This is a genomic window from Paenibacillus sp. BGI2013 (assembly GCF_002843485.1).
Lineage (GTDB): Bacteria > Bacillota > Bacilli > Paenibacillales > Paenibacillaceae > Paenibacillus > Paenibacillus amylolyticus.
The window spans coordinates 1-57,671 of the sequence record NZ_PJFA01000012.1 but is presented as its reverse complement, the minus strand read 5'-3'; the positions used below and the strand labels follow the sequence as shown (position 1 = coordinate 57,671).

At 46.9% G+C, this 57,671-nt stretch carries 50 protein-coding genes, 2 rRNA genes and 1 riboswitch (1 of these 53 running past the window's edge); of the genes, 11 read left to right on the top strand and 41 right to left on the bottom strand.

Annotated elements, in window-relative coordinates:
* Positions 1–145, top strand: partial view of an NPP1 family protein gene (locus CXK86_RS24400; protein ID WP_076253821.1) — the 3' portion only. Its footprint begins 572 nt before the window's first position; only the last 145 of its 717 coding nucleotides appear in the window; its start codon lies off the left edge, out of view; its stop codon occupies positions 143–145.
* A 186-nt stretch (positions 146–331) separates the two neighbouring features.
* Here the strand turns inward: CXK86_RS24400 and CXK86_RS24395 are convergent, their stop codons facing one another.
* Both CXK86_RS24395 and CXK86_RS24390 read right to left on the bottom strand, forming a co-directional pair.
* Positions 332–748, bottom strand: coding sequence for a DUF4395 domain-containing protein (locus CXK86_RS24395; protein WP_076253822.1), 417 nt, complete (start codon positions 746–748; stop codon positions 332–334).
* Positions 749–819: 71 nt separating this feature from the next.
* A complete protein-coding gene (locus CXK86_RS24390) occupies positions 820–1,746 on the bottom strand; it encodes a ketopantoate reductase family protein (protein ID WP_076253823.1) in 927 nt (308 codons plus the stop codon).
* Between the two features lie 168 nt (positions 1,747–1,914).
* On the opposite strand from CXK86_RS24390, the gene CXK86_RS24385 reads away from it, so the two are divergent.
* Entirely contained in the window at positions 1,915–2,484 is a 570-nt protein-coding gene (locus tag CXK86_RS24385) for a TetR/AcrR family transcriptional regulator (protein WP_076253824.1), read from the top strand.
* Between the two features lie 145 nt (positions 2,485–2,629).
* Here the strand turns inward: CXK86_RS24385 and CXK86_RS24380 are convergent, their stop codons facing one another.
* Together CXK86_RS24380 and CXK86_RS24375 are read right to left on the bottom strand one after the other, a co-directional pair.
* Positions 2,630–3,415, bottom strand: a complete 786-nt coding sequence (locus tag CXK86_RS24380) for a sirohydrochlorin chelatase (RefSeq protein ID WP_101314745.1) — start codon at positions 3,413–3,415, stop codon at positions 2,630–2,632.
* 1 nt (position 3,416) lies between these two features.
* The gene (locus CXK86_RS24375) at positions 3,417–3,707 is read right to left on the bottom strand and encodes a YerC/YecD family TrpR-related protein (RefSeq protein ID WP_017690665.1); all 291 of its coding nucleotides are present in this window, start codon (positions 3,705–3,707) and stop codon (positions 3,417–3,419) included.
* A 454-nt stretch (positions 3,708–4,161) separates the two neighbouring features.
* On the opposite strand from CXK86_RS24375, the gene CXK86_RS24370 reads away from it, so the two are divergent.
* A complete protein-coding gene (locus CXK86_RS24370; RefSeq protein WP_101314744.1) occupies positions 4,162–4,797 on the top strand; it encodes a hypothetical protein in 636 nt (211 codons plus the stop codon).
* 133 nt (positions 4,798–4,930) lie between these two features.
* On the top strand, positions 4,931–6,019 hold the full coding sequence (locus CXK86_RS24365) for a DNA alkylation repair protein (protein WP_101314743.1): 1,089 nt from the start codon (positions 4,931–4,933) through the stop codon (positions 6,017–6,019).
* Between the two features lie 394 nt (positions 6,020–6,413).
* Here the strand turns inward: CXK86_RS24365 and CXK86_RS24360 are convergent, their stop codons facing one another.
* From CXK86_RS24360 to CXK86_RS24340, 5 genes are all read right to left on the bottom strand, one after another.
* On the bottom strand, positions 6,414–6,875 hold the full coding sequence (locus CXK86_RS24360; protein WP_036606052.1) for a DIP1984 family protein: 462 nt from the start codon (positions 6,873–6,875) through the stop codon (positions 6,414–6,416).
* Between the two features lie 128 nt (positions 6,876–7,003).
* Complete coding sequence (gene corA, locus CXK86_RS24355; RefSeq protein ID WP_036668386.1) at positions 7,004–7,963, bottom strand: magnesium/cobalt transporter CorA; 960 nt, start codon at positions 7,961–7,963, stop codon at positions 7,004–7,006.
* 349 nt (positions 7,964–8,312) lie between these two features.
* Complete coding sequence (locus CXK86_RS24350) at positions 8,313–9,302, bottom strand: inorganic phosphate transporter (RefSeq protein ID WP_036606054.1); 990 nt, start codon at positions 9,300–9,302, stop codon at positions 8,313–8,315.
* Between the two features lie 14 nt (positions 9,303–9,316).
* Positions 9,317–9,937 (bottom strand): DUF47 domain-containing protein, encoded by a 621-nt coding sequence (locus CXK86_RS24345; RefSeq protein WP_017690670.1) that lies wholly within the window; start codon positions 9,935–9,937, stop codon positions 9,317–9,319.
* A gap of 317 nt (positions 9,938–10,254) precedes the next feature.
* Entirely contained in the window at positions 10,255–11,328 is a 1,074-nt protein-coding gene (locus CXK86_RS24340; RefSeq protein WP_101314742.1) for a DUF3048 domain-containing protein, read from the bottom strand.
* Between the two features lie 337 nt (positions 11,329–11,665).
* Between CXK86_RS24340 and CXK86_RS24335 the strand changes: the two genes are divergently transcribed.
* Together CXK86_RS24335 and CXK86_RS24330 are read left to right on the top strand one after the other, a co-directional pair.
* Positions 11,666–12,208 (top strand): DoxX family protein, encoded by a 543-nt coding sequence (locus tag CXK86_RS24335; protein WP_036606056.1) that lies wholly within the window; start codon positions 11,666–11,668, stop codon positions 12,206–12,208.
* Positions 12,209–12,363: 155 nt separating this feature from the next.
* Positions 12,364–12,576 (top strand): hypothetical protein, encoded by a 213-nt coding sequence (locus CXK86_RS24330; protein ID WP_017690673.1) that lies wholly within the window; start codon positions 12,364–12,366, stop codon positions 12,574–12,576.
* Positions 12,577–12,743: 167 nt separating this feature from the next.
* On the opposite strand, the gene CXK86_RS24325 is transcribed toward CXK86_RS24330, so the two are convergent.
* From CXK86_RS24325 to CXK86_RS24315, 3 genes are all read right to left on the bottom strand, one after another.
* The gene (locus CXK86_RS24325; RefSeq protein ID WP_100526323.1) at positions 12,744–13,529 is read right to left on the bottom strand and encodes a DODA-type extradiol aromatic ring-opening family dioxygenase; all 786 of its coding nucleotides are present in this window, start codon (positions 13,527–13,529) and stop codon (positions 12,744–12,746) included.
* A 103-nt stretch (positions 13,530–13,632) separates the two neighbouring features.
* Positions 13,633–14,463, bottom strand: a complete 831-nt coding sequence (locus CXK86_RS24320; RefSeq protein ID WP_101314741.1) for an alpha/beta hydrolase — start codon at positions 14,461–14,463, stop codon at positions 13,633–13,635.
* A 253-nt stretch (positions 14,464–14,716) separates the two neighbouring features.
* Complete coding sequence (locus tag CXK86_RS24315; protein ID WP_047840502.1) at positions 14,717–14,950, bottom strand: hypothetical protein; 234 nt, start codon at positions 14,948–14,950, stop codon at positions 14,717–14,719.
* A 412-nt stretch (positions 14,951–15,362) separates the two neighbouring features.
* Between CXK86_RS24315 and CXK86_RS24310 the strand changes: the two genes are divergently transcribed.
* Positions 15,363–16,175 (top strand): DUF1129 family protein, encoded by an 813-nt coding sequence (locus CXK86_RS24310; RefSeq protein WP_083685008.1) that lies wholly within the window; start codon positions 15,363–15,365, stop codon positions 16,173–16,175.
* A 103-nt stretch (positions 16,176–16,278) separates the two neighbouring features.
* On the opposite strand, the gene CXK86_RS24305 is transcribed toward CXK86_RS24310, so the two are convergent.
* Complete coding sequence (locus tag CXK86_RS24305; protein ID WP_076253826.1) at positions 16,279–17,184, bottom strand: AraC family transcriptional regulator; 906 nt, start codon at positions 17,182–17,184, stop codon at positions 16,279–16,281.
* Positions 17,185–17,484: 300 nt separating this feature from the next.
* The gene (locus CXK86_RS24300; protein WP_179087947.1) at positions 17,485–20,628 is read right to left on the bottom strand and encodes a copper amine oxidase N-terminal domain-containing protein; all 3,144 of its coding nucleotides are present in this window, start codon (positions 20,626–20,628) and stop codon (positions 17,485–17,487) included.
* 316 nt (positions 20,629–20,944) lie between these two features.
* On the opposite strand from CXK86_RS24300, the gene CXK86_RS24295 reads away from it, so the two are divergent.
* Positions 20,945–21,913, top strand: coding sequence for a hypothetical protein (locus CXK86_RS24295; protein WP_083685014.1), 969 nt, complete (start codon positions 20,945–20,947; stop codon positions 21,911–21,913).
* 150 nt (positions 21,914–22,063) lie between these two features.
* Here CXK86_RS24295 and CXK86_RS24290 read toward each other — a convergent pair whose 3' ends face one another.
* From CXK86_RS24290 to CXK86_RS24275, 4 genes are all read right to left on the bottom strand, one after another.
* Positions 22,064–22,666 (bottom strand): GNAT family N-acetyltransferase, encoded by a 603-nt coding sequence (locus CXK86_RS24290; RefSeq protein WP_243391227.1) that lies wholly within the window; start codon positions 22,664–22,666, stop codon positions 22,064–22,066.
* Positions 22,666–23,958, bottom strand: a complete 1,293-nt coding sequence (ilvA, locus tag CXK86_RS24285; protein ID WP_076253828.1) for a threonine ammonia-lyase IlvA — start codon at positions 23,956–23,958, stop codon at positions 22,666–22,668. Before ilvA ends, CXK86_RS24290 begins: the two co-directional genes overlap by 1 nt.
* Positions 23,959–24,250: 292 nt before the next feature.
* Positions 24,251–25,141, bottom strand: a complete 891-nt coding sequence (locus CXK86_RS24280; RefSeq protein ID WP_076253855.1) for an alpha/beta fold hydrolase — start codon at positions 25,139–25,141, stop codon at positions 24,251–24,253.
* 365 nt (positions 25,142–25,506) lie between these two features.
* Entirely contained in the window at positions 25,507–27,798 is a 2,292-nt protein-coding gene (locus tag CXK86_RS24275; protein ID WP_101314740.1) for a beta-glucosidase family protein, read from the bottom strand.
* Positions 27,799–28,044: 246 nt separating this feature from the next.
* Between CXK86_RS24275 and CXK86_RS24270 the strand changes: the two genes are divergently transcribed.
* Positions 28,045–28,728 carry a stalk domain-containing protein gene (locus tag CXK86_RS24270; RefSeq protein ID WP_101314739.1) on the top strand — a complete coding sequence of 228 codons (684 nt, stop codon included), beginning with the start codon at positions 28,045–28,047 and terminating at the stop codon, positions 28,726–28,728.
* Between the two features lie 112 nt (positions 28,729–28,840).
* Here the strand turns inward: CXK86_RS24270 and CXK86_RS24265 are convergent, their stop codons facing one another.
* From CXK86_RS24265 to CXK86_RS24175, 20 genes are all read right to left on the bottom strand, one after another.
* Positions 28,841–29,446 (bottom strand): alpha/beta hydrolase, encoded by a 606-nt coding sequence (locus tag CXK86_RS24265; protein WP_076253856.1) that lies wholly within the window; start codon positions 29,444–29,446, stop codon positions 28,841–28,843.
* A 14-nt stretch (positions 29,447–29,460) separates the two neighbouring features.
* Complete coding sequence (locus tag CXK86_RS24260) at positions 29,461–30,411, bottom strand: ring-cleaving dioxygenase (protein ID WP_373888077.1); 951 nt, start codon at positions 30,409–30,411, stop codon at positions 29,461–29,463.
* A 261-nt stretch (positions 30,412–30,672) separates the two neighbouring features.
* On the bottom strand, positions 30,673–31,755 hold the full coding sequence (locus CXK86_RS24255) for a hemolysin family protein (protein WP_101314738.1): 1,083 nt from the start codon (positions 31,753–31,755) through the stop codon (positions 30,673–30,675).
* A 231-nt stretch (positions 31,756–31,986) separates the two neighbouring features.
* Complete coding sequence (locus CXK86_RS24250; protein ID WP_036606064.1) at positions 31,987–33,324, bottom strand: hemolysin family protein; 1,338 nt, start codon at positions 33,322–33,324, stop codon at positions 31,987–31,989.
* Positions 33,325–34,043: 719 nt separating this feature from the next.
* On the bottom strand, positions 34,044–35,309 hold the full coding sequence (gene purD / locus CXK86_RS24245) for a phosphoribosylamine--glycine ligase (RefSeq protein ID WP_101314737.1): 1,266 nt from the start codon (positions 35,307–35,309) through the stop codon (positions 34,044–34,046).
* Between the two features lie 129 nt (positions 35,310–35,438).
* A complete protein-coding gene (purH, locus tag CXK86_RS24240; RefSeq protein ID WP_091019800.1) occupies positions 35,439–36,986 on the bottom strand; it encodes a bifunctional phosphoribosylaminoimidazolecarboxamide formyltransferase/IMP cyclohydrolase in 1,548 nt (515 codons plus the stop codon).
* Between the two features lie 295 nt (positions 36,987–37,281).
* Positions 37,282–37,899 (bottom strand): phosphoribosylglycinamide formyltransferase, encoded by a 618-nt coding sequence (gene purN / locus CXK86_RS24235; protein ID WP_036606067.1) that lies wholly within the window; start codon positions 37,897–37,899, stop codon positions 37,282–37,284.
* The gene (purM, locus tag CXK86_RS24230) at positions 37,899–38,939 is read right to left on the bottom strand and encodes a phosphoribosylformylglycinamidine cyclo-ligase (RefSeq protein ID WP_101314736.1); all 1,041 of its coding nucleotides are present in this window, start codon (positions 38,937–38,939) and stop codon (positions 37,899–37,901) included. Before purM ends, purN begins: the two co-directional genes overlap by 1 nt.
* 590 nt (positions 38,940–39,529) lie before the next feature.
* Positions 39,530–41,008 (bottom strand): amidophosphoribosyltransferase, encoded by a 1,479-nt coding sequence (gene purF, locus CXK86_RS24225; protein WP_036606069.1) that lies wholly within the window; start codon positions 41,006–41,008, stop codon positions 39,530–39,532.
* Entirely contained in the window at positions 40,993–43,236 is a 2,244-nt protein-coding gene (gene purL, locus CXK86_RS24220) for a phosphoribosylformylglycinamidine synthase subunit PurL (RefSeq protein WP_100526311.1), read from the bottom strand. The genes purF and purL overlap by 16 nt, the downstream gene beginning before the upstream one ends.
* On the bottom strand, positions 43,214–43,903 hold the full coding sequence (gene purQ / locus CXK86_RS24215) for a phosphoribosylformylglycinamidine synthase subunit PurQ (protein WP_036606071.1): 690 nt from the start codon (positions 43,901–43,903) through the stop codon (positions 43,214–43,216). The genes purL and purQ overlap by 23 nt, the downstream gene beginning before the upstream one ends.
* Before the next feature lie 4 nt (positions 43,904–43,907).
* Positions 43,908–44,153, bottom strand: a complete 246-nt coding sequence (gene purS, locus CXK86_RS24210) for a phosphoribosylformylglycinamidine synthase subunit PurS (protein WP_017690695.1) — start codon at positions 44,151–44,153, stop codon at positions 43,908–43,910.
* 587 nt (positions 44,154–44,740) lie between these two features.
* Positions 44,741–45,613: a phosphoribosylaminoimidazolesuccinocarboxamide synthase gene (locus CXK86_RS24205; protein WP_076253839.1), complete on the bottom strand. Its 873-nt coding sequence runs from the start codon at positions 45,611–45,613 to the stop codon at positions 44,741–44,743.
* Between the two features lie 252 nt (positions 45,614–45,865).
* The gene (gene purB / locus CXK86_RS24200) at positions 45,866–47,164 is read right to left on the bottom strand and encodes an adenylosuccinate lyase (protein ID WP_036668399.1); all 1,299 of its coding nucleotides are present in this window, start codon (positions 47,162–47,164) and stop codon (positions 45,866–45,868) included.
* Positions 47,161–48,363, bottom strand: coding sequence for a 5-(carboxyamino)imidazole ribonucleotide synthase (gene purK / locus CXK86_RS24195; RefSeq protein ID WP_076253840.1), 1,203 nt, complete (start codon positions 48,361–48,363; stop codon positions 47,161–47,163). Before purK ends, purB begins: the two co-directional genes overlap by 4 nt.
* On the bottom strand, positions 48,360–48,845 hold the full coding sequence (gene purE / locus CXK86_RS24190; RefSeq protein WP_017690699.1) for a 5-(carboxyamino)imidazole ribonucleotide mutase: 486 nt from the start codon (positions 48,843–48,845) through the stop codon (positions 48,360–48,362). Before purE ends, purK begins: the two co-directional genes overlap by 4 nt.
* 194 nt (positions 48,846–49,039) lie before the next feature.
* A riboswitch (purine riboswitch) is annotated at positions 49,040–49,141 on the bottom strand.
* Positions 49,142–49,411: 270 nt separating this feature from the next.
* Positions 49,412–49,846, bottom strand: a complete 435-nt coding sequence (locus tag CXK86_RS24185) for a universal stress protein (protein WP_101314735.1) — start codon at positions 49,844–49,846, stop codon at positions 49,412–49,414.
* Between the two features lie 169 nt (positions 49,847–50,015).
* Entirely contained in the window at positions 50,016–50,279 is a 264-nt protein-coding gene (locus tag CXK86_RS24180; protein WP_017690702.1) for a DUF1294 domain-containing protein, read from the bottom strand.
* 126 nt (positions 50,280–50,405) lie between these two features.
* Positions 50,406–50,543, bottom strand: a complete 138-nt coding sequence (locus CXK86_RS32290) for a hypothetical protein (RefSeq protein ID WP_017690703.1) — start codon at positions 50,541–50,543, stop codon at positions 50,406–50,408.
* Positions 50,544–50,707: 164 nt separating this feature from the next.
* Positions 50,708–52,837: a DNA topoisomerase III gene (locus CXK86_RS24175; RefSeq protein ID WP_101314734.1), complete on the bottom strand. Its 2,130-nt coding sequence runs from the start codon at positions 52,835–52,837 to the stop codon at positions 50,708–50,710.
* A gap of 368 nt (positions 52,838–53,205) precedes the next feature.
* Between CXK86_RS24175 and CXK86_RS24170 the strand changes: the two genes are divergently transcribed.
* A complete protein-coding gene (locus tag CXK86_RS24170; RefSeq protein WP_101314733.1) occupies positions 53,206–55,140 on the top strand; it encodes an amidase family protein in 1,935 nt (644 codons plus the stop codon).
* Between the two features lie 174 nt (positions 55,141–55,314).
* Here the strand turns inward: CXK86_RS24170 and CXK86_RS24165 are convergent, their stop codons facing one another.
* On the bottom strand, positions 55,315–56,322 hold the full coding sequence (locus CXK86_RS24165; RefSeq protein ID WP_101314732.1) for a ketoacyl-ACP synthase III: 1,008 nt from the start codon (positions 56,320–56,322) through the stop codon (positions 55,315–55,317).
* Positions 56,323–56,625: 303 nt separating this feature from the next.
* Between CXK86_RS24165 and CXK86_RS24160 the strand changes: the two genes are divergently transcribed.
* The gene (locus CXK86_RS24160) at positions 56,626–57,180 is read left to right on the top strand and encodes an NADPH-dependent FMN reductase (RefSeq protein WP_257468113.1); all 555 of its coding nucleotides are present in this window, start codon (positions 56,626–56,628) and stop codon (positions 57,178–57,180) included.
* Between the two features lie 182 nt (positions 57,181–57,362).
* Here CXK86_RS24160 and rrf read toward each other — a convergent pair.
* Together rrf and CXK86_RS24150 are read right to left on the bottom strand one after the other, a co-directional pair.
* Positions 57,363–57,479, bottom strand: a 5S ribosomal RNA gene (rrf, locus tag CXK86_RS24155).
* Positions 57,480–57,552: 73 nt separating this feature from the next.
* Positions 57,553–57,671, bottom strand: a 23S ribosomal RNA gene (locus tag CXK86_RS24150); the annotation flags it as partial.

The window sequence follows — 57,671 nt, the reverse complement described above, 5'->3', positions numbered from 1 at the left end:
TGGCGGAACTCAGCCTTTAATCGGATGGGACGATCTGACTTCTGCGGCACGAAATGCACTCAACACGACAAACTTCGGTAGCGCCAACGTGCCTTTCAACGATAACAATTTCACCAACAATCTGAACAAAGCCTGGTTTAGATAAAAAAAGAAAATCCCCTTCGTGTGAACAATTCACTTGAGGGGGATTTCATTATAATGCGATCGTATCCCGATCGCCATATAGGTCCAGCTAAAAGCTTGCCGCAAGAAAGCTCCTCGGAACATGACTCGTCTTTATCCTTACTCGAAGAATAAGTTATTCTGTCATCGTATCGCTCATCAGCCAACCTCAAAATCCGATTTTTCTGCCTGCACGCAGCTGTTTGTACCAGAAATAAACGGTACAGCCTACACAATAACCCAGCAGTGCCGCGCTTGCAGCTGCGAGAAGCATGACGGAGAATGCATAACCTGCAGCTACCCAGCCAAGCGAGAACGAGATGAGTGCCAGAGACAGGAAGAGCACAGCCAGAATATTGTTGAATCGCTGCAGCTCCACCGCCTGCGTCTCTGTACCTTTACCAGTCAACACAGCTTTCCCAATCTGCACAAACAGATTAAGCTTGCCACTGGAAGCCAGACCAACCACCTGAATGCTCCAGAGCGCTCCCAGAACTACAATTGGATTGAACACAAACGAGAGTAAAACAAACAATACAATACCGACCTGATTTGCTTTCACATAACGCATGGGCACTTCCCGCATCTGTATATCTCCTTATCCCCATTTTATTAGTTGGTTTTATTGTAGTCGGTATTGGGTTAATGAGCAACACTTCATTTAAGGATAGTAAAATCTCTTTTCAGCACGTCCCAATGGGGAGTCGGGATGCCTGTTGTCTTTTTCCAATCGGTAAATGCATTATTTAACGCCTCAATCTCTCCAAAAGAACCCGCAACCAGCTTATGAACCGGAAGCATGCTATAGATCTTCAACAGAAGGTACAACATCCGTTGATGCTTGCGGATCATTTTAGCCTGAATCTCCGGTATAATCGTTATGCCCATAGCCTCAAGTACGCTAAAGCCTTCATCCATCGCCCCAATCATATGTTGGATTTGCTTTCTATTCCCGTCCAACTTGATCAACTCACGCTCCTCATTAAAACTCACCGCATTAAGCATCAGAATGGGGATGATATGGCTTTTCAGCCAGGCATCAATATCGCTCAGAACATTTAACTTGTATTTCACATGTTGGAAAGCTTGGTCCAGCAAAGGTTTAAAGCCTATCTCTCCGTCCAGACTGCCGATTACCATTTGTCCGCTGCCTCCACCGACCGATAACATGCGGTCCTTTTCCCGCTTCCCTGCACTCACATGAAATCCAAACGCGACCTGTTTTGCTACCCTGCTGTTTTCCTCCAAAAAGTTTTGCATGCTTCGTGCATCTGCGTTGTTTCCCACAATCACAATATTGCTGCTCTGATTGTCTGCCAGAATAGGTAACACTGAAGGAAAATCGTTATACTTCATGACAACAAAAATCAGATCATATTGGTCATCCACTTCCAACGTTCTGGCTACCCGAACCTGATCAACTGTCGTTTTGAATTGAAAAAAATGCCGGATGACGAGTCCATCCTTCTCCAGCTCCTCTGCCCGCTTCCCTCTGGCCAGAATGGTGACTTCATTGCCGCCGCGCACCAGAACATGCGCCAGTTGACTGCCCAAAACCCCCGCACCATACACTAATATCTTCATTGGTTATCCCTCAATTTCATAGTTTATAAATAATCGTTGTTTTATCAACATTTGTTGATAAAATAAGAGTAACAAAGCACCTACTGTGCTTCAATCGTTAAAATATCCGTTTTTGTTGAATAATCAACGAATGATTCCTTATTGTTGAAAACCATCATAGGAGGGGCCATGGACAGACGAGTACTCAAGACACGAAAGGCAATAATTGAAGCTTTTGTGGGGTTACTGGAGGAACAGGATTTTGAGCAAATTACGATAAACGATATTGCTGATCGGGCTAATGTAAACCGAGGAACCATCTATTTGCATTACGCTGACAAGTTCGACCTGTTGGATCAATGCATTGAGACCTATTTGCAGCGGTTGTTGGATGCCTGTATGATCGAAAGCTCTACTACAACACCCGTTACGGCCAAGGATGCGCTGCTCAGAACTTTCCGTTATCTGGAACAGCATGCCTCTACCTATACTACACTTCTAACCAAAAAAGGTATTCCGGCATTCCGTAGTAAGTTGATGACATTGTTGGTCCAGGGAGTACAGGATCAAATGGATGCTTGTGGAATCCAGGAAGGTATGAAAAAAGAGATTACCATACAGTTTCTTGCTTCCGCTGCAGTCGGTATCCTGGAGTGGTGGATTATGAATTCCATGCCTTATCCGGCCGAGGAGATCGTTGACCAATTAATAAGTTTACTGGAGCTACATCTGCAATTGCACGCACCCATTAATGGATAGCCCAATCTCTTTCAAGTGATCTACAACAAACAAAAACCACGTCCTTCGACGTGGTTTGATTGTTTATGAAGCTATGGAGTTCAAATCAATTGATGCGACATCACTGCGAGCGATGTGATCACACACCTAGGCCAAAGCGATCACTTCAAGAAGAAGCTTTAACTTCATTACATCTCTCCAGCAAAATCTGGATCTGGCGCTCCAGCCACTGCCCAAGCAATGGATGTGGCAACAGTGTCTCACCGCTGTACACATAGTTCAGTTCTTGCAACCGACCCGGGATAACGTTCCTCGTGAAATAACCGGCACTCAAAAACAGCGGCGCCACAATGACTCGGTTCCCCCGCTCTTCGCTCCAATACTTCACTTTGTCGTACACACTCTCCGGATTCAGCAATGCATAATCCGTATGGGCTACATCACTAACTTCCTGCACACGCTCTGCAAGGGAAGAAATTCCGGCTTCCCAACGCTCGCGAAAACCATCATGAATACTCCCATGGCCAACCAGCAGAATCGTTTCTTCCTCCGGTTGCTGCGACAGTACTCGGACTTTGTCCCACACCATCACGGCAATATTCGGATCGTTATCCACCGGATAACCGAAGTGAACCCGAGCCTTCACATCGAACGGTTCCAGATCCGTTTCGCGATCAGGTGTTTCCTTTGCACCAATGGCATATTCAATTTCATCCACATGTGTACTGCCGGACGAAACAAATAGAGGTACGACCAGAATATCGGTTACGCCTTGTGCTTCCAGTCGGTCGATACCGTCCTGGATCAGGCGTCCTTCCACAAGTTCAAGAAAACCGGCTTCAACCGGTAATGGAACAGGCAGATTCAACCGGGAGATCGCGTCATCGACGGATTCCACCCAGGTCTGCTCCTGTGAACCGTGACTGATGATGAGTACACCCGGCTTCTTCATGTTAGCGTCCCAGGCGTTCCAGCGTCATTTTATAACCATCATTACCGTAATTCAGGCAGCGTTTCACACGTGAAATTGTAGCTGTACTCGCACCTGTCTCTGCTTCAATCTGGTTATACGTATTGCCTTTACCCAACATACGAGCCACTTCCAGCCGCTGGGACATGGATTGGATCTCGTTAACTGTGCAGAGGTCATCAAAGAAAACATAACACTCTTCAATATCTTTTAGCGTCAAAATAGCCTCGAATAGTTGTTCAATGCTTTTATCATTTAGCTTTTTCAGCTGCATTTCATCATCATCCCCTAGCGGTTACTGTGTACCTACATTGTACTCACCCTGAGTTGGTATTTCAAGCGTTACCGATTTCACGCACTACAGAATAAAAATACATGTTACCGCTTACAAAAGGTACTATTGTCCTCCCCTCGCGTACATCGGGCGAAATTTCCGCGCTTTTTCCCAGTTTTCACCTGTATATATCCGATTACTTATGTAGGATTTCAATCCTTCTAAATGTGACAATTTTGTGTCTAAACTGCATTTTACTCTTCGTGAACCTGCCATCTTACATGCGCCCAAATCCGCAAATATCCCGTTTTCCGGGATACCCGCCTACGCCGTCTCTCCGCGAATGACATACAGTATAACAAAAGGGAGTTCCACAAGGGTCTATGATGTACATCTGTCATGCAACTCATGGAACGCAATTCCGAAATCCAACATAGAAGGAACGTGATCGTTCATGCCACAGCATTATTATCACCGCCAGCCAGCACCAGGGCAGCGTCCGTCTTCTCATGCTCATCGGCAGGCACATACTTCTGCCTATATGCCGCCCGGTGTGGTTCCGCGGTCTTTGAATGAAACCCAGATCCAACCGATGTATCCTGGAGTAGAGCCCCATTACCCGAGCTTCGGTGAAGTCGAAGCTTCTGCAGTCGTACCCTATGGGCAAGGTGTGGCTGGCGGGAACTTTTATGGAGGTGCAGCTCAGGTTCTTCCCCCAGCTCCGGTACCGGCGCCTGCTACTGGCAGTTCCGGCTTTTCATTAGCCAACATCGGTGAGTTAAAAGGAATGATCGACCGCTTCGGCGGCATTGATGGAATCATGACTGGAATAGGCAAAATGCAAAAGGTCGTTGGTGGTATCCAGCAGATGGCTCCGATGATGAAGCTTGTTATGGGCATTCTGCCTTTTGGAAAAGGAAAAACGGATAGCAGCGCGGCCGATGCAGACTATGAAGAATATAAGCCGTCCCGCAAACGCAAAAACAAACGTCGGAACAAAGCAACGAATGTTCCACGTCGCCGTAATACGACTCCAACCCGTCGCAAATCCAATTCCACGAAGCGCCGTCCCAAAAGTCGCAAAGGTTAAGAAAATTCAGGCACCCCCATACAGAAGGTGGGTGCCTTAACACCGTTCATCCGTATAGAAATAAATTTCAGGAACTCACGTTCTTATTTCTGTAATTTGAGGTATACTGGATAGTAACTAAAGGAGGCGGACCATGGAACTTATCAAAGACAAATACACTCCCGCATTAATCGATCGGACCGGCGAACATTTGCGTCAATTCTACCCGAAGCTGGATACACAGCAATTTCATGAATTGGTTTTCGCTGAAGGCTGGGAACAGTTGGAATTCAAAGCGCGCATTCGCAGAATCACATTGGCTTTGACCCAGGTACTGCCGGATAATTATGAGGAAGCATTACATATTTTCAAACAAGCCGCCCCGACGATGAGAGGCGTTGAATATCTATTTGTACCGGATTTTATCGAAGTGAACGGACTTGACCCAGAAGATTACGAGTTATCCATGAAGTATCTGACCCTCTTCACACCTTATTCTAGTTCGGAGTTCGCGGTACGCCCGTTTATTGAACATTATCCAATCCAAACGATGAAACATATGATGGCGTGGGCAGAGAGCAACAACGAGCATATCCGCAGACTTGCCAGTGAGGGCAGCCGGCCACGTTTGCCATGGGGTGCGAAACTCCAGAACTTTATCACTGATCCAACACCTGTACTTCCGATTCTGCATGCATTGAAACAGGACGAGTCCCTCTATGTTCGCAAAAGTGTCGCCAATCATCTGAATGACATCTCCAAGGACCACCCTGAACTGGTTATGGATCTGGCCACGACCTGGTACGGACAACATGTACACACAGACTGGATTGTCCGGCATGCCAGCAGGTCATTACTGAAGAAAGGACATAGCACAGCACTAAGTCTTTTTGGTTATAACGAGCAGGATTCGATTCACATTGAGCAGCTTCAGCTTGTCCAGGATACGATTAGCATTGGCGAGGATCTTCATTTTTCGTTTGATGTCGTTAATGAGAGCGGCGAGTCCCAGATGCTGCGAATTGAATATGAGATGGGTTATATGAAGGCAAACGGCAAGCAGGCCCCCAAACGGTTCAAATGCTCCGATAAAATGTACCCGACAGGCAGAACCAAGGTAGCCACCAAACAATCCTTCAAAGTCATCACAACGAGAAAATATTATGCCGGTCTGCATACGCTTACCATTCTTGTGAATGGCAAAGAAGCAGCTACAACTTCTTTTGTTCTTGAAATGGAGTAAAAGGAAGTCATCATAAGTTATACACAGTTTGTTGAAGCAGAATAGTTATTCACATGTGGATACATTTTTTCAAAACTTCTAATAGAAGAATCAGAAAGGCCACCTGGCAAACATCATCTCCCGACATTTATTACTGCCCGAGATCATGGCCCAGTGGCCTTCTTCATATGTAGTTCAAACTGCAATTCCCCTTACCCACCCTCACCGCTATCCAAAGACCTGCATATGGTCGTAACAATTAGAAAGATACACGATACATCCATGCTGCGCATTCTTGTAACAATATTGGGCTAAATGATGATATGGGTTAGACATGGCCCAGCGTCTACCAGGTTTCCAACTTCCCGTTGGTGGGTTATGCTCGCTTCATTTGGATAGGGTTACCGACGCAGTTTTATTCCTCGATTAAGTCTATGGTCCAGTTCTTCTCCTGAATTTTAAAATCCAGTTCCCGGTAGGATTTCGAAAGGCTATCCACTTTATGTTGAATATCTGCTATGTTCACGGTTCGCTCATACTTCACTTCAGAACGACTGTACCGATCCTGGCGAATGGACGCATTCTGCAAAACTTCGTTAAACGATGCTCTTTCTTGCATGATTCCATCCCGCTCTGCAAGGGCATCAGCAAGCGTAACTCCAGCTGTGAAGTCAGTCTGTGCATTGGTCTTATTAATTTTCTTAACCAATACCGTCAGGCTCCGGATCGTATTCTCCAGGTCAATCATAAGCAACTGTGGGTCCTCTGCTGGCTGTTCACCTTCCTGAACTTTAACTACGCGTTCCAGACGTTGCTTGAGCTGAGCTATCTTCTTCTGCTCATCTGCACGCAGTACAAGAGCCTCTGCCAATCTCATCGTATCCCATCCTTCCACAATGATATGTATGGATAATTCATCCAGAATCTATTCACATATCGTTATATTTTACCTGTGGATACACGTTATTACAAGTTTATGTTACTAACATCTGATTACACTGGTTCTCACTTAAACCAGCCCCGTTTTACAAACCAGGCCACCATGCTTCCGCCAAGCACAAACATCAACAGCAGCACCGCACCATACCCAAACTTCCATTGAAGCTCAGGCATATAGGCAAAGTTCATGCCATAAATACCCGCGATCAGTGTGAGCGGCATAAATACAGTCGTAATCACCGTGAGTGTCTTCATGATCTGATTCATCCGGTTGGAGTTCAGGGAAATATAACTATCGCGCAGGTCAGCGGTCATCTCCCGATCGGCTTCAATCATATCCGTCAGCTTCAATAAATGGTCATAGATATCGGTAAAATAAGCCGTATGTTCGCCTGTTCGCTGTACGTGCTGGGAATTGACCACCCGATAGAGCAGATCCCGCATCGGTACTACCGTTCGTCTGAGCTTCAGCAATCGAGTCCGCAGATCAAACACCTGGTTCATCAAGTCTTCAACTGACTCCTGTCCACCCCGGTTCTCCAGTTCAGCCAGTTCATCCTCAATCGCAAATAGAGACGGAAAATAATGATCGACCAGCTTGTCCATCACCGTATAGGCTGCTGCCACCGGACCTCGCGCCCAGATGGTTCGTTCATGTGCATGGTGCAACAAGCGCTCCCACGCTTCATCCACTTCCTCCAATACACCATGATGAAAAGACACTAGGAAGTTTGATCCGAGAAACAAGTCAACCTCCTCGGCTTCCAGTGTGGACGGGTTCAGTGCATGCAGCACAAGAAACTGCAGATTATCATAATAATCGAGCTTTGGCCGCTGCAACACATGCAGACAGTCCTCAATAGCTAAAGGGTGAAAATGAAAATATGTATCCAGCAAACGGCTTTCCTCTTCCGTTGGCTGGTTAAAATCGGCCCATACCCAGGCGTAATCGTTCAGATCCAGCTGTGTAAGTGGTACGTTAACGGAGACTTGATGTTCTCGTGTAATGGCGAGTGTACGAATCATAAATTAGACCACGTCCTTGTCCTGTATCTTTACGTCATTGTACAACTTTAACCATAGGTACGTCTCCCACGTGTCCAAAATATCCACAGACGCATTCAAACTCGACAACAAAAAAAGCCAACCCTGTTGGCTTCTCTCATTTCCCTATCCACAGTTCCCTGTATCCACAGGAATATCTTCTTTTGGTTTATCATTCCACGGATGGCTATCCACATATCCAGCCTGTCCACACGTTCATGCACAGGCGTCTCTTGATTTTGGTTGTATAATTGTCCACATATCCCGATATTCACACAGTTATGAACAGATGGTCTGGTAACCCCGAATTCGTTCGGGATAACTTCTCTTTTTAGAAAATAATCCAGTAGAGCAATCCTGCCAGTCCCGCAGTAATCGGAATCGTAATGAACCACGTAATAATGATACGTCCAGCAAGTCCCCATTTCACCGCAGAGAAACGTTTCGCGGAACCCACACCCAGAATAGCTGAGGTGATCGCGTGCGTTGTACTAACTGGAAGGTGAAGCAACGTTGCTGTGAAAATAACGGAAGCAGCTGAAATATCCGCAGCAAAACCATTAATCGGTTCAATTTTAAAGATTTTGGTACCCATCGTTTTGATGATTTTCCAACCACCGATGGACGTACCCAGAGCCATCGCTGTTGCCGCTGAAATTTTAACCCACAGCGGAACATCCAGATTATCCTGCACACCTGCTGCAACCAGAGCAAAGGTAATAATACCCATCGCTTTCTGTGCATCATTCGTACCATGCGTGAATGCTTGCAGTGCTGCCGTGAAAATCTGTACCGTACGGAAACCTTTGTTCACGTTATGCGGACTGCGTTTGGCGAAAATATATTTGAGAATCGTCATGACCACATAACCGATGGCAAACGCGATCAGAGGTGATAATAGCAAACCTCCAACGATATCAATGAATCCGCTCCATTTCACTTTATCAGATCCTGCGCCAACGAGCACGGCACCTGCAAGGGCTCCAATAAGTGCATGTGATGAGGAAGACGGAATACCAAACCACCATGTAACCAGGTTCCAGATAATCGCTGATATCAAGGTGACTATGACGACCTCTATCCCGTTATCCAGCGTGGTGGGGTCGGTCACACTCCCCCCAATCGTCTTCGCAACACCTGTGAACATCATCGCACCGACAAAGTTCATCACCGCTGCCATAAGAATAGCTCGACGCGGCGTCAGTGCTCGAGTTGAGACCGAAGTCGCAATGGCATTGGCCGTGTCGTGAAAACCGTTGATGAAGTCAAACGCCAGTGCAAGGAAGACGACTATACCCAATACCCAAATCGTTGTTTCCATTATTCTCTGGCTCCTTAAGAATTACGCATAATGATGGATTCAAGCACGTTCGCCACGTCTTCACAAGCATCCGTTGTTGTCTCAAGACGTTCGTAAATTTCCTTACGCTTGATCAGTTCAATCGGATCAGACACGGTAGCGAAGAGATGTTTGATACACATGCGCAGCACTTCGTCGCCTTGGTTTTCCAGATCATTCAAACGAATGGTATACTCACGGATCGCGAGCAATTTTTTCTGGGACAGCAGATGGATCGCCTTCTGAATTTCGTAAGCCGATTGGCGCAAAATTTCAGCAAACTGTATGACGAACTCATCATCTGGATCTGTCAGTTGGTACATATAGAAACGGGAAGCCGTTGCTTCGAGTCCGTCCAATACGTCATCAAGTGTTGTTGTCAGCTCCATAATATCATCGCGTTCGATCGGCGTGATAAATGTTTTGTTGAGTTCTGTAATGATCGTATGCACGTAATCATCACATTTCGACTCGTACTTCTTCATTTCATTAGCAAAAAGAGTCACATCCTGAAGGTTGGAAACATGCTGGGAGAAATAATCTGCCGCTTGAACAACCGTATCTGCCATATTCTCCAGTGTCTCAAAAAATATATCCTTCTTCTTCTTAAGCTTCATAGCTCTATCCCCTTTACGAGAAAAATTGCCGACAACCGATGAAACATGAAATGACAACCTTTGATATCTTATCATATTTGTTTCATGGTTTGTACAAAAGGTGTGATCCTTTTTTATATTCTTATCACATTAATCTGAAATGAATCTTAATTATTTGGAATAATGGTAAATTCAAGTCAAGATTTTACACTGCGTTTACAATTCGACATCAAAATTCAAAATCGACACGATTCTACTTTTCACGCTAAGGACAAATATAATGCCTTTTCGACAACAAAATGAATACATGTTTCATTGTTTTCTTTCATTACATCCTTTTATTGCTGCGCAGCCAGCTTCACATGACTGGAAAATTCCGGTTGATTGGGAACAATGCTGATAAAGGTTTTACCCGGTACAAGAGCAACTTCACTGCCACCTTGAACAAACCGTATAATATCCCCCTGCTTCTTCACCCACTGCCCACGAATCATCTTGCCCTTTTGAAACAGCATGGCTTCCCCGCCCTGTTCCAAATTAACGGACAACCGACCTACATTATCGAGCACCTTGTGATCTGCACCTGCCACAATGATGTTTGCTGCACCAAGTTGAGTCCCATTATCCAGATCCTGATCTGCCTTGCCATTCACCATTCTCATATATCGTCCGCTAACTTCATCATAATCATACGTCACCCGGTAACTATCCAATAAATAATGGATATCGAATTGCTTCACTGCCTCTCCTGCGGATGTCGCGCCTTCTTCGTTATAATTGTATACCGGCGACTTGAAATCATGGCTGTAACCCTTGATGTCTGACCCTTCTCTCAGCTTGTCCGCTGAAGTATACAGATTATGTGGGGCTTTACGATCCGAGGAACGCCAGAAGTAAGGTCCACCATTCGAGATTTCATCCATATGCTGTTTCTGCTGCCTTTGCAAAATGGAATACGCCTCCGGGCTGCCTCCGGCGTGAACAAGTACCCCATCATAACTCTCGCCGAGCTCAATTAGATATGGACGTATACTGCGAACGGGTCCAACCGTCTCAGCACCGCCTCCACTCTGGAAGATGGCTATGAAACGGGTAATGCCTCCCTCAGCGAGAACTTCAAGAATGATATCGGCTGAACTTAGACCCGATTGGGGCCGAGCTGCGGGTGCATTATTAATCATTACGGCGAGTGGTCGACGCGTAATCGCTTCATCTACAGGCAGACCCGTCAGAGGTGCTGTATAGAGAGACGTGTTGGTTTCCTCCACGTGTTCTTCTTGTACAGGTGCAGGTGTCGGTTCTGGCTGAACTGGCATCTGCGCCACCTCCTGGTTTTGGCAGGCAACAAGACTTAATGAGAGAATAAACAGAGATGCAGCCGATGCTGCTTTGTTCCATTTAAAAAGCTTCAATATAGGACCTCCTGAACGATATGGCCTGGTTCTAAGTTGTGATATATGTCTCATGTGGGCAACCATTTCACGTATTTCTTTCCATTTAATCACACCCCATCCGATTTGTCTGCGCCTAGAAGGCCTTGATACAGCTTGAAATTCACATTTGAAACAGCGATTTGCAAGAAAAATATGTCCTAAATGTGAACTTCTCAAACCTTACTTAAAATTTGAACTAGATTGTGATTTTAATCACAAACAAAACAACTTTTGAACTATACAATAAAGACATCAAAGGTGATCACTTAGAAAAACAAAAACAACACACACTAGATTCCATGAAGGAGTGGTTCATATGTTCAGCACAAACCAATGGCTTAGAGAAAACAAAGTAGCAATGTGGATTTTGACAGTACTTCGGGTGTATATCGGTTATGATTGGATGACTCACGGATGGAGCAAATTGACTGGCGGATTCCAAGCTGGCGGGTTCTTGGCCGGTGCGGTAGAAAAAGCAACAGGTGATCATCCAGCAGTTCAAGCATGGTGGGCAACGTTCCTTGAGAAATTCGCAGTACCAAACGCAGGACTGTTCGACTTCGTTATCCCATTGGGTGAATTCCTTGTAGGTTTGGGTCTCATCCTCGGTTGCTTCACTACACTAGCAGCACTGATGGCTATGGTCATGAACTTCGCGTTCCTCTTCTCGGGAACAGTAAGCACGAATGCTCAACTGGTTGTAATGGAAATCTTCCTTGTCGTTGCTGGTGCAAATGCAGGTAAAATCGGTCTGGATCACTGGGTACTGCCTTACCTTCGCGGATTGTTCACTCGTAACAACAAAGGAAATCTTCCTAAAGACACACCAACGATTAGCCCTACTCAAAAAACAGCTTAAGCAATCATTCATAGAATTCTCGGCCCTGCTCCCAATCCCCCTGGAGAGCAGGGCTTTTTACTTTTCAAAATCAGCCTGAATGCCTGACTGACTTGCCCATCCACAGAAAATCGTATTATGATGAAATAAAGTTGAACTTCAAAGGAGTACACGATATGCCGACCCAGCGACGTCTCGAGACCGATGCGGACTTCCAGGAAGCCATGAATATGAAGTATAAGGTTCGAGTTTTTAAAGATAATCACCAGATTGACTCCGGTGGCATCATTATCCGTTTTGACAGCAACACCGTAGTAGTACAATCCAGTGTCAGTGAGCTCGCTTATCATTCGCGTACAGACTGTGAATTGTTCGAAATCCGCAAATAAAGATCTATTGCATGAATAAGTCCTCGTATTGAAAAAAGGTTACTGTAGCCCTTCAAGGGTGTACAGTAACCTTCTTTTGTTTATATATTGTAATTGTATGCATTAATACACGTTATCCGTACGAAACTGGCATCAAGCACCATAATCAGGCTGTTGTCTGTTCCAAGTTACACGCCGTCTCCAAACTGCCAGCAGTTTAAACTGAGCGTTCCATAAGGGTAAGACTGGAATAGACGCTTCGCTGATCGGGACATATCCGCTGTACCCATGGCGTAGAACAAAGGTGCAATGTGTTCTGTACCATACGACGGAACCGCCGTACGTGCATGAGGGGCTTTTTTCTCATATTGAAACAGTTCTCTTGTGTTCCACTGCTGCAAGCGCTCCCCAATCCAGTTATCAAATTCAACCGCCCACTCTTGCGGTTCATCCGTATTGCCCAGCAATCGCAAATTGTGAACCGTTCCACCGCTGCCAATGATTAACACATCATCATGACGTAGCTGTTCCAGCATTCGGCCAATATCATACTGTTCCTGCGGCGTACGCAGCGAGTCTACAGATACAGCAATCACAGGTATGTTAGCCTCGGGATACATATGGAGCAACGGTACCCATACGCCATGATCCAGCCCTCGGCCTCGAATCGGCTGATGTGCCAGATTGCTGCGGGTGAACAAAGCACATATCTCGTTCGCTAAATCTGGCTGCCCAGATGCAGGGTATTCCATCGTATACATCGTAGAAGGAAATCCGTAAAAATCATGCAAGGTCTGATGTGTATCATCCATCGTCACGGACGGCTTAGGACAATCCCAATGCGCCGTAAATACGACAATGGCTTTCGGAGCCGGCAGCCTGTCTCCAAGCTGGTTCAAGAAGTGAGTGTAGTCATTGCTCTCCACCGCCAGAGCGGGAGAACCATGCGCAATGAAAAGTGCGGGTAATGTCATTGCTGCCAACCTCCAGACACGGATAGAATGCTTACTCCTCTATTTTACCCTTAAGAAGGCGCTTTTCCAAGCTGACATCCCCAAACAGTTGTAATCCTGCCACTTATATCATCCAGTGCTGCCAATCCTGCTCGATCTTCTGACGTTCCCCAAGCCACTCTCTGGTACACGTAATTAGCTGTTCCCGCTCTTTACCTGAAGAGAAGGTGTGATCGCCCTGGAAGATGATCTCCTTGTCACAGCGGCCCTCTTGGCGCATCCAGAATACCTTTTGATACAGGAATGCGTAGTCTACAGGAATAATCTCATCTGACGTGCCATGTACGACGAGTACATCTCCGCTAAACTTAACTGCTTCCTGGAATGGCTGTTGTTCAGCAAGAGACTCGAAGAACGCCGGTGTGAATTTGTATCCGAGATAATCAGCCGCACCCAGTTTCACGCCTTCATCATATACTTCCCGTCCCGTAATCTTCACGATATCATTGAATGGATAACCCACGGAGGACCACATAACCAGGTTTTTGACACGTTTGTCACGTACAGCAGTTAGTAATGCAACGGCACCACCCAGACTATGACCAATCAGCGTAACACGCGTAGGATCTACATCACTGCAATTCACCGCGTAGTCCAGCACCGAACGGGTCTGCAGCACCATGGACTCCAGTCCCTCCGCTCCGTACTCCCCACTGCTCTCTCCGCAACCGATATAATCGAAACGCAGGACCAGATAACCGTCTTCAGCCAGCTCCCGTGCAGTCTTTACAAACAAACGATCCACGCCGATCCGGCTACCAACGAAGCCGTGGCAGATGACCGCCAGAGGGACTCGCTGCTGACTCTTCTCCTCCTTGATATCTTTCACAACCGGATAATGAATCGTGGCTGTTAATTCTTCCTGTCCATGACGGATACTGATCTGACGTTCCATACCGATTTCCCCTTTCCACGCTTAGCCTGTTGAGCTTTATTTATTAAATATATATAATCCGATAAGTTTAGTGTGTATTAAGATGTTATTCATATATTATCATCCCGTAACCTTCAAGTCAACGTAAGTAAAAACCTTTCTACGTCGACTACCAATCTACATTTTATCGGATAATAAGCACAAAAAAATGAGCCACGCTGATGACAGCTGGCCCGGATATCATTTGGAATTCAAATCAAGTGTTACAGGATCGTTATTCGTAGCTTCTACGGAACATCTCGTGGGTCTCCACCCGTCCATTCCACTCATGCTCATGACCCGAATCACTATTGTCCCAGAAACTTCTTCCCTTCAAATTGCCATCTGTCAGTTCTTCTGCATACTCCGTATCCTCCAGGTTCTCTTCAAAGGATACAACCTCGTCCACGACTCCACGGGAGTTGCTGTTCAGTAGCAGCTTCCGCGTCAATTCTGTTTGTTTATCCATAACAAGCACACTCCAATCTTGGATTTCTGTTGGAAATGCTACTATTGTGATGGAATCGGCTGCTCTTTATGCATACTTCACACAATCGTTAGATCTGTGAGGCGTGAGGGTATTTTTTCACATGAACGGGGGAAAATAAACGAACAAACATAGGCAGCATATGCCTCGGAATCCTTCTGCCGAAAGGAATGAATTCATGGAACATCTACTGGAATGGATTCAACATCACGGTAAACTGGTACTGTTATGCACCTGTGTTATACTGGCCTGTGTATGGATATGGGTCCACCATGAGCAGCTTTTTTATAAGGAATGACTTTGCGAAACGAGAGCCCTTCCCGTATACTAAAATACCGTCAGGGTCTTCAGTCCATTGGAAGATCAGAACGTGTGTAGACAGGGGGAGCAATCATTGGGGATTTCCTATAAGAAGCTTAAAGAAATACAGAATCGGCAAATAACTGAGATGAGTCGAATGACACCTGAACATGTGAAATTGTATGACGAGATCAGCACAATTGCGCGTCATGCGCCAGCGGACGAGAGAACACAGGAAGAGTGGATACTCTCCGCAGGAAAAGCAATCGTACAGGCTCAGCGGGATAACAAACCCGCTCGCGAGTTATACGGACCTGATCTGGAACAAGACATCCATACACAGCTCGGGATTACAAATACAGCACCGGAGAAGACGGCTGTCGTTGAGATGGGTAAATCCAGCCCAACCCGTGATACTAGTTCAACAGCTTCATCGAAAAAGAATGCCAACGCTGTAGAACCACAGCCAACTGAGAATCCAGAGCCTGTGAAACGGACACCAAAGTGGTATGTCATGATCGCTTGGGCGGCTTTGTCTTTTGTCATGTTGATTCAAGGATGTGTGGGATTGTTCGTGGGTTGGACTGGCGGAGATACGGAGCCGTTCCAACACATCAGTCTGTTCTCTCTGATCGTTGCGGCAGTTGGCGGTATTGCATTGGTGGAGATGCTTCGCCGTCTTGCTGAGCGACCAGACGATGAAGGAGCGGACAAGAACACCGTACCTAAGGTTAACCTTAAGGGAATCATCATTTACATCGTCATCGTGGTCCTTGTGCTCTTTGTAGGGTATCCACTGCGTGATAAACTTCCGGTATTTGCACTGGCTCCATGGGTGAGTGCAGTGATCGGAGTTGTGGGACTTGCAACGGTAAGGCCTTTATTTGGACAAAAGAAAACTGCATAACACGTATATAAGCGATTAAGGGGCCTTGAGGGTCCCTTTTTCATGTTCTGACGAATTTAAACCCTTCTGATATTAGGTACACGTGACATGGGCACGGGAACGCTCACGAATTCGTGAGGTCTTTTTCCATTTGGAGCTGGTTCCGATGTTTGATTTCTTTGCCCGGTGTCTCTCCAAACTCCCGCTTGAACATCCGGATAAAATAGTTCACTTCCATCCCTACGGTCTCTGCCGCCTCTCGTACACTTGCTCGTGGATGCTTGTCCATCCAGTCCGAAGCCTTCTGCAAACGTAATCGTTGCATATATTGATGTCCTGTCACGCCATAATGCTGGTGAAATAGTCGGTTGAGATGCTGCACCGAATAACCCACTGCGTCAGCGATGTGCTTCAATAACAGGTCATCCTGATAGTGCGTATGCATCAATGCTACTGCTCGGATGAGTGCATCCTTGCTCGGATCGGGCTCCCGATTAGAGTGTTTTACAGTGCCATCCTGTGCCCTGGATGTTCCAATACCTCCTATGCCGACATCAGATGGTATTTTCGATTGTGCTAAATCCAAAATGAGCTGGTAGATCAGGGTTGATGTGTCCCACATCTCCGTTGCTCCTTGATCCAACGCGTGCCAGAGATTGGTCATGCGTGACCAGATGATTTCAAAACCGGGGATATGGCAAGGCTCGTTCTGAAGCAAACCCGTGGATTGTAATACCGATCCAGCCGATGCACCGCCAATACCGATATAACCCAGTTCCCCTTTGGATTTGGAATGAGGCACATACTCATGCGCAACCTCGGGTTCCACGATGAATAACTGCCCTGCTCCTATCATCCATGTCCCTTTTCCCGTTATCTTGAACTGCCCTTCACCACCGCGTGACAAAAACAACTGATACACCGGAAATCCATCCGGTCTATGCAGAACTTTTTCTTCCTGCGTGCCCACACAATACAGGTACAGTGGCAACCGGGAATCCGGCAGGCCCATCAAACGAAACGCAAGCATTCCATCATTCCTTTCGGCTCATAGGCTCCTACATAAGGTGAACTAAAGATATTTACACTGTCCGTTTCATGTAAATATTTAGTTCAATCTATATGGCCAACTTCCCTTTATTATCCATTATTTGTTCCCGATGTAACAATGGTCTTAGGAACCTTTTTGACAACAAGATTTTCAAAAAGCGAGTCTGAAATTCACGCCAGACGATTGTCGTTCATACATAATGAAAACACCCTTTCCGGATGGAAAGGGTGTTCGAGTTTGTTTCAGTGTAAATTTTTACATTCAGCCCTGTGGAGGTGTTTACCCCTCACTTGAGGCTGGTGGATTGGTAATAGACGTCTGCTCCTGTGTAGGCGTAGGCTGAGCTTTTTCAAGCTTGAATGTATCCGATGGGCCTGAAAGTGTATGTTTATTCGTTGTTGTATTTGCAGCAACTGAAAGAATATACACCTTATACTCGCCTCCTTCCACCAGATTGGCTCCAGTTGAATCTATAGCTGATTTCGTTAAAGTAACTTCAACCGCTGCAGGATTTCCAATTGGGTAGCTAGTGTTAGAGCTTGCTGTAGTAATATCCAAATTATCTGTTCCTTTAACAATAAAGATTCGGTATGCAGAAATCCCCGTTTCAGCAGTTGGTTTAGTAAAGGTAAGCTTATAACTCGCTTCGGTTACAGTACTTGTATTTTGAAGGCCTGTAATAGTAGCAGTTTGAACCACATTTGCTTGTGTAAAGATATTAAACTCATTGGAAGCAAGGGACAGATTGGAAGCACGTGATGTACTGTCCGAAACGGACAAGACAAACACTCTGTATTTCTGTCCAGCTACAAGGACACTACCATTAATATCTCGATGTCCACCGTTTAGCACTACCGGACTGCCTGCATTGTTTTTGTTAATTTCAATAAAAGAATTAATTCCAAGAGCAGAACTTGTATTGAATCCACTCACTTGGTTAGCAGGCACAATCAGGATACGATAATTGGAGATATTGGTCTCGTTAGTTGCCTTATTGAAGGTTATTGTTACATCCGAAGGCGTTCCAGACTGTCCTTGATCTTTAACGGTTGCATTCACATTACTCGCCACTGCTACAGCGGAATTTGAAGTCAGTGTCACTATACCAGAGGCTGACGATATTGCATTCACTAAAGACGTGTTATTATTAACAGCCATCACGTACACTCGATAGCCTACATCATTACGGATCAAGTCACCATCCACTGATCTCGAACCATTAGACAAAGTAATCGTCTGGTTGCTTCCAGTTCTACTTACATACGTATAATTCGAGCTATTCACTGTATTGGCTACGTTCAGATTGAAGCTGCCTGCATTTGCATTTTTCACTACAAACACCCGATAATGATTCACATTTGTCTCATCTGCGGATTTAGTGAACGTCACACGCAGATCACGTCCATCTCCAGTATCCCCAATATCAGTTGCAACCACATTGCTCGGAGCTGTTACAGCCGCGTTTGCCGACAATGTAATCTGGGAAGAGTAACCAGACAAAGCATTTTGACTGGAGTTTCCGTTGTTGTTCACCGACAGAACGAATACCCGATAAGCAACATTATTGCTAATGGTATAACCATTGGTATCTACCGCATAGTTTGGAAGCGTAACGGACAGGTTACCACCCGTTTTGTTCACCTGCGTATAGTTGTTTGACGCATTAGCTGCGCTTAGTGTGAAGCTGCCCACATTAGCGGAACGAACTACATATACTCGGTAGGCAGAGATTCTGGATTCATCCGCAGCTTTGTTGAAAGAAACCCGCAGATCACGCCCATCACCGTAGTCACTAATATCCGCAACAGACAGGTTGCTAATAACTCCCGCGTTACCGGTCGTTGTCAGTCTCAGAGCTGTGGAGGAAGCTGACAGCGCATTGGTGTATCCATTTTGCTGGTTGCCCACCGCCATCACAAAGATGCGATAATCTTGCAGATTCGTTACGTTATAACCACTTGTGTCCTTCATGGATGAAGGCAAAGTCGTTGTAATGTTGTTGCCTGTTTTATTCACCGTATAGTACAGACTGGAGGACAGATTACTTGCCGTCGTCAGATTGAAGTTGCTGGCAACCGAGTTGCGTACCACAAAGACGCGATAATTCGCCACCTTGGACTCATCCGATGAACGATTAAAGCTCACCTGAATATCACGACCATCTCCATAATCCGAGTTATCTCTCACCTGCGTAATTACCGGAGATGTTGCTGTGTTCACGGACAGCGTAAGTGAAGATGATGCTGCGGACAGCTTGCTGTCTGTTGTTGTATTAGTGCTTACCGACAAGATGTAGACCACATACGCTGTGCCGCTTTTGATTAATTCGCCGGACGTATCCCGTGTCGAAGAAGTCAGCTGGCTTTTCACTGCGGTACTGTTTCCTTTGTATATGATCGTCGAGTTTGCACTGGACACTTTGTTCGCTGCAGCCAGATTGAACGCAGAAGAGTCCTTCGCTTTAACAACAAAAGCGCGATAATACGTAATGTTCGATGTCGTGCTCGGCTGCGTGAAGTTAATCTCCAGATCGCGGCCATCGCCATAGTCACTAATATCTGCGGCACGCAGACTTGTAACTGCCTGTACCGTGGATTTCACATTATTGAGCTTCAAGGCTTGGGAAGACCAGTTCAATGCATTTTTATAATTATTGCTGCTGTTACCAACAGTCAGTACATACAGGCGATACGTTTCATTGCTGTTAAGCAGATCCCCGTTTACGTCACGCGTCTGTGCATTAAGTGTCAGTTTCGGGTTGCTGCCATTTGGTGTAACAGATGTATAGTTCGCAGAAGGTACGGCAGTTGCTGAGGACTCCGTAAAGCTATTCACATCGCGAGTTTTCACCAGCATAATCCGGTAAGCAGATACCGCCTTCTCTGAAGTTGGACGTGTGAAGCTCACGGTCAAGTCACGACCATCTCCGTTACTTCCGGATACCGAACCATAGATGTTCCATGCAGCATATTGAGTCTCATCTACTGGAGGTGTTGCTGTTGTCTTGATATCTACACGCTGATTGCGTGAGTTCCAGAATACTTTTTCTCCAAAAGCTTCACTGACAAAACGAATTGGAACCATCGTGTTGCCCTTAATCGTGTTCGCAGGTACATCCAGCGATATCGCTTCCCCGTTGATGTATGCCGTTTTGGAACCAAGTGTCAAAGTAACTTCCTGATCGTCGCGCGTTGCAACAATCGTTTTGGTTCTGTTCGTGTACTGTACCTTCGCATCCAATCCTTCAAAAATCGACCGCAGCGGAACCAGTACGCGTCCACCTTTCATGACAGGTGCCTGAGCAGATGATAACTCTGCATCATTAATATATATACTGATCCTCGCGGCTGCATCCATAACCGACGTTGGAAGTGCGGACATCAGCATGGCTGATACAGCCAGCGCTGACATTACCTTCTTCACTTGTTTTCCTCCCGCTTTCCTCATATCCCATATCCCCATTCTCGCATTTAGTTAACATCGAAATAGATTCGCTGTTCTTTTCATGAATTCCTGTATTTACCTATGCACAACTAAGACGTTCCGATCGGCTCAAAAGTTTCCAGTTGTACAAAAATTATTTTCTCAGAAATCTTCCTCTATCTTCCACCCTCCAAAAGTTAAAAATAACAGAAGAATTTGTCACCATTCCGCAACCACATCCTGCACCAATTGGGTTAATGTATAGTGACTAGTGAACAACACCTATCATTTTCTCAACTACGGGAGGTTCATATCTATGACATCATCGTTCCAATCTGCCAAACGTAAAGGCATGCGCACCTTCATTACAGCCACCGCCATCCTCATGCTGCTCCAAATGGCTGTCGCTCCATTATCCGGAGTCCCTGCTGCCGCTTCTTCCAGTACAGATACCAAAGTCACAACTGCCGGTTCAACAACGATATATAAAACATTTCAGTCCATGCTCTACAAAAAGAACGGCTTGCCTGCCGCGGATACTTATCTCGAATCTCATATCAATCAAGTCACCACTTATCATGCAACTCTGATGGTCTTACAACTGGAGAATGCCCGCAACAAGGCGTTAACAGCCATGACGGACCGTCTACTGGTGCCTAATGTTCAAGACAAGATGATCAAAGCCTACAAGTGGAATGATAGCTTCACCCAACTGATGAGCCGCACCAACGACACCAGTCTGCGTGCGCTGCTCCAGCAGGCACGGGATAGCGGTTATCGCCTGGTTATGCTGGAAGGTTCCCTCTATCCGATCATGAATTATATGGCTTTTCAGAAATATATCTCGTACGTGAAACCAGACATCAAACAATACATTAATATTATGGCAGTTGAAACCAGCAACCTTGCCGCCGATGATGGTGCACTGGTCATTGGCTATCAGGAGATTCTCAATCGCGCTTTGAATCAGGAACGATTCCTGAACGAATATCCGAAGTCCAATCGGGTACAACAGGTGAAGAACCTGATGAATAACTATACCTTGTATACCTTTTATGGCCTGAATAATACGCCTTTATTTGACTATGAAACGAACAAAATGACAGCCAATGCCCAGAAAGGTTACAAAGCTGTCTTACAACGTAACTCATCCGAAGACAGTGCCTTCCTGGCCAAACTCGAAAAGTTCATGGACATCGTAACCGAAGCCAAATTCGAGAAAACCGCTGCTGTCGAGAAATGGCTAGAGCAGAATGTGCCGGTCAGCGACTACGCGAATTATTGAATTAATCTGCTCCCACGGTTAACACCCGGTTCAAATTCAGGCTAAATCCCAACAGATAACCACAACAAAAACCGCCACAGGATTCGCTCCTGTGGCGGTTTTCTTCATGCTTCTATCATCAGAACTGACTCAACCCGTCAGCTCACTGCACTATTGAATCGGTTTGACCATATGATTATACTCATGTCCTGCGATGACAATTACATCGTCTTTGACATATCCCTGCCGTTCGTACAGCATTAGCGCACGGCCGTTGTCCCGTTCTACAATCAGGGATACCTGCGAGTGACCCAGATCTCTGCCCTGCTGCTCAAAAGCAGCCATCAGTGCCCGGCCGATACCCTGCCCCTGATATGCTTCACTTACCGAGAGAGTATCCAGATAATACTCCCCCGGACGGGTCTCTTTGACCAATGCATACTTCTCATCCCGGCTTCGTCCAGGTCGATCCAGAATCAGCTGGTCCAGACGATCTGCTTCTCCGCCATCATAGGCCACCAGAATCCCCGCGATCAGCCCATCCTGCTCCATCACTGTCACATGACGATAGCTAATCCGGTTGTTTTCCTGTACATAGAACTCCTGCAAAATCTGCATCGCCTTCTCATGATCCGCCTCACCCGCAAGCGCGTATGCAATGTCTCCTATCGCCTGATACAGCAAAGGAACAACCTGATCAGCATCTTCTATGCGTGCAGGTCTGATCAGAGGAGATGTTTCGTGGTGATCTGACGGCATACTGAAATGTTTCATCAGATTAACATGTTGAACAGATTTAGATTTTTGTTCAGTTCGGTATAGGCGATACCTTTGCGGTTCATGCGTTCAATTAGCGGGTGGTAATCTTCCTTGTACATCAGCTCGATGCCCACCAAGGCAGGGCCATTTTCCTTATCATGCTTTTTCGTATATTCAAACCGGGTGATATCATCATTTTTCCCTAGAACTTCCTCCAGGAATTCACGTAAAGCTCCTGCACGCTGCGGGAAATTCACCATGAAATAATACTTCAGACCTTCATAGATCAGGGAACGTTCCTTGATCTCCTGCATCCGGTCGATATCGTTGTTCCCGCCACTAATAACACAGACCACCGTCTTGCCCACGATTTGCTCACGATATTGCTCAAGCGCCGCAACAGCCAAGGAACCGGCAGGCTCGACAACGATCGCATTTTCATTATATAGTTCCAGAATAGTTGTGCAGGCTTTGCCTTCCGACACTTTCACAATGTCATCAAGTATACTATTGCAGATATCAAAGGTGAGATCGCCAACACGTTTCACCGCTGCGCCATCCACGAATTTATCAATATCATCCAACGTCACAACCTGTTTGCGGAACATCGCCTCACTCATGGAAGCTGCCCCAAGTGGCTCAACTCCAATGATGCGTGTCTCTGGACTCACGGTCTTCATGTAGGTTCCCACGCCGGCTGCCAGCCCTCCGCCACCAATCGTCACGAATACATAGTCGGCATTCTCATCGAGACTTTCCATGATTTCCATCGCTACCGTACCATTACCTGCAATAATCTTCGGTTGATCAAAAGGATGGATGAACGTCATGCCCTGTTCGTCACATGCACGCATTGCTTCTGCGTATGCATCGTCATACGTATCCCCGATCAGCACCACTTCAACGTTGTTTCCACCAAAGCGACGCACCTGCTTCACCTTCTGGTTCGGCGTTGTACTCGGCATGAAGATTTTGCCGTTAATTCCAAGGGCATTACAGCTAAAAGCAACACCCTGAGCATGGTTGCCCGCACTTGCACAGACAATACCCTTCTCCATCTCGGCTGGTGTCAGACTGCGAATCATATTATAGGCGCCCCGAATTTTGAACGAACGCACCACTTGAAGGTCTTCCCTTTTCAGATACACATTACAGTTATATTTGGCCGACAATACAGCATCCCGCTGTAACGGCGTTCTTACAATGACCTCACGCAACACATGATGTGCGCGTACGATATCTTCCATGCCAACACTGGCACGACCGGGACTTGTGGTTCCCGTTGGTTCTTGTTCAACTGGTTTCATGTTGTCTCCACACTCCGCTTTTATGGTCTATATAAGTTGAACTAAAGTTTATTTACACTGACACTACAATGACAGAATAACCCTCCAATCGCTGTTATCCCCAGATTTTTTCGATTCCCTTTTCTCAAGGGAAAAATCCGGTGATAGCGTATGCTTCCGATGCAGCTTTCTTTCAGAAAGCTTTTAGGCGAACGCTTCGCTTTTTCAGGTTCTTTCTGTCCTCTCCGTTATCGTGTAAATCATTAATTCAACTTATCTAGCAATGTCGCGCACTGCTTTTCTTTGTATTGTATCACTTTTGTTCTGTTCTTGCGCCTGAGCTCTCATCATTTATCATTCGTAAAATCTCATCAATAATGACCTGAGGGTCTGTATACATAACCATATGTCCCGATTGATCGGCCCCAATCCATCTCGCATTGGATAGCTGGCTCACCGTCTGGCGATGCGCCGTGATGAGGGCAGGTCTGATTTTCCCCTCTCCCTTGCCCGGGTTCGTACCCGAGATCACGCTAACTTCCATATTACCCAGAGCCGGAGGATGTTCCAGGAGCCCTGCCATGTCATCCAGAAATGTTTTGCCTTCTGCAAGCATCGTGCTGGCTGCCCGTACAGTGAAATCCTCCTTGAGGTGATCCGCTGCCACATCGTCAGGCTGAACACTTCCAGCTTTGCTGCCAAGTATCTTATATAAGCCAGTCCGCGCCATGATTGGAATAATGAGTCCATTGATGGCAAAGCTCTTTCTAGTAAGCTTGGAAAAATACATTTCGCAATGCTCGTCTGATGGATCTACCAGAATAATGCCACGTAATCGAGATAGATGTGCAGCTGCCGCAGCCCGTACAATCGGACCGCCCCAGCTATGTCCAACCAGAATGAATGGGCCCGGGCCCAGAGCTGTCAGCAGTTCTCCAAGATCCCCTGCAATGCGTTCAAGGCTGCGGGGAGCCGAGTCGACATCACTTCGTCCCGCCCCTGCCCTGTCATACACAACTGCACGTGCATGCTCAGCAATGGCTGGTGCAACCAGTCCCCAGTTTGATCTGGAGGCGCCCATACCGGACTCAAATACAACCGTCAGTTCTCCTGTTCCCCTGGACATATAATGTAGTTTGCGACCATCGCGGGTCTGAACAAACGCACTTGAACCGAATGTATGTAAGCTAGGGTTAGGATTCATATTCCCCTCCTGATTACGTGCATAATCATCTATCACCGAATCTAATTGAAAATGATTATCAATTACTTCATTATAGATTAATCCATCCTTTACGACAACCATGTTGCTTCAGCAAGTTAGAGCAGTCCTGTCACCTCTGTCACGTTGCTAGAGTCATCCTCCCTCCCACCGTCCCGTTAACCCTCCTTTTTCCTTATGCAAAAAGAAAACCCGATCCATGATCGGATCGGGTAACTGTCCTAGCCACTATGCGGCTGGCCCTCATGCACATTCTTATGGCTTCGTGCGCAGTTCCTGCACGTATCGCATAATCGTAATCGCTTAATCCAAGGATGGACGAATACTCGGTTTAAGAGCACAGCCCCTTATCCCCTAATACCATGATCCTTGTTGTTCAGCTGCTCCAGAAGTTCATTCATCGCTTCTTCCGTCATGGCCCCACCGCTAAACGCAACTAGTGCTCGCAGCGGCATATATTTCATCATCGCATCCATCATATCTGCATGATCCCCGGCATCATCACCGCCGAACCCACTGGCTTCCTGGAATTGTTGCAAAGCCTGGTCCAGTAGCTGTTTATGGGCCGGATCACGCTGGATATCACCCAATGTACTATTACGCGTATAGGTTGGAAGGAATGTCGCTGTAGACTCTACGTTCACACGTGTGTGCACATGAATGTCCCGTGAGGAACTGCCTACCTGAATCTCGAACTCTCCGGTCTCCACATGCCAGTCCTTCATATCCACGTTGTAATAGGCGAATGAACGTTTGTTTAGTGCAAAGCTCACCACTTCGGATTCTCCAGGTTCCAGAGTCACTTTGGCAAAAGCTTTCAGTTCTTTGACCGGACGAATAACCGTGCTCTCTACGTCGCTGACATACAGCTGCACAATTTCCTTGCCTGCTCGGTCTCCGGTATTGGTAACCCGAACATGCACATTCACTTCATCCTGATCCGTCAGTTCTGTGCGATCTACCTTCAGATCAGCATATTCAAATGTCGTGTAACTCAGTCCATAGCCAAACGGGAACAGTGGCTCCAGCTCTTTTTTATCATAATAGCGATAACCAACAAAGATACCCTCCCGGTAATCGACACGATCCCCTTCACCAGGGAAATTCAAATAAGATGGATTGTGGCTGAGCTTGGCAGGGAACGTCTCCGCCAGTTTACCGGATGGATTTACCTCTCCATACAACAGATCAGCTATCGCTCCACCAACGGCCTGTCCACCAAGATAAGCTTCGAGCACGGCTTGTACTTGAGGTAGCCAAGGCATCTCCACTGGAGATCCGTTGCTCAGTACAACGACGACACGTGATTGAACCTTAGCAATCTCTTCGATTAACCGAATATGATTGTCAGGTAGACGCAGATGGGCACGATCATACCCTTCGGATTCATAACGATCCGGCAATCCAACGAACACCACGGCGGTATCCGCTGACTGTGCGGCCCGAACAGCCTCATGCATTAACGTTTCATCCACATCATCCGCTTCAATCCGATAACCCGGAGCATACGAGAAGGTTACACCTTCGCCAGCTACCTGCGTCATCTCTTCCACAATATCATCCACTTTGGTCGGATTAATGTGGGAACTGCCGCCGCCCTGGAAGCGAGGTTTACCCGCAAATGCCCCGATTAATGCCACTTCGCCTTCACGCCCAAGCGGCAGGATACTCACTTCATTTTTCAGCAAAACCATACTCTCGGCTGCCACCTTACGCGCAAGTTGGTGATGCTCTTCCTTGTTATATGTAGCCCCATCTTGCTTTTGATCAACAGCATTAAAGATCAGCTTGAGTAGACGTTCCACCGCCCGATCCAGCTTGTCCAGCGGCAATTGTCCGCTCTCTACGGCATCGATCACTTTACGCTCACCGATTCCACCGCTTGTTGGCATCTCCAGTTCCAGTCCTGCTGCAAGGGCGTCTGCACGTTCATTGACCGCACCCCAGTCTGATACTACAAGACCTTCGTGTCCCCATTCGTCTTTCAGGATATCCGTAAGCAACCATTCATTCTCACCTGCATACGTACCGTTCACCTTATTGTAAGAACACATCACCGTCCACGGCTGTCCATCCTTCACCGCACCTTCGAAGCTCGCCAGATAGATTTCATGCAGTGTCCGTTCATCCACCACCGCATCAATCGACATGCGCCGTTCTTCCTGATTATTAACTGCAAAGTGTTTGAGAGACGTACCCACACCCTGGCTCTGCACACCCTGAATATGACCGGTAGCCATCTGCGTAGATAACAACGGATCTTCGGAAAAGTATTCAAAATTACGTCCACCCAATGGGGAACGTTTAATATTTACACCCGGTCCAAGTAATACCGCTACATCCTCGGCCTGACATTCCTCTCCCAAAGCCACCCCGACCTGACGCGCCAGCTCCTTGTCCCATGAACTAGCCAATCCTGCCGCAGACGGGAAACAGGTTGCAGGCACACTCGACGTTAGTCCAAGATGATCCGCACTCCCATCCTGCTTGCGTAGTCCGTGAGGTCCGTCCGTCACCATGATGGATGGAATGCCAAGACGCTCCACCCCTTTCAGATGCCAAAAGTCCAGTCCCGAGCACATGCCCGCTTTTTCTTCCAGTGTCATCCGCTGTACCAGTTCCTTGATGTTACGTTCCACATTAACCCCTCCAGTTCATGATGTTGATACATAGCTATATCACTAAGCATACAAGGTTATCTACCACACATTCAAATGTTTACCCGATTAGTAACGGTTACATAACACCAGTCATTCCGATTATAGGTCTATATTACTGATAACTCAGACGACTAATACTTTAAGACTATTAAAATCATTGTCATACCATGTCTAAAGTAATATAATTACAATGAAATCATATATTTACTTTAGGAGGAAGAAATTGTGAAGAAAAAGTTTATTATTGCGTTATCTAGCTTTACACTTCTTGGAGGTATGGCTATCGGCGCCGGAGCTGCACCAATCTTGGAGAAAATCACGGCCAATCTGAATTGGGGAATCAATTACAACATTTCAGGTAAAGCATGGAGCCCAGTAGATCAAAATGGTAAGAAATTAGCTGCAATTACATATAACAGCACGACATACCTACCTGTTCGTTCAGTAGGCGAAGCACTTGGAGTAGCGGTAGATTATAACGGCAGTAGCCAAACTCTTATGCTTGGTGAGAAACTAGATAGGACACCTATAACATCTGAGAAAATTGTAACTGAATATAGTTCCTATGTTACGAAGGATAAACAATTCACTGTTCAACAAGGGAAAGATTATCTCTCTGGAGTTGTTATAAAGGAAATTAATAGTGCTGATAAAGGCTTCAATATTTCTACCGAAGGAAAATATCAAAAACTTGAAGTTTCTGTATTCCCAGTTGATGTAAAGACAGATATTAGTGTTAGAATTTTAGATGGAGATGTGTTGCTTAAAGAGATTATTATTGGTACATCTGATAAAATTCAAACTGCTTCATTCGACATTGGAGCAGCTAAAAAGCTGACTGTCGAAGCTGAAACTCTCAACATAACCGGTTCTGAAAGTTCTATTTTTGTTACTGGTAATCTAAATTAGAAATAAAATTTCAAATCTAGAAAAAAAACGTTACTCAAATGAGTAACGTTTTTTTCTTATAGAGACATTAAAATAATTTATCATTTGAATAGAGGATGTCTATCCACCCAATTTACGCCTGAGTCTTAAACCAAGCTGCCGCAGCTTCTGCCTCAGTACGAGTCAACTGATGACCCTGACGCTCCCAATGCGTGTTTACATCGGCACCTGCACCGCTCAGCAACGAAGCAAGTTCCTCCGTTTCACGTTTGGGTACAATCGGATCGTTCTCGCCCGCACCAATGAACACAGGCAGACCTTTCAGATCCGGCAGTTCGAGTCCGCGCAGCGGTACCATCGGGTGATGCAGAATTGCACCTTTGAATACATCTGCTTGATGGAAGATCAAGCTTGCCGCAATGTTGGCACCGTTAGAGTACCCCAGTGCATACACGCTGGACCGATCAAAACCGTATTCCACCGCAGCTGCATCGACAAAAGATCCCAGCTCTGCCGTACGAGCAATCAGATCTTCTTCATCAAAAATGCCTTCGGCCAGGCGGCGGAAGAAACGGGGCATCCCGTTCTCCGATACATTACCCCGCACCCCAAGTATGCCAGCTCCTGGTGCGATCATCTCCGCCAGACCGATCAGATCATTCTCGGTTCCGCCTGTGCCATGAAGCAACAGGATTGTTGGCGCATCCGGCTGAGCACCTGCTTTATAGATATGTTTCATTGTATTGGTTGTGGTCATGATTTGGACTCTCCTTTCCATTCACGTACTTCAATTCGTGGCAACAATTGTTCAATCTGCTCACGCTGTGGTTCATACCATTCAGGCAACATCAGTTTCTCACCCATGCTCTCTGCTGGTTCATCCCGTGCAAATCCCGGAGGATCCGTAGCCAGTTCGAACAGTATACCACCCGGCTCCCGGAAATACACAGCGTTGAAGTATTGACGGTCAATGACTGGCGTTGGATGATATCCGGATTGTTCAAGATCCTGCTGAATTTGTTCATGTTCCACGTAATCTTTGGCACGCCATGCAATATGGTGAACCGTTCCGGCTCCACCAATCCCGCGTTGGATACCTGTGGACTGAATATCGATGATCTGACCAATATCGCCGCTTGCCTGAAGACGAAGAAGTCCGTTCTCTTCACCGACTTGCTCCAGACCCAGTTTGCTCACCAAGACGTCCATGGTTTTCTCAGGAACGTGGCTGAACAATACGGCTCCGCCAAATCCTTTGATGGCATGCTCCGGTGTCACACCGTTGAAACTCCAGTTGCTTGGCTGACCGCCTTCACGCTCAACCAGTTCAAGCAACAGACCGCCTTTGTCGAAGAAACGAATGTACTGCTCACCAAATCTGGTTTTATTTTCATATGGAATATCGAAGGAAGCAAGACGTTCTTTCCAGAAAGGCAGGCTTCCTTCAGGAACCGCATATACGGTAACTCCAGTCTGACCTGACCCAATGACACCTCTTCTTGAATTCTGCTGTGGGAAAAAGGTAATGATTGTGCCCGGTGCACCCTGCTCATTCCCGTAATACAAGTGATACACGTCCGGTGCATCAAAGTTTATTGTTTTTTTCACCAGTCTGAGCGCCAACACAGCTGCATAAAAATCAACGTTTTTCTGCGCATCGTCAACAAAAGCTGTAATATGATGAATTCCTGAAGTTCTGAACATAATCTCCACTCCCTTGGTTTTAGTTGTATCATAGGTTGTTTTTGCTTCTTTTATTTATTGCTTTTCGTTATTTATCTTTAAATTAAGATTCTTTAAATTTATATTAATCCATTGGACCTCAATATGCAAGCTTTTATTTTAAAATTAAGATTTAATACAAAAAGCAGGCCCCGATACACTCCGGGAACCTGCTTAGCGTTATAACGATAACGATTGATTAGGTTGCTTCTTATTCCTGTATTACTTTTGTATTACTGCTTCTTAAACCAGTTTCATTCTTTTTGGTGGATTCACCAAATCTTTATGCTCGTATTCATCCTTGATATCTCCGACAATCTCTTCAAGGATATCCTCCATCGTAACCATACCTACCGTAGCACCTGCCTCGTTTTTCACGGTTGCAATGTGTACACGGCTTTGCTGCATCTGGATCAGTACATCTTTGATTGGAGAACGCTCGGAGAAACTCGGCGTATTGTGAACAAATGTCTCCATATTGAAATCTCTGCCCGCAGCTACACTCGTCAGCATTTCTTTTGTATTAATAAAGCCAACAAAATGAGCCTGATCCCCATTTGCAATAACAGGGTATCGCGTGTATTCATGTCGATTTAGCGTTTCAATGATCTGATCAATCGGCATTTCCTTATTCAGAGTAACAATTTTATCTCTTGGAATCATAATCTCCTGAAGCAGACGCTCATCAAAAGCAAAAATGTTTTTGAGATAGTCCAGCTCCGTCTGGTTGATCTCGCCACTCTCGTAGCTCTGTGCCATAATCAGCTTCAGCTCTTCTTCGGAGTGAACGGTATCATGCCCGGCAGGTTTTACACCAAATATGCCAAGCAACAGACGAGCAGCTCCATTCAGCGCGTAGATGAATGGATTCATGAGTTTACCGAACCAGTACAGTGGTGGTGCCAGCAACAGCGTCATTCTCTCTGCAAACTGAATCGCCAGTGTTTTCGGTGCCAATTCACCAATAACCACGTGCAGGAACGTAATGATCGCCAGAGCAATACCATAGGAAAGCACGGTAGACAACGCCGCCGGCACTTCCATGCGCTCAAACAGCGGATGCAGCATTTTCTCAACGGTAGGTTCACCCAAGGCTCCCAATACCAGCGCCGTGATGGTAATCCCCAATTGACATGCCGACAGATAATAATCCAGGTTGTGCGCCACTTTTTTGGCCAGTACTGCCTTTTTGTTGCCTTCCGAGATCAATTGATCGATTCGGGACATCCGTACTTTAAGAATTGCAAATTCGGCTCCAACGAAAAAGGCTGTCAGACCTATAAATACGGCTACTAAAAATAAATTCAAGGCTATTATTCCGTCCAATGATTTCCCTCGGGTTGAGGGATTCACCTCCAAATAAAATTTATATTAAGGTTGCACAGACCACTCCGATGACAAAATAACCTTCCGACCGCTGTTATCACCAGATTTTTTTATTCCTTATATAAAAGGGGAAAATCCGGTGATAAAGGCGGACGCTTCGCTTCTTCAGTCTATTCTGTCCTCTCCGTTATCGCAAAAATATTTAAATTTTTAAAAGATTTCCGGACAAGATCACGCCAGATCGCTTGTAGCTTCCTCAACCTGTGCGCCGCTCACTCGTTCCAGAAGAACTTGTTTGATGTGATAGTTTTCGGTATCAACAACGGTCCAGACATAATCACCGTGTTCTACCGTGTCTCCTTTTTCCACACCTACACCCTTCTGGTACTGAATCCATCCGGCAACGGTGTCCATCTCTTCATTACCTTCAAAGCTAAGTCCGAACTGTCGCTCCACTTCATCCAAAAGTACCCGGCCATTAATGAGATATTGATTCTCTCCGGTTTCCTGGATATCAGCCACCTCATCGGCATCGAATTCATCGCGAATCTCACCGACAAGTTCCTCCAGGATATCCTCCATCGTAATGATACCCGAGGTACCCCCATATTCATCCACGACCACGGCCATGTGTACACGTTCCTGCTGCATTTTAATCATTGCATCCTGGATACTTGTAACTTCGGAAACAAATGGGATCTCACGAACGAACTCGCTTAGTTGATACGATCTTGCGGCTACCATGTCAGGCAAAATCTTTTTCACATTCACAACGCCGATAATGCGGTCCTTGTCCCCATCCTCGATGACAGGGTAACGTGAGTAGTTATGTTCATCCAATATAGGAATAATATCGTCATAGGTCATATCCTGATCTAATGTCACCAGTTCTGTACGAGGTACCATGATGTCTTTGGCATCACGTTCATCGAACACAAATACATTTTCCAGATATGAAAGCTTGGTCTTGTTGTTCTCGTCACCTTCATAACTCTGGTTCATGATGATTTTGATCTCATCCTCCGAGTAGGCTTGATCATGTTTGGCAGGCTTCACACCGAATCCTCGCAGAAGAACACGTGATGTTCCATTAAGCGCCCAGATGAACGGATACATGATTTTACCAAACCAGTATAGCGATGGGGCGAGCATTAATGTCAGTTTTTCTGAAAATTGAATCGCCAACGTTTTCGGTGCCATCTCACCAACAACCACGTGCAAGAACGTGACGAGGATAAAGGCGATCGCATAGGAAGCAATCGACGAGATTGAAGCAGGTACATCTAAATAATTGAATACCGGATATAACAATCTCTCAACCGTCGGTTTTCCGAGCGCTCCCAGTCCCAGTGCAGTGACCGTAATACCGAGCTGACAGGCTGACAGATAATAATCCAGGTCCGAGACAACTTTTTTAGCCAATACGGCCTTTTTATTGCCCTCCGCGACCAGTTGATCCACTCTTGATGTACGAATTTTGACTACAGCGAACTCCGATGCTACGAAAAATGCAGTCAATGCAATCAAGATAATAAGTAAAGCGATATTCAATATGGTAATTATGTCCAATGATTTCCCCGGTTCTCAGGGATTCACCTCCAGAGATAGTTACAGCGTGATCCGTTAACTGTGTTAACCATTCATCAACTGTTAGTCTTTCAACACGACGTCTGCCTTATATAAAATTGATTTCAATGATATCTTTTGTATAAGTCTTACGTTTGACCTTGTAAAATTACAAAACAGGAATTCAAGATGAAGTCAATGACTTGCAGAAACTTCTTCATTCAAATCGGGTTACCCCTCATGCTGTCAATTGTTCCTCGCTTAACTCCACCTAGATTCGCCATTTGGACAATTTACAATATCGCCTACCCAATAGATATCCACCTCCCCTCGTACTCATTCCTGTTTCCGAAAAGTATACCATGTTTCCCGCTCAACCATCCAGTTGCACGTTATGGTTTGCCACAAGCTTACAGTATAATGTTCACAAATTAGTCTCTATGTATGTTACGTACTTTATATAATATGATTGATATTACCTCATAATGTGATATTGTTCACATGTTTAGTATAGTCCAATTTATAAAAATACTACCCCTTACTTTAGGGCATTAAACATGCCGGATCTCCCTGATTTAATCCCGTTTTGAATCTTCCCCATATTCTTTCCCGTATAAAACAAGTCCGGCCGTATGCACAAGATACATCTATATACGTAGCAAAGAGCCCGCAAGATGCAAATACCTTTCCGGTATACATCTTTACGGGCTCTTATACTCATTCTATACGAGTGCTTTTGCAGCAATATCTGTCCGCTGATGTTTACCATCAAAATGGATACGCTCCGCCTGTTGATAAGCTTTGTTTCTAGCTTCGGCAATATCCGCACCAAGGCCAACTACACCCAGGATCCGTCCACCATTCGTAACCCAGTCTCCTGCTTCACTACGTGCTGTACCTGCGTGGAATACCACGGCATCTTGCACTTGATCCAGTCCTTCAATGACTACGCCTTTGGCATAAGGACCCGGATAACCTCCTGAAGCAAGTACCACACATACAGCAGCTTCATCACTCCATTCAATCTCAATATCAGCCAGCTTGCCATGGACGGTTGCCCAGAAGATATCAAACAAGTCACTCTTCAGGCGTGGCAATACGACCTGTGTTTCCGGGTCACCAAAACGTGCGTTGAACTCAATCGTTTTGGGCTTACCATCTGGTGAAATCATCAGCCCGGCAAACAATACACCCCGGAATGGGCGTCCCTCGGACACCATCGCTTTGGCAGTTGGTTTGATGATCGTCTCCACGGCTTCTTCAATAATGGATGCAGGAATGTGTGGCAAAGGTGAATATGTACCCATACCGCCTGTGTTTGGCCCCTGATCATTATCGAATACAGGTTTGTGATCCTGTGCTGCCGCCATTGGACGAACCGTCTCCCCATCGACAAAAGCCAGAATCGACATTTCCTGTCCTGCGAGGAATTCCTCGATGATTACTTTGGCTCCCGCTTCACCAAATACCTTCTCCACCATGATGCTACGCAGAGCCTGATCAGCCTCTTCACGCGAATAAGCTACGGTCACACCTTTGCCCGCTGCCAGTCCATCTGCCTTGATGACAACCGGAATTGCTTGCTCATTCAGGTATGCTTGAGCTTGTTCGTAGTTGTCGAATTTTTCATAGGCTGCGGTTGGAATGTTGTATTTGTGCAGCAGGTCCTTCATGAACGTTTTACTTCCTTCGATCTCTGCTGCATTACGACGGGGTCCGAATACCGGAATACCTGTCGAATCAAATGCATCCACAATCCCATCCGCAAGCGGATCATCCGGACCAATAACCACCAGACCTACTTTAAGCTCTACAGCAAGAGCCGTTAGTTTATCGAATTCATTTACCGCAATGGCATGACACTCAGCCAGCTGAGCAATGCCTGCATTTCCCGGTGCACAGTGAATCTTGTCTACCTTTGGACTCTTCGCCAGTGCCCAGATGATTGCATGTTCCCGGCCACCGCCGCCTACTACCAGAATATCCATCCGTTCTGTCCCCCTTCGTGCATAACTGAATTTGTTACGCTAATGCGTGTTAAAAAAACCTAAAAAAGAGGGGGTGTACCATAAGTCATAAGTATGACTGGCGACACCCCTATTTAAACCTTTTTCGTTCTAGTGTTTGAAGTGACGAACGCCTGTGAAGACCATGGCAATTCCGTATTCATTGGCTACTTTGATGGATTCTTCATCTTTGATCGAACCACCAGGTTGGATCACTGCTGTAATTCCCGCTTTTGCTGCCAGTTCCAACGTATCACCCATTGGGAAGAACGCATCGGATGCCAGGATAGCACCTTTTGCTTGCTCGCCCGCTTGCTCAATCGCAATTTTGGCTGCACCCACACGATTCATTTGTCCAGCGCCCACACCTACCGTCATGTCATTGGCAGCAAGTACAATCGCGTTGGATTTCACGTGTTTAACTACTTTCCAGCCAAACAACAGCTGTTTCAGTTCTTCTTCCGATGGCGCACGATCGGTTACAACATTCAACTCGCTCGCTTCGATGGAGTGTACATCGGACTGTTGCACGATCATGCCACCGTCGATAGACGTTACCACGAATTGGCTCTCCCGTTTACGAGCAGCATTCAGTTCGCCCGTTTTGAGCAAACGAATGTTTTTCTTTTTCGTCAGGATATCGAGAGCCTCTTGTGTAAAATCAGGAGCAAGTACGATTTCCAGGAAAATCTCGCTCAACTTGCCCGCTGTATCGCTGTCGATAATACGGTTCGCTGCCACAATGCCACCAAAGATAGACGTTGGATCTGCAGCATATGCCTTGCTGTAAGCTTCATAGATACTTGCGCCAATGCCCACGCCGCATGGGTTCATATGTTTAACCGCGACAACGGCTGGTTCTTCAAATTCTTTGACGATCTGCAATGCTGCGTTCGCATCGTTGATGTTATTATAAGACAACTCTTTGCCATGCAATTGCTCGGCTGTTGTCAACGTATCTTGTGCAGCCAGCGGTTTGCGGTAGAATGCCGCCTGCTGATGTGGATTTTCGCCGTAACGCAAATCCTGGAGTTTTTCGTAAGTAACCGTCAGACGCTCTGGCAGTGGATCGCCATTTACGTTGGACAGGTAGTCGGAGATGAGTGCATCGTAAGCCGCCGTATGACGGAACACTTTTGCCGCAAGCCGTTTGCGAGTTTCGAGAGTGGTATCTCCATCGTTGCGCACTTCCTCCAGCACTTGGCTGTAATCAGATGCGTCTACAACGACACTGACAAAGGCATGGTTTTTGGCTGCCGAGCGAAGCATCGTTGGACCACCAATATCGATGTTCTCGATGGCATCTTCGTATGCCACGTCCGGTTTCGCAATAGTCTCTTGGAATGGATACAGGTTCACGACAACCAGATCGATATAGCCGAGACCGAGTTCTTCCATCTGGCGTGTGTGCTCTTCGTTATCACGCACAGCCAACAACCCACTATGAACTGCCGGATGCAATGTTTTGACACGTCCGTCCATGATTTCCGGGAATCCGGTCACATCCGAAATTCCGATGACAGGTACGCCTTCCTTCGACAACAGGCTACTTGTACCTCCTGTCGAAATAATCTCCACACCCATTTGCGACAGCTCGCGGCAAAAGTCCACGATGCCCGTTTTATCCGATACGCTAACCAGCGCTCTTTTGATACTCACAATATGCTCCTCCTTTAATGTCCCATGGCTTCGCGTTTCCTGACGAAACACAGCCGATTTATTTCCCGAGAAATATCACAAAATGCGTACCAATATTCGACTTCTGTTATACAGTTGATAAATGGATTTTCACACTAAAACACTACGAGTCCAGAATAATCTTTCGATCGCTGTTATTCCTAGATTTTTTCGAACAATTTCTCAATGGTAAAAATCCAGTAATAAAGGCGAGCGCTTTGCTTCTCCAGCTTATTTCTGTCCTCTTCGTTAATGTGTGAAACAGTTTAAAACTATATTAAACCGGTTTGTTAACAGTCACGTGACGTCCGTCTAATTGAACCAGACCTTGCGCGAACCAGGAAACCACTTCAGGGTATAACTGCTGTTCAGCTGCATGAATGGAACGGCTGATTGACTCAGGCGTATCCTCTGGCAAAATGGGAACCGGATGCTGGGCAATAATCGGTCCGGTATCCATGCCTCCGTCCACAAAGTGCACGGTCACACCCGTAACTTTCACACCGTATTCCAATGCCTGTCCAATCGCATCCTTACCTGCAAATGCCGGTAGCAAGGACGGATGAATGTTAATCAACCGCCCTGCGTAACGATCCACCACAACGGAAGTCAGCAATCTCATATATCCGGCAAGAACGACCAGGTCGATCTTTTTGGATTCAAGCACTTCCACGATCTCTGACTCATAGGCTTCACGGGAAGCATAATTTTTCGGAGTAAACAGATGACATTCCACGCCTGCGTCCTGTGCCCGCTGCACAACACGTGCAGATGGTTTATCACACACGAGCAGATCAACGGATGCATTCAGCCCACCATTCCGTACTGCATCGACCAATGACTGAAAGTTAGTCCCTTCACCCGAGGCAAATACAGCTATGCGGTAGTTCGCCATTAAACATCCGCTCCCGTGAAGGTTACTCGCGCATCTCCTTCAGTAACACGGCCAATGATGTACGCTTCTTCGCCAGATGCTTTCAGTTGTTGCAGCGCTTCCGATGCATCTGCTTCATTAACGACCAGTACAAGACCGACACCCATGTTAAATGTGGTGAACATGTCACGGTTCGAGACAGCACCCTTTTCCTGTAACAGGTTGAAGATTGGCAGGATCGGCCAAGATCCGTAGTCAATATCCACATTCACGTTGCTAGGCAACATACGTGGGATATTCTCGATGAAGCCGCCACCTGTAATGTGTGCCATGCCTTTTACTTTGACCTTTTCCAGCAGGGACAACAGAGGTTTAACATAGATCTTTGTAGGTTCCAGCAGAGAATCACCCAGCTTACCGCCCAGTTCCGCTACTTCATCATGCAGATCAAGACCCGCATCTTCCAACAAAAGTCTGCGTACCAGCGAGAATCCGTTACTATGCACACCGCTGGAAGCCAGGCCAATCACTGTGTCGCCAGGAGCAATGGTTGTGCCGTTGATAATCTTTGCTTTGTCCACGATGCCTACCGTGAATCCGGCAATATCATATTCGCCTTCACTGTACATGCCCGGCATTTCCGCCGTCTCGCCACCGATCAGCGCACAGCCCGACTGATGACAGCCTTCAGCGATTCCCGCAACAATAGCTTCAATCTTCTCAGGAATGACTTTGTCACATGCCAGATAGTCAAGGAAGAAGAGTGGTTCTGCACCCTGTACCACAATGTCGTTCACACACATCGCTACCGCGTCAATTCCGATGGTATCGTGACGGTCCATGGCAAATGCAATTTTCAGCTTGGTGCCTACGCCGTCTGTACCGGATACAAGCACAGGCTCATCGTATTTATCTTTGTTCAAACCGAACAGGGCGCCAAAGCCTCCCAGATCTGTCATCACTTCCGGACGGAAGGTACGCTTCACGTGTTTTTTCATCCGTTCAACCGCTTCATTACCTGCCGCGATATCAACGCCGGCCTTTTTATATGCTTCAGACAAGTGGAATCATCTCCTTTTTTTTCGCCCCACCTAAATCCTCCCGCCCGGGAGGACCCCATAGGACCTTGGCAGGCCCTCTGGACACCCGCCAAAAAAGCGGTGCAGAGGTGGCTGGTGTGATCTTGCTATGGTTGGTTCGTGCGTGATCTCACGGGATTGTTCGCCGATTCCGTTGGCTGCAAGCCATCGGTCGGCGAACCCCGCTCAGCTACGCTGCGGGCAAGCCCGCTGGGCAGCTGCTTCGCTCGGCTGCCTGGCCCCTGTTGCTCCGCAAAGCGGGGCTTAAGGTCTCGGGCTAGGCCCGGGGGGGCAGCTGCTTCGCTCGGCTGCCTAGCCCCTGTTGCTCCGCAAGGCGGGGCTTAAGGGCTCGGGCTAGGCCCGGGGGCAGCTGCTTCGCCTGGCTGCCTGGCCCCTGTTGCTCCGCAAGGCGGGGCTAAGGGCTCGGGCTACGCCCGGGGGCAGCTGCTTCGCCTGGTTGCCTGAGCCCCTGTTGCTCCGCAAGGCGGGGCTAAGGGCTCGGGCTACGCCCGGGGGCAGCTGCTTCGCCTGGCTGCCTGGCCCCTGTTGCTCCGCAAGGCGGGGCTTAAGGGCTAACAGCTGCAGCCGAATTTTTCCTCGCCGCCAAAATCGAGGCGGGTTGGGTAATCATGATCAAAACATGCGAGACATAGTCCGCCTTTAGGATCATCCTGATTATCTCCCTGAATCGATGCAATCAGTCCATCGGGACTGAGGAACTCCAGGGAGTCCGCATTAATTTCACGGCAAATTTCTTCCACCGACAACTGTGAAGCAATTAATTCACGGCTGTCAGGCGTATCAATGCCATAGAAACACGGGTTTTTAAACGGCGGTGATGTAATCCGTACATGTACTTCCGTTGCTCCTGCATCACGCAGCATGTTCACGATCCGTCGGGAAGTTGTTCCCCGTACGATGGAGTCGTCAATCATAACCACACGTTTGCCTTCCACGACACGACGCACAGCGCTCAGCTTCATCTTCACGCCCTGCTCCCGCAATTCTTGGCTTGGCTGGATAAACGTACGTCCGGTGTATTTATTCTTGATCATACCCATCTCATACGGAATACCTGTCTGTTCAGCATATCCAATGGCCGCCGAGATGCTGGAATCTGGTACCCCCGTAACCAAGTCCGCATCCACAAACGACTCAATCGCCATCCGGCTTCCCATCCGTTTACGGGCCGCATGCTGGTTCGTACCATTCATATCACTATCCGGACGAGCAAAATAAATATATTCCATCGCGCATAATGCCTTGCGGTGTTTGTGATGATCAAAGCGATCCTCGTGCAGACCATCTGCATCCAGCACAAGCAGTTCACCCGGTTCAATGTCACGGATTAACTCTGCGCCAATTGTTTCCAGTGCACATGTCTCAGATGCAAACAAATACGCATCTCCCAGCTTACCCATCGTCAGCGGACGAAGTCCGTGCGGATCGGAAGCAACCAGCAACTTGTCGTTGGTCATGATCAGAAATGCATAACCACCCACAATGCGCTGGAATGCCTCTTTTGCAGCTTCCACAAGCCCTTTGGAGGATCGTGCAATTAGATGCGCAATGACTTCAGTATCACTCGTTGTTTGGAAAATGGAACCGCTCTGCTCCAGCTCGCGCCGGATCGTTGGTGCATTCACAATGTTTCCGTTGGTCGCTACCGCCAAATCGCCATCACGGTATTTGAATACCAGAGGCTGTGCGTTCGTCAATTTACTGTCACCACTTGTTGAATAACGGACATGTCCAATGGAAATATCCCCGGTCAACGTCTGCATCAGGTCTTTGGTGAACACTTCCTTCACCAGACCCATGCCGCGATGATAATTAAACTGGCTGCCATCACTCACACACATGCCTGCACTTTCTTCGCCCCGATGTTGCAGCGCATGCAGTCCATAATAGGAGAGCGAAGCCGCGTCAGGGTGTCTGAACACCCCGAACACGCCGCATTCTTCCTTCAATTTGTCGAGTCCTTCCTTGCCGGACCCTTCATTATAATAATCGCCTGTCCACAACGGTCCTGTCGTCAGTTCATGAGACATGGAATCGCATCCTCCCAGACCTGAGCCAAACCTCCTACAGGTTCGCTCACGGCTGATGTTCCGTTCAATTCAATCGTCAGGTTACTTCCTTCTACACGTCCAATCACAGCTACAGGTACACCACGCTCACGTACAAATGCTTCAAGTTTACCCGCTTGCTCTGGCGTAGCCGACAACAAGATACGGGATTGGCTCTCACTGAATAGGGCGTGATCTGCACGCAATGCAGTCTCGACATTCACCTGTGCTCCTACGTTACCACTGATGCAAGACTCTGCGAGTGCAACAGCCAAGCCGCCTTCAGACAAGTCATGTGCCGAACGAACGAGTCCAGATTGGATCGCTTCCAGCACCGTGCTGAGCAGCGCTTTTTCCGTTTGCAAATTCAGTTCTGGTGGACGACCTTCCGTCTGACCATGAACCGCGTATTGCAGCTCGCTGCCACCCAGTTCAGCTTTTGTTTCACCCAGGAGGATGATAACATCACCTTCGGACTTGAATGCTTGTGTCGTGATATGATCCGTATCATGAACGAGACCTACCATACCGACAACTGGCGTTGGATAGATGGAGCCTTTGGCGTTTTCATTATACAAACTTACGTTACCACCGATGACCGGCGTATCCAGCACACGGCAAGCTTCCGCCATACCGTCTACCGCTTTCTCCATTTGCCAGAAAATATCCGGTTTCTCCGGATTACCGAAGTTCAGGTTGTCAGTAATCGCCAGTGGCTCAGCACCGGAACATACAATGTTACGCGCTGCTTCACTTACGGCAATCCGTCCGCCAACTTCAGGATCAAGGTACACATAACGTCCATTACAGTCCGTTGTCATTGCGAGACCTTTGCGTGTGCCACGAATCGTAACTACAGCCGCATCCGAACCCGGACGAACGGCAGTGCTTGTACGCACCATGTAGTCATATTGATCATACACCCATTTTTTACTAGCTACTGTTGGTGAAGCCAATACTTGTTTCAACGCTCCGCCGAGATCCGACACTTCGTCGTAACGAAGCGTGTCGATGGAAGCACTTTGCTCGTAGTATGCAGGTACAGAAGAAGGTTTGTCATACACTGGACATTCGTCAACCAGTGCCGTTACTGGCATATCTCCGACCACTTCGCCGTGGTGGATCAATTTCAGACGACCGTCATCCGTTACTTTACCAACTTTGGCACAGATTACGCCCCAACGTTCAAAGATTTCCATCGCCTGCGCCTCGTCCTTCGGCTCAACAACGAACAACATCCGTTCTTGGGACTCAGACAACATCATCTCGTAAGGTGTCATGCCTTCTTCACGCTGTGGTACCTGATCCAGATACAGTTCCAGACCGTTACCCGCTTTACTTGCCATCTCTGCACTCGAACATGTCAGACCAGCGGCACCCATATCTTGAATTCCCAGCACGATTCCCGTGTCGATCAATTCCAGACAAGATTCCATCACCAGTTTCTCCATAAACGGGTCACCGACCTGAACGGCTGTCCGTTGGGACTCGGATTCTTCCGTCAATTCAACCGATGCAAAGGTTGCTCCATGAATTCCATCACGGCCTGTTGGCGGACCAACATAATACACAGGGTTACCTACACCTTTAGCTACGCCGCGCTGAATCTTGTCATGATCAATCAGACCCACACACATGGCGTTAACCAGCGGATTGCCTTCATAACTCTCATCAAACATCACTTCGCCACCAACGGTAGGAATACCGATACAGTTACCGTATCCAGCAATACCTGCTACCACATGTTCGAACAAATATTTAACTCGATCGCTCTCCAGCTTGCCAAAACGAAGGGAGTTCAGTATTGCTACCGGTCTTGCACCCATGGAAAAAATATCACGGATAATGCCGCCCACACCTGTTGCCGCACCTTGATAAGGCTCAACCGCGGAAGGATGGTTATGGCTTTCAATTTTGAATACAACGGCCTGATTATCACCGATATCCACGATACCGGCACCTTCACCAGGTCCCATCAGGACACGTGGTCCAGTCGTTGGGAAACGGCGCAGCAATGGCTTGGAGTTTTTATAAGCACAATGCTCGGACCACATTACACTGAACACACCAATTTCCGTGTAGTTTGGCTTACGCCCCATGAACTCACAGATCAGCTCATACTCGCTGTCAGATACGCCCATTTGTGCGTAAAGTTTATGTTCTGCGACCTGTTCTGCTGTTGGTTCCTTAGCGGATAGCTGCTGCGTCATGCCGATCCCTCCATGCTTTCAAAATAGATGTAAACATACGTTTGCCGTCTTCCGAACCAAACAGTGAATCCACTGCACGCTCTGGATGCGGCATCATGCCGACCACGTTTCCAGCCTCGTTACATACTCCTGCAATATCACCCAAGGAACCGTTCGGGTTGGTACCATACGTAAATACGATCTGGTTGTTCGCTTGCAGACTCGCGAGCGTCTCCTCGTCGCAATAATAGTTGCCTTCACCGTGAGCAATCGGGATGATAATCTCCTCGCCGGGTGCATAGTCACGTGTAAATGGTGTATCTGCGTTCGCCACTTTCAATACCGTATCGTGACAACGGAATTTCAGGGAAGTGTTGCGGATCAATGCGCCTGGAAGCAATCCCGCTTCCGTCAGGATCTGGAATCCGTTGCAAATACCCAAAATATATTTACCTTGTTCAGCAGCTTTCGCTACCTCGTTCATTACCGGTGCAAAGCGGGAAATCGCTCCGCAACGCAAGTAGTCACCATAAGAGAAACCACCCGGAACTAAAATACAATCATAAGCCGAAAGATCTGTAGCCGTGTGCCATACATAATCAACCTCTTGTCCAATGGCATCTTCCACTGCCTTGTAACAGTCGATGTCGCAGTTGGAGCCAGGGAACACAAGAACTGCAAATTTCATGAGATTAACCCTCCAATTCGTAGCGGTAATCTTCAACAACGGTGTTGGCCAGCAGCTTTTCACACATGACTTTCAAACGTTTCTCCGCTTCCGCACGATCTGTTGTATCCAGGTTCAGTTCCATGACTTTACCGATCCGTACACTTTCCACTTCGTTGAATCCCATTGAATGCAGGGCTCCTTGAACAGCTACGCCTTGCGGGTCGAGTACGCTTTGCTTAATAGTGACATATACGGTTGCTTTGATCATGATCCTTATGTTCCTCCTCAGTAATGAACGGGATAAATGCTTTACGCTGTTAAAAAAGTTACTTTTGGTGCTTGCTCCGGGGCGGATTGTTCTTTCCGGTCGCTTGTTGTCCCCAGGTTTTTTGGATTGTTTTGGCCCGCTCTGCGGTCAAAACCCGGGGACAAAGGCGAACGCTATCGCTCCTTTAAGAACAATTCCGCCCCTCCGCTAGTCCATGCGACGTTTTTTAAAGGCCTAAACCTTTTACGTTGCACGGTGTGTAATGGTCTAGCCTGACCATTCCTTCAAAACAGTGAATGGTGAATGGTCTTTAAGTTACTTTAGTAATTAGTGAATTTAATTCTCTTAATTTTTCAGGCTTCCCCTACCTGTGGGAAGCCACCGCTCTTAATTGCCTCACCCACCAGTTTGAACACTGGCGGAGGGAAAGATTTGAGCTAGAGAAGCGTAAGCGTTCGCCTTTGCAACCGGAATGTTTCCTTTTGAAAAAAGGATTCCAATCAAAACATTCCGGGGGCAACAGCGATCGAAAGCCAAACTTTCTCGTAGCCCGCTCAAACGTTAGTCTCCTCAAACGTTAAACTTTATTATTTCGTTAAACGGTTATAAATATCGACGTATCTTGCGGTTGTTGCTTCAACTACCTCTTGTGGAAGTGGATCGGGTTTGCTGTTCTTGTCCCAATCGGTTCCGGCGAGATAGGTTCGCACTGGCTCTTTATCCATGCTGTCGATCTCGATGTCGAGTTCATAATTCTCTTTGGCCCAGAAGCGTGAAGCATCTGGGGTGAAGATTTCGTCAATCAGGATGACCTTGCCATCCACGATGCCAAACTCGAATTTGCAGTCTGCGAGGATGATGCCACGCTGATCACAGTAATCACGGGCGAATTCGTACAGTCGTAGGCTTTTTTCCTGAAGCTCAACTGCGAGTGCGTCTCCCACCAGTTCTTTCATGCGATCCATTGGGATGTCCTCATCGTGACCAACATCGTTTTTGGCTGCCGGTGTGAAAATGGGAACTTCGAGCTTGGCGTTTTTGCGAAGTCCATCAGGCAGTTTAATGCCATTCACTTCACCACTCGTCTCGTATTGTCTCCATCCCCCACCCGTGATGTATCCACGCACAACACACTCAATATCAATGCGTTCAGCTTTGCGTGTTACCATGATGCGGTCTTTGAGCAATTCAGGGTCTGTGATAAGGTCACCCAGTTGATTCACATCGGTATGAACGACGTGGTTTTCCATCATGTCACCTGTCAGTTCAAACCAGAAGCTGCTTAGTTTGTTCAGTACGTTTCCTTTCTCGGGAACTGCCGGGTCCAGCACGTAATCAAATGCCGAGATTCGGTCGGTAACCACGATCAGAAAATGTTCACCCAGATCGTACAATTCACGTACTTTTCCTTTATATAACAGAGGTGCTTTAACGAGATCTGCCGCAGTGGACAGTGCCATGGGCTCACCTTCTTTCAGGAGATGTAAAGTATACGTCCAATTCCCCTCTTCACGCGGGGCCACTACGAATGCAGAACAACCTTCCGATCGCTGTTATCCCCAGATTTTTTGATCCCACTTTTGCAAAGTGAAAATCCGGGGATAAAGGCGAGCGCTTTGCTTCTTCAGGTTTTTTCTGCCTTCTCCGTTCCAGCGTGAACACATAATCAACCTATACTTTTAGAGAGTAGAATAATTCAAAACCTTAATATATTAGTCGTTCAAGCCAAGCTTTTTGAAGATCGTGTCTACGTGCTTCAGGTGCCATGATGGGTTGAACGCATCTGCAATTTCTTCTTCGTTCAGCACTTCCGTGATTTCCGGTGTGGATTTCACGATATCCTGGAACTGGCGTTGTTCTTCCCATGCTTGCATCGCACGTGGTTGAACGGTATCGTATGCTTGCTCGCGGCTGAAACCTTTATCGATCAGCTTGGTCATGATGCGACCGGAGAATGGTACCCCGTAGGTGCGCTCCATGTTACGTTTCATGTTCTCAGGGAATACCGTCAGGTTCTTCACGATGTTACCAAAACGGTTCAGCATGTAGTTCAGCAGCATCGTTGCATCCGGCAGAATGATACGTTCTACGGAAGAATGTGAGATGTCGCGTTCATGCCAAAGTGTTACGTTCTCGTATGCGGATACCATATGTCCGCGAATGACGCGGGACAGACCGGAGATGTTTTCACTACCGATCGGGTTACGCTTGTGCGGCATCGCAGAAGATCCTTTTTGACCTTTAGCAAAAGCTTCTTCCACTTCACGGAATTCACTCTTCTGCAGTGCACGTACCTCTGTAGCGAACTTGTCCAGGGACGTTGCGATCAACGCCAGTGTAGCCATATATTCTGCGTGACGGTCACGTTGCAATGTTTGAGTTGAGATTGGCGCAGGTTTCGTGCCCAACTTCTCGCAGACAAACTCTTCAACAAACGGATCGATGTTCGCGTACGTTCCTACTGCGCCTGAGATTTTGCCGTACTGTACATTGTCTGCTGCATGACGGAAACGCTCCAGGTTCCGTTTCATCTCTTCATGCCACAATGCCATTTTCAGACCAAATGTTGTTGGCTCTGCATGTACACCGTGCGTACGTCCCATCATTGGTGTGTGCTGATAAGCCAATGCTTTTTCACGAAGAATTTCAATGAAATTCACGATATCCTTTTCCAGAATCTCATTCGCTTGACGCAGTACATAACCCAGAGCCGTATCCACGACATCTGTGGAAGTCAGTCCGTAGTGCACCCATTTCCGCTCTGCACCCAGACTTTCAGATACCGTACGTGTAAATGCGATAACGTCATGACGTGTTTCCTTTTCAATCTCATAGATGCGATCGATGTCAAAAGATGCGTTCTGACGAAGCAATGCTGCTTCTTCCTTAGGGATTACACCCAGTTCGGCCCACGCCTCACATGCACAAATTTCAACTTCCAGCCACGATTGGAATTTGTTCTCTTCGGTCCAGATGGCTCTCATTTCGGGTCTGCTATAACGTTCAATCATGAATTTGTATTCCTCCAGAGGTTAGTTTGTTCAATCCATTGCAATCCTTCTTCAACATCCTGACAGAGCAGATTCACATGCCCCATCTTCCGTCCTGTTTTTGCTTCGGTTTTACCATATATATGAAGCTTGGGAATCACACCGAGTTCTATCGCTTCTGCATCAGGTTGCCCTGTTCTGGCGATAATGCCTTCCAGATGTTCTCCAAGCACATTGACCATAACAACCGGACTCAATAACGAAGTGTCCCCAAGTGGTAATCCGCAGATCGCACGGATATGTTGTTCGAACTGAGAAGTCGCACAAGCTTCCATCGTATAGTGACCGGAATTATGTGGTCTTGGTGCCAGTTCGTTGACGTACAGTCTTCCATCCGCCGCTACAAACAGTTCCACAGCCAGCAGCCCAACAGCCTTCATCGATTCTGCTATCGCTGCTGCCAGCTTTTGAGCTTCAATCTGGATATCTGCGGCAACTCTAGCCGGTACAATTGAAGCATGCAAAATGTTATTTACATGAATGTTCTCCGCTGGCGGGAACGTTTTGATCTCCCCATTTGTACTACGCGCTACAACGACCGATATTTCGCATTCAAACTTGATGAATTGTTCCAGCACCAGTTCCGCACCAGTAGCTGCAAGTTCTTCGTATGCCGCAACAGCCTGACTTGCTTCCCGGATGACCCGTTGACCTTTGCCATCGTAGCCTCCAGTCACCGTCTTCAGTACACACGGCACTCCAAGTTCGCTAACAGCAGCAAGCATCGTATCCACACTTGTGATCTCACGATAAGGCGCGACTCTTACTCCAGCAGCTTCGATCGCACGTTTTTCACGCAACCGATGTTGTGTGGTGTACAGTAACGCACTTCCTTGTGGAACGTAAGACTCACGCTCGAGCAGCCCAGCGACTTCTGCATCCACATTTTCGAATTCATACGTAATGACATCGCATTGCCGAGCCAGTTCAAGTGCAGCTTTGGCATCGTCATAACCAGCTTCAATCTGACGAGCAACTTGACCACAAGGCGCATCCGCAGTGGGATCAAGAGTAACGAATCGATACCCCATTGCCGTTCCTGCGAGCGTCATCATACGTCCGAGCTGTCCGCCCCCTAGAATGCCGATGGTTGTCTTCCCCGGCAGCAGGACATTTTTCAGCTCTCCTGCTATACCGGATTGGTTCCCTGTACTACTCATAGTTCTTCACTGCTTTCGAGTACTTCTTGTTTGATGCGCTCTCTTCGAGCTTCAGAGCGACGTTGGACATCCGGGTCAAAAGCACCGATCATTTGAGCTGCCAGCAATCCTGCATTGGTTGCCCCTGCCTTGCCAATCGCCACAGTTGCGACGGGAATACCACCAGGCATCTGAACAATGGACAACAAGGAATCGAGACCGTTCAATGCTTTGGATTGAACCGGTACGCCAATGACTGGAAGCATCGTTTTGGCGGCAACCATACCGGGTAGATGTGCTGCCCCGCCTGCCCCTGCAATGATCACCTTAAATCCTCGATCAATCGCCTGCTCTGCGTATTCAAACATCAGATCCGGTGTACGATGGGCGGAGACCACCTTTTTCTCATACCCAATCTCCAGTTCGTCCAGCACCTCGCACGCATGTTTCATCGTTTCCCAATCCGACTTGCTGCCCATAATTACAGCGACTTGCAGTGACATGAATACATCCAACTCCCGTCTGCGCTTTTTTGATTACATCTGACTATTAAGGAACTCTTATTACGTGTGAAATGAAAAAATCCGCTACCCGCGAAAACATCACATTTTCTCCGGACACCGGACTCCAAGAAATACGTATCCCTCATTTGGGCATGCCAAAAGGGGGCTTGCTGTCCGCATCTGGTTGCATGCGACTCTCAGCCGTATCTCCTCGTAGTCCGGAAATTTACGGTTCCCGGGTAGATACTTCCGGGCCCTATTCCCGGCGTTATACGAGCAAATATCTATCAAACTATCTTCGTTCATTTTTGTAATCTCTTATTACATATTTCGTTCCTACTCGACCTTATTCTTACCTGATCGACACATCTAACATTCTAACAATCCCCTACAGCTAATGTCAACTTAAAGACGAACATTTAACATATTGACAAATATAATGTTCGGGAATTGCTTCTTTAAATTCGTTTAACCATCCATTTCATCCCATAAAAGAAAGCCGGCTCCTCTTCAATCTCTCGAAGACAACCGGCTTCCTGCTTTTCAGTGCGTACACACTTCATCCATTATTTTACGATCAGTACTGGAACCTGCGCATGCTGAACCACATTGTGACTGACACTACCCAGGACAAATTCCCGAATACCACCCAGTCCGCGGCTACCAATAATAATGATATCAGAATCATTTTCTCTGGCAAAATCAAGCAACACTTCCGCTGCCGCTCCTTGAATCAGATCCACATTGGCCGTTACACCCGCAGCCTGAATTCGTTCTTTCGCTTCATCTGTTGTCTGCACCGCCAGATTGTAGTAGTCATTATTAAGTGAAGGTGGCAGTGGAGCCAGCCCTTCACCGATGAATACACGCGGGAAATCAAAAGCATGAATGACATCCAGTACTGCATTTGGGGACACTTTAGCTAGCTCAATTGCACGATCAAGTGCTTTATTTGAAGCTTTGGAACCATCATAAGCCACTAATATTTTGGAAAATAACATGTGAATCCCGTCCCTTCCTTTATATGTAGAGCACGCGAAGCAAGCTTCGGTCTGACATGTAATAAACTAACAGAACCATATAACTCCTTAAACGTTCCAGAGCCACAATGAACCATTTATACGAATGAATTTACATATGAAACCACAGTATGAACGGTTACGCATGTGTTCATTGAATAAAGTAACCATAGATTACCGCATTTAAGAACAACAACAACGGAATGCCAATGGTGAAGCTGGGATGTTTAGTCTTATGCCTTTTCCGATACATCGCGATCCAGACTCCCAAAGCACCGCCTATAAATGCTAATAAGAATAACGTCCGTTCGGGTGTACGGTCACGACGCTGTTGTGCACGCCTCTTATCATCCGACATCACCAGATAACCAACTACATTAATAAATAAAAACCACAATATAAGTCCGGTTTGCATATAATTCTAGCGATCCCCCTGTCCCGGGACATCTCCCAGTCTCCATTATAGTCCTCATCAGAGACATGTTCAACGCACCGGATAGGGAACCGCAATTTTGTGTAATAACGCTAACCTCGCTCTAACCTAGGACTCCTGCTTTGGAATACCGTTCAGGCTTGGTGCTCTTTTGGCTGCTTTGTCCGGGCGCACAGCGATACTCTCTTCCCGAATACTGTCTTTGTTTTGCTGGTTATGGATCTTCTCTGGTTTGTTATGCGGCATGTAGGTATCACCTCCTTGGCTTACGTTGCCTGAAAACGGAGGATCTTATACGACTTCACATAGATGAGTAGAGAAAAGTTATAATCAGTCCCTTTCGAGTAATTGAGTACATCATTCGCATGGCTCGTATCGCACGAGATATGACCTCAACTACCTCAAGAATGTTACTCTCCCTTTTTCTCCATAGCCGCCTTCAGCAGTTCACCCAGATTGGAACCGATGGACTCCTGCTTAGCATATTGTTTCACCAGCTTTTGCTGATCGCGTTTGTTCACATGCTGTTTATCCTTATCCAACGTTTCTGTAATACCACAAGGTAGACATTGTACGTATAACCCAGCCTTGCCTTCCTTGATTTCCATCTTTTTGTGGCACTGCGCACAACGTCGGTTGGACAGTCTCTTCTCTGCCGAACGACGATACCCGCAGTCCTCGGTAGGACATACAAGAAACTTGCCGCGCTTGCCCTTCTTCTCCAGCAAACGTGCATTACAGTCCGGACAATGGCTATTGGACACATTATGCGGCTTGTACTCTGCTTTGCTGCCTTTTACCGTAGACACCAGCTCTTTCGCCATGGATCGGATACTATCCAGAAACGGCCCCGGTTTCCCTTGCCCACGAGCGATGCGTTCCAGTTCAGCTTCCCAGCGGGCAGTCAGATCCGGTGAACGAAGCTGCGGGGCAGCCAGTTCAATCAACTGTTTTCCTTTACCGGTTGGATGCATGCTGTTGCCTTGACGATCTATTGTATCGGAACTGACCAGCTTCTCGATAATATCCGCACGTGTAGCTGGAGTGCCGAGTCCATGCTTTTCCATCTGGGAAAGCAAAGCAGCTTCGGTATACCGTTTGGGCGGCATCGTCCGTCCACTTTTAATATGGCAACGCTGAACCGTCACGGACTGCCCTTGCTGCACATCTGGCAAAAGCGCACGCTCATGGTCTGCTGCATCATCAGTACGGTCATCGTCATCATCGCTGTAATCGCCGCCGTATACTTCACGCCATCCACTTTCTTTCACCGTTGTACCTTTAACATGGAAGGAGTCATTCCCCACCTGAACCGTGATCGCAACCGAATCGTACTTCGCTGCCGGATAGAATAGGCTGATAAAACGACGTACGATCAGATCGTACAGTTTGCGTTCCTCTGGATTCAATTGATTCAAAAGTACCGTCTGCTCCGTTGGGATAATCGCATGGTGATCCGTAACTTTGCTGTCATCCACAATACGTTTGGTGATATCCAGATTTTTGCGCAGCAAAGGACGTGCCAAAGACGCATAAGGTCCAATGGCTACACTATCCAGCCGTTCTTTCAACGTAGCTGTCATGTCCGAAGTGAGGTATCGACTGTCCGTACGCGGATACGTCACAAGCTTGTGCTGTTCATACAGACGTTGCAGGACATTTGATGTTTGCTTTGCAGAGAAACCATACTTCCGGTTGGCATCCCGTTGTAGTTCCGTCAGATCATATGCCAGTGGATGCGGCTCAACCTTCTCGCTTTTCTTCACTTGGGCAATCGTGCCCTTGCGCCCATCTACCCGTTTCTTCAATTCTTGTGTTTCTTGAGGGTCGAAAATTCGTGAATCTCCTCCAGTTGCCCGCCACACAGCCTGAAAACCTCCCATGTCTGCCGTTAACGTCTCATACTCCTGCGAGCGGAAACCGTTAATTTCATTTTCCCTGTCCATAATCATGCCCAAGGTCGGAGTTTGTACACGTCCAGCAGACAACTGGGCATTGAAACGAACGGTTAATGCACGGGTCACGTTAAGTCCGATCATCCAGTCAGCCTCCGCCCGGCAACGTGCAGATTCATAGAGGCGGTCGAACTGACTGCCTGGCTTCAGCGAAGCAAATCCGTCTTTGATCGCCTTATCTGTCTGGGATGAAATCCACAGGCGTTTAAAAGTTTTTTTCCACCCCGCCATCTGCATGATCCAACGAGCCAGCAATTCTCCCTCACGTGCTGCATCGGTCGCAATGACCAGTTCGCCTACATCCTGACGTTTCATCAACTGCTGCACGGCTTTATATTGATGGTTGGTCTCTTTAAGTACTTTCAATTTCGTACGATCTGGCAGAATGGGCAGGTCCTCCAGATTCCATGTTGCATACTTTTTGTCGTAATCCTCTGGTTCAGCTAATCCCACCAGATGTCCAAGCGCCCAGGTAACGATATATTTCGGGCCTTCCATATAACTTTTATGTTTATCACGCGCACCCATAACTCTGGCTATTTCGCGTGCTACAGATGGTTTTTCTGCGAGTACCAATGTCTTCACTTCATATCTCTTCCTCTCTGGTAGAACGTTATGTCTCTTTTATCCCTATCTTTTCATTATATCATTTCACACTAAAGGTATGCTCTGTCATCTCTACTTCCTAACCTACTCGCATCCTGTAACCTCATGTTTAATCAATATATCTAGTTCATGTCACATTTATTAACATCGAAGTGTGTAATAGTTTTTCTGAGTACATGTAAACAGCAGTATGAATAAGTATTAACACTGAAAAGTATTGATGTATACGTTTTTTTGGATAAATATAAACCTTGTAAGATTACCTGACATAACTATACAATGTGTCAAAAGCATAGAAACAGAATCGCTACACACATCAATGAGACACAGGAAGGGAGCGTGGATGCATGACTTATCATGGATCTGTATTGAAAAAAAGTGGGGCTTTGTTACTGGCAGGTGCTGTTGTTGCCACAACATGGGGAGGAACGGTACCTTCGGCATCAGCCGCAACGGCAACGCCTACGAGTAAAACAACAGTAGCAGCTGTATCCAAAGGAAAAGCGCCAGCAACTCCGGTAGCATTTGTTCAGGCTATGGAAGAAGCGGCTACACTTGCAGGTGTTCCTTTTACCATGGACAAGCTCTCCGGCACAACCGTACAACGTAAAGATGCTGCGGTCGCCTTGCAACAATGGCTCAAGCTGGATTCGACTACCGTATCATTCAAAGATGTCCCGAATGAAGCCACTTTCGCAGGTGCTGTTGGCGCATTGAATACGGCAGGGCTAATGAAAGGTTATACCGATTCCCTCTTCCTTCCAAACGCTGTACTTACCGAGAATGACCTCTCCATACTGAAAGACCGCATTTATAACTACATAAAACCGTTTGTCCTGGAGGAAGCAACCATCATGGATCTCCAGACTGCAATGACGAAAGGAAAACTGACATCAAAAGAGCTGGTTCAGAAATATCTGGACCGCATTGAAAAATACGATGATCAAGGTGTAAGCATCAACGCCGTATTAACGCTGAACCCGGATGCACTCCAAATTGCGGAGCAATTGGATGAAGAACGTGCAGCCCAAGGTGCCCGCGGGCCTCTGCATGGCGTTCCGGTTTTGGTAAAAGACAATTTCGATACCAATGACATGCCTACAACCGCAGGCTGTATCTGTCTGAAAGATTCCGTCCCTGCTCACGATGCTGAACAAGTGAAGAAACTCAAAGCAGCTGGCGCCATTATTTTGGGCAAAACGAACCTGCATGAATTCGCATTTGGCATCACGACATCAAGCTCATTGGGTGGACAAACACTGAACCCTTACGCCCTGGACCATTATCCAGGTGGCTCAAGCGGTGGAACAGGCGCAGCCATTGCATCAAACTTTGCTGCAGCCGGCATGGGTACAGACACTGGCGGTTCGATCCGAATCCCATCCAGCTTCAACAGCCTTGTGGGTATCCGCCCAACCATCGGACTGTCCAGCCGTGAAGGCATTATCCCATTGGCTTTGACACAGGATGTAGGTGGGCCTATGGCTCGTACGGTTAGTGACGCTGCAATCATGTTGGATGCTACAGCCGGCTATGATAAAAAGGATGTCGCTACAGCTTACGCGGTTGGAAAAATCCCTTCCAGCTATACAGACTTCTTGGATGTAAACGGACTGAAAGGTGCACGCATCGGTGTGGCCACAGAACTCATCCCAAGTACCAAAGCTGAAGAAAAAGCCGTTGCCGACGTGATCAACACCGCTGTGGAAGAAATGAAGTCATTGGGAGCTACCGCAGTTCCCATTTCCATCCCGAACTTGACTGAGATCAACAAATACCCAAGTCTCAGCGGATATGAGTTCAAGTTCCAACTGAATGACTATCTGGACTCATTGGGTGCAGACGCTCCATATCACAGTCTGTCCGAGATCATCGCTTCCGGAGAGTTCGACAAATCTCAGGAGCAATCCATGAAGACTCGGGATGCACGCCAAACGTTGGAGACTACCGAATACAAGGACATCGTCCTGAAACGTACCCAAGTTACACGTGAGTCCCTGCTGAAAGTTATGGCAGATAATAATCTGGATGCCATCATCTATCCTACGTCCACACAAGCCGCTGGTGTTATTGGCGAAGGACAAAACTCTGGTGGTAACAACCGATTGAGTCCTTTCTCCGGCTTCCCGGCGATTACTGTACCTGCTGGTTTCACAACAGATGGTTTGCCAGTAGGCATGGAGTTTCTGGGTCGTGCCTTTGATGAAGGAACCTTGATCAAGCTGGCTTACAGCTACGAACAAGGTACACATCACCGCCAAGCGCCTAAGCTTACGCCGTAAAATATTTATGGGATTAAGCAATTCCGGTTAACACAAAAAATAGATGCAATCATATCACTTTTTTGAAACGAGTTAACCCACTAAAGAGACCACCTTCTTCATGACAGCATGAAGTTTGGGTGGTCTCTTTTATGTTCTCTATTTATTTTTGTGTTGCATACCGTCGGATGTTACTCATTCCTGAACGTTGTCCGGCACGCCCCATTTCAGCACCAGACCTGCGTACGTCAGACCACCGCCAAAGCCAAAGAGAGCTACGCTCTGTCCTTCTTTCAACTTCCCTTCATCCACTGCAATCTGTAGCGCCAGCGGAATGGAAGCGGCAGATGTGTTCCCACGATACTCGACACTGGTTAAAGTACGTTCCAAAGGAACCGGACCACGTTCGCAAACAGCTTCAATCATTCTCATGTTGGCACTATGAGGGACAAACCAGTCAATCTGGTCAGGGCTTAATTCAGCTTTCGTTATAAGTTTACCCAATTGCTCTGGAATCGTCCGTACAGCCCACTTATAAATCTCTCGCCCATTCTGAACTAAACAACCTTCGCCCTGTAAAGGCACACCATTCATCTCCGAAGACAGACCACTCTTATAGAGATGTACACCGCCTTCTCCATGTGTACCTGATATAGCTGCCATAAAGTCACCTTCAGCACCCGATGATCTCTCCACCAAGAAGGCCCCCGCTCCATCACCAAACAGTACACAAGTCGTGCGGTCTGTGTAATCCGTAATTTTGGATAATGTCTCTGCTCCAATTACCAGTACTTTGCGGTACATTCCACTGGTTACCAGACTGTCGGCTAGCTGTAATCCGTAGGTAAAACCTGCGCATGCAGCATTTAAATCCAGTACACCCGTGTGTGGGATCTTAAGATTAGCCTGTACTCTGGATGCCGTACTTGGGAAAGCATATTCAGGTGTACTTGTAGCCACAAGGATCATATCCACATCTTCTACACTTACATCATAACGACATATCATATCTTCTACAGCCTTCGTAGCCAGGTCAGATACAAATTGATCTTCAGCTGCAATTCGCCGTTCTCTCATGCCTGTACGTTGCACAATCCATTCGTCACTTGTCTCGACCAATTTCTCCAGATCAGCATTCGTTAATATTCGATCCGGTACATACGTCCCCATTGCCGTGATGGTTGCCTTTGATTGATGATTCATACCGGTAGTCACCTCACTTGTTTTTTACTATTATAGCACTAAGTCTTAGTACTTGGTACTAATTTTATAAAATATTTATGATGATACTTTCGTTAGTTGTTTATTTTAAAGTGATCTCTTCATTCTATTACCCAGAGCAATACAAACGATGGCATGCATTTTTGATGAAGAATTGTGGATATCGCCTGACTAACATGAAGAATGCCTTAATTATATGCGTTTTCTATAGACAGCTCATTCCATCAGGAGGAAAATAAACAGATTGCCCTACATTACTAAAGAATAGAGATGATCTATATCCCCATGAAAAAAGAATTAAATATCCTTGCCATTTCCGGAAGCCTGCGCAATCAGTCCTCCAATACGTTACTAATGCACGCCATGATTAAGCTGGCTACGCCTAACCTTAAGTTTGAAGTATATGACGGATTAAATGATCTGCCACATTTTAACCCTGACCTCGATGTCGAGGAGGGTCCTGTACCCGTGCAGAATTGGAGAGAGCGATTGGAGCATTCGGACGGAGTTCTTATCTGCACGCCAGAGTATGGAAATGGAGTTCCTGGTGCCTTAAAAAATGCATTAGATTGGATTGTATCTTCTGGAGAATGGCTCAATAAACCCACCATTGTCATTGCTGCTTCCCCAAGCCCCATGGGAGGTGACAAAGCCCATGCTTCACTATTGCTCACACTAAATATGATTAATGCACAAGTCTTACAAAAGGGCTGCTTAACTATTCCTCATATCACATTGAAAATGAATAAACAAGGCGTCATCATTGATTCAGAAACCCAGCATGCATTGCAGAACTCCCTTACAATCCTTGGAGAGGCTTGCAAACAAATGAAAGTATAGACAGATGCCGATTAATTAAATGGACGATAGAGAAATGATTCTTTTAAAGTTATTTAACATTCTCATAAATATTGAAATAAAAAACAGCCTTGGTTATTTACCAGGGCTGTTAAGGTTTATATAAGCATTTAGGATTAAAATAAAAAAGACACACTCGATATCATCAAGTGTGTCTTTAGATTGCTTGGCGGCGTCCTACTCTCCCAGGACCCTGCGGTCCAAGTACCATCGGCGCTAGAGGGCTTAACGGTCGTGTTCGGGATGGGTACGTGTGGAACCCCTCCGCCATCGCCACCAAACGCATAGCTTACATTCAGAGATCGTTCTCTGAAAACTAGATTCGAAACGAAACACGCGAATTACAACTTGCTATTGGATAAGCCCTCGACCGATTAGTACTGGTCAGCTCCATGCATTGCTGCACTTCCACCCCCAGCCTATCTACCTCGTCGTCTTCAAGGGGTCTTACATACTGGGAAATCTCATCTTGA

Coding starts and splice junctions, on each gene's coding strand:
- CXK86_RS24395 (WP_076253822.1), bottom strand. CDS start 748: ATGCGGGAAGTGCCCATGCGTTATGTGAAAGCAAATCAGGTCGGTATT.
- CXK86_RS24390 (WP_076253823.1), bottom strand. CDS start 1,746: ATGAAGATATTAGTGTATGGTGCGGGGGTTTTGGGCAGTCAACTGGCG.
- CXK86_RS24385 (WP_076253824.1), top strand. CDS start 1,915: ATGGACAGACGAGTACTCAAGACACGAAAGGCAATAATTGAAGCTTTT.
- CXK86_RS24380 (WP_101314745.1), bottom strand. CDS start 3,415: ATGAAGAAGCCGGGTGTACTCATCATCAGTCACGGTTCACAGGAGCAG.
- CXK86_RS24375 (WP_017690665.1), bottom strand. CDS start 3,707: ATGCAGCTGAAAAAGCTAAATGATAAAAGCATTGAACAACTATTCGAG.
- CXK86_RS24370 (WP_101314744.1), top strand. CDS start 4,162: ATGCCACAGCATTATTATCACCGCCAGCCAGCACCAGGGCAGCGTCCG.
- CXK86_RS24365 (WP_101314743.1), top strand. CDS start 4,931: ATGGAACTTATCAAAGACAAATACACTCCCGCATTAATCGATCGGACC.
- CXK86_RS24360 (WP_036606052.1), bottom strand. CDS start 6,875: ATGAGATTGGCAGAGGCTCTTGTACTGCGTGCAGATGAGCAGAAGAAG.
- corA (WP_036668386.1), bottom strand. CDS start 7,963: ATGATTCGTACACTCGCCATTACACGAGAACATCAAGTCTCCGTTAAC.
- CXK86_RS24350 (WP_036606054.1), bottom strand. CDS start 9,302: ATGGAAACAACGATTTGGGTATTGGGTATAGTCGTCTTCCTTGCACTG.
- CXK86_RS24345 (WP_017690670.1), bottom strand. CDS start 9,937: ATGAAGCTTAAGAAGAAGAAGGATATATTTTTTGAGACACTGGAGAAT.
- CXK86_RS24335 (WP_036606056.1), top strand. CDS start 11,666: ATGTTCAGCACAAACCAATGGCTTAGAGAAAACAAAGTAGCAATGTGG.
- CXK86_RS24330 (WP_017690673.1), top strand. CDS start 12,364: ATGCCGACCCAGCGACGTCTCGAGACCGATGCGGACTTCCAGGAAGCC.
- CXK86_RS24325 (WP_100526323.1), bottom strand. CDS start 13,529: ATGACATTACCCGCACTTTTCATTGCGCATGGTTCTCCCGCTCTGGCG.
- CXK86_RS24320 (WP_101314741.1), bottom strand. CDS start 14,463: ATGGAACGTCAGATCAGTATCCGTCATGGACAGGAAGAATTAACAGCC.
- CXK86_RS24315 (WP_047840502.1), bottom strand. CDS start 14,950: ATGGATAAACAAACAGAATTGACGCGGAAGCTGCTACTGAACAGCAAC.
- CXK86_RS24305 (WP_076253826.1), bottom strand. CDS start 17,184: ATGCTTGCGTTTCGTTTGATGGGCCTGCCGGATTCCCGGTTGCCACTG.
- CXK86_RS24295 (WP_083685014.1), top strand. CDS start 20,945: ATGACATCATCGTTCCAATCTGCCAAACGTAAAGGCATGCGCACCTTC.
- CXK86_RS24290 (WP_243391227.1), bottom strand. CDS start 22,666: ATGAAACATTTCAGTATGCCGTCAGATCACCACGAAACATCTCCTCTG.
- ilvA (WP_076253828.1), bottom strand. CDS start 23,958: ATGAAACCAGTTGAACAAGAACCAACGGGAACCACAAGTCCCGGTCGT.
- CXK86_RS24280 (WP_076253855.1), bottom strand. CDS start 25,141: ATGAATCCTAACCCTAGCTTACATACATTCGGTTCAAGTGCGTTTGTT.
- CXK86_RS24265 (WP_076253856.1), bottom strand. CDS start 29,446: ATGAAACATATCTATAAAGCAGGTGCTCAGCCGGATGCGCCAACAATC.
- CXK86_RS24260 (WP_373888077.1), bottom strand. CDS start 30,411: ATGTTCAGAACTTCAGGAATTCATCATATTACAGCTTTTGTTGACGAT.
- purD (WP_101314737.1), bottom strand. CDS start 35,309: ATGGATATTCTGGTAGTAGGCGGCGGTGGCCGGGAACATGCAATCATC.
- purN (WP_036606067.1), bottom strand. CDS start 37,899: ATGGCGAACTACCGCATAGCTGTATTTGCCTCGGGTGAAGGGACTAAC.
- purF (WP_036606069.1), bottom strand. CDS start 41,008: ATGTCTCATGAACTGACGACAGGACCGTTGTGGACAGGCGATTATTAT.
- purL (WP_100526311.1), bottom strand. CDS start 43,236: ATGACGCAGCAGCTATCCGCTAAGGAACCAACAGCAGAACAGGTCGCA.
- purQ (WP_036606071.1), bottom strand. CDS start 43,903: ATGAAATTTGCAGTTCTTGTGTTCCCTGGCTCCAACTGCGACATCGAC.
- purS (WP_017690695.1), bottom strand. CDS start 44,153: ATGATCAAAGCAACCGTATATGTCACTATTAAGCAAAGCGTACTCGAC.
- CXK86_RS24205 (WP_076253839.1), bottom strand. CDS start 45,613: ATGGCACTGTCCACTGCGGCAGATCTCGTTAAAGCACCTCTGTTATAT.
- purB (WP_036668399.1), bottom strand. CDS start 47,164: ATGATTGAACGTTATAGCAGACCCGAAATGAGAGCCATCTGGACCGAA.
- purK (WP_076253840.1), bottom strand. CDS start 48,363: ATGAGTAGTACAGGGAACCAATCCGGTATAGCAGGAGAGCTGAAAAAT.
- purE (WP_017690699.1), bottom strand. CDS start 48,845: ATGTCACTGCAAGTCGCTGTAATTATGGGCAGCAAGTCGGATTGGGAA.
- CXK86_RS24185 (WP_101314735.1), bottom strand. CDS start 49,846: ATGTTATTTTCCAAAATATTAGTGGCTTATGATGGTTCCAAAGCTTCA.
- CXK86_RS24180 (WP_017690702.1), bottom strand. CDS start 50,279: ATGCAAACCGGACTTATATTGTGGTTTTTATTTATTAATGTAGTTGGT.
- CXK86_RS32290 (WP_017690703.1), bottom strand. CDS start 50,543: ATGCCGCATAACAAACCAGAGAAGATCCATAACCAGCAAAACAAAGAC.
- CXK86_RS24170 (WP_101314733.1), top strand. CDS start 53,206: ATGACTTATCATGGATCTGTATTGAAAAAAAGTGGGGCTTTGTTACTG.
- CXK86_RS24165 (WP_101314732.1), bottom strand. CDS start 56,322: ATGAATCATCAATCAAAGGCAACCATCACGGCAATGGGGACGTATGTA.
- CXK86_RS24160 (WP_257468113.1), top strand. CDS start 56,626: ATGAAAAAAGAATTAAATATCCTTGCCATTTCCGGAAGCCTGCGCAAT.